This is a genomic window from Rhodobacter sp. JA431 (assembly GCF_900217725.1).
GTDB classification, from domain to species: Bacteria; Pseudomonadota; Alphaproteobacteria; order Rhodobacterales; family Rhodobacteraceae; genus Rhodobacter; species Rhodobacter aestuarii.
The window spans coordinates 115,344-171,993 of sequence record NZ_OBMP01000001.1 but is presented as its reverse complement, the minus strand read 5'-3'; the positions used below and the strand labels follow the sequence as shown (position 1 = coordinate 171,993).

The window sequence follows — 56,650 nt, the reverse complement described above, 5'->3', positions numbered from 1 at the left end:
GCTTGCCGTGCCTCATGAGCTTGCACCCACGCGTTATGCTCGTTGCGTCGCTCCGCAAAGCTGGCCACATCAAAGCGACGCCCGATGGTATCGGTCGGGGTCTGCGGCATTCCGGTGAGCCCTTGCAGTCGCGTTTCAAGTGATTTGCGCTGCTCCAAAAGCGCGCCCAAACGGCTATCGGGCGCAAGAGCGGCCGCCTGCGTCAAGTCCGTGCCTGAGCCCAATTGCAGTTTTGGCAGCGTCGCGGCCCCTTGGCCCGGCGTTTTTGGGGCCGCCGACGAGGCTGCCTGCAGATCACGCCAGTTTCTGCGCGGCATTACGTGCCCCCTGAGCCCGATGCCGTCTTATCCGACGTCGCAATCATCGCGCGGATCCGTTCCTCCAAAACTGCAGGGGGGGGCACGGGCACCAGTTTGGTGCGCAAAAGCGACGACCCTTCCGCGCTATATTGGTATTTCGACGAATAGCTTGAGGAGACAGAGCTTGCCCGCATCGTCGCGCCGCCGCCGAACCCGAACCAACCGCCTGCCGCACTCGCCTTCACGGTCTTTTTTGAGCGCGAATAGTTTGTTTCGCGCGAGATTGAGATCGACAGTTTCAATTCAATCAAGGTGTCGACGAACTGGTAAAAGGTGGGCGTAAACCCAAGTTCCAGCAACGAATATTCGTGCCCGTCTCCCAGTTTTACCAGCAGGTCGCGGTCAGGCTTGCTGTCATCTTCCTCAAATAGTGAGGGTTCTTCATCGGTTTCATCCGGGGGGGCATAGCCTGCCATCATCCGCGCGATCTTGAGCGAGACCAGATCAAGTTGATACTGCGCTTCCGCAATCCCAATCCCCAGTAGGCGTACCATTTCCGGGAAGGGGGTATTCATCATTTCGGTGCTAACCGACATGGTGCGTCTCCTTCACAGGGTTACGACGGGTTCGAGGGGGTTGACGGATTTTGGCTCTGTTGACGTTTCTCCAAGGCGGCGGTGCGCCGTGCCTCTTCGGTTTGCATGAAAGATTGGATGCGTTCTTCCAGCACGGCTGGCACAGGGACCGGCACCAATTTGGTACGCAGGATCGAGGCACCCTCGGCGGTATAGGAATATTTGCTGGCGTAAGTCGCGTCGACTTGGCTTGTTGTGACGGTTTTGTCCTTGCTGATCGAAATTCCGCCTTTGGTGAAAAACTTGCCGGTGACGGAGGTGGTTTTCTTGTTTCCTTTGGTATTCACCTGCGATTTGTGTTCATAGCTGCGCTCGCGGGTGATTTTGATGGCGATCTTCACTTCGATGATCGTATCGACAAATTGGTAGAAGGTGGGGGCAAAGCCGAGTTCCATCATCGAATGCCGCACCGGCACGCGGATTTCGATATCTTCTTTGCCATTGGGCATCGTGACATCATGGTTTCCGTCATCACTGACTTGCCCGCCGACTTCGGTGATCACCTTTTTCATCATGTCGATCATCACGCCGGTCTGATCGGGTTTCACATTGCCGCTGACCGCATCATCCATGATCGCGTAGGCCATGGCTTCTTTCGGGGTCATGTATTCATAGCCAAAGAACACCCGGCTATCGTCAAAGGTGACATTGCCTTCTTCGTCGTAAACGGTGGTGAGGCCGCCCATCATCTCGGCGGTGTTGATCGAATTGGCATCCAGCTTGGTTTGGCCATCTGCGATGGCAAAGGCCATTTCGCGGATCATGTCGCCCATCGGGACGTTGAGCAGTTCCTGTCCAATACCCATGATATGCTCCTTTCCGCCCGAAGGCGCGTTTCAACTCGTCACTCTATGTCTTGTTCGTAAGCCCGCTTGAGGACTTGGCTCAGCATGTTTGGAGGCGGCAAAGAGACCAGCCGCGCCGCAATGGACGACATGCCCTCCGCCGAAACCGAATATTTGCGCGCGTACCCCACATCGACGCTTGCCGCCGCCATGAAAACCCCCACGCCAACGCCCGCCTGAACCCCGACATTGAGCGAGATTTCCTTGCTCTCGGTGATCGTGAAAGACAGCTTTGCCTCTACTGTTGCTTCCGTGAAGCTGTAGAAGGCGGGCACGAAACCAAGCGTCAGCAGGTTGTAGCTTTTGTCGCCAACTTCCACTTCGGTTTGCGCCATCTCGCTGGCGAGGGCCACGGAGTTGCGATCCAAGGCCCACTGCGCCTGCGCGACCGAACTGCCCAGTCGTTCAACGATTTCGGGCAGTGGCGCCGAAAGCAATTGCCGGGTTACTTTGGAGGCGACGGCCATGGCTTAGCCCCCACTCTGCGCGAGGAATTCTTTTACCGTCTCAAGGAATTGCGGTGGCGCGGGGATCGAGACAAGCCGGGCCGAGATGGTGGAATTGCCGGTGATATTGGTCTCGAACTGTTTGCCGTAGCGCACATCCAGCGAGGCTCCGACCGCGATCGTTCGGTTGCCGGTGTTTTGCTGCACCATGCTGGCCGACGAACTGCGTGAGAATTCTTGCGTGACGGTGATCCCCTCGCTGCCCGAAAGCGCGATATTGCTTGAGCTGGAGGTAATAAGCACCAGCGTGAAGCTGTCGCCTTCGTTGCACAAATGGGTGACATTTCCGCTGGCGCTGGCTTGCACGCGCACGCTGGCATGGGCGTTGACATCATTGGCTAGATTGAGCGCAAAGGCCTCGGCACTCTCTGCTGCCGCACCTCCGACAGCCGCGCCGCGCAAGGTGAAATCAACAGATTTGATCGTGACCTTTTTGCCAGCAACATCGGAGAGCCCAACCGCTTCATAAAGATAGACAAAGCCATTGCCGTTCCCTTGATCCCCGGCGCGTTGATCGGGGGACACATTCGACATCTGATGCGAGGCGTCACCGTCCACCCAGATGTAATAGTCGGGTCCGTCGACGATCAGATGCACCACCCGATGTGCTTGCATCTCGGTTTCGTCAGGCACGTTCATCGCGCGCCATTCGCTTTCGCCCAATGCTTCGACGGTGATATTTCCCGCTGGTGCACCATTTGCCACGAGCCGCGCCCGAACGGCCTCTGCCCGCCGTTCCGAAAGGCGCTGATTGTAGGGATCCGAGCCTGTGCGGCTGGCATAGCCTCGCACCTTTACGGGCCGATTGCGCGCGCGCATGTAGCCTGCGAAATTTAGCAGTGAGCTATCATGTGCCGGACGAATGAATTCTTTGTCGACGTCGAAATAAACCGAATGCATCGGCATTCCCGGTGCAATGAGGCGTGTGTTGAACCTCGCGCCCTGAATCGCGTCGCGCACCTTTGCCGCATAATTCGCCAGCGAATTGGACCGTGAAACGGTGACGCTGGTCGCATTGTTGAGCACATAAGTTTCATCGGCATCTGGGTTCGCGCGGATGCGGATCAACCCCCGGTCAAAGCCCGCGCCAACGAAGGCCACATCATTGGCGGTGCAGATCACCTTGTCTGCAGGAGCCGTGGTGGTGGGTACCGGGTCGATTGGGGTGCACTGACTTTGGGGGATGGCACGGCTGATGTCGCTGCGCCCACGCAACGTATCTGACAACGCTTCAACTCTTTCACGCGCCGTGGTTCCCGCCAGTTGATAATTCTCTCCACCGACCGTGAGGGCGCCGGTCGATGTATTGGAAATGCTAATTTGTGCCGAACGGGTCCGGGTCGCGGTGGAAGAACCGCTTTCCGTCGAACTGCTGCTTTCATTACTTTCTTCGTTCTCGGTCGAGGTGCTGGAGTAGGAACCATCCAGATGCACGCCAAGGCTCAGATCTTTGGCCACCCGTAGCGACAACTGTAGCGAACAGGCGATATCTGCATATTGGTAGTGGTAGAAAGCGGGCATCAGCCCCATTTCATAAAGCGACTTGCCGCCCAGATTGTCGCGCGGCGCCAGAAATTCGCCCATCTGATCGACCGAGTTTTCGTCCAGCGCCTTTTGCGCTTCCGCGATAGACAGGCCAAGCGCCTTGATGAATTCGGCCACGCTGGCATCGGCGAGAACTTCGCCGGGGGTCATATCTTCGATATCGGGCATGTCGCTATCCTTTCTGGAAAGCCCCGGCATGAAGCGGGTGCAGGATCAGGGAAGACCGGTTGCCTCCTTTCTTGGCGCCGGTCCCCGGCTTTTGGGCAATGGGGTTGCGCGCTCGGCCGAGACTTTCCCCGGACGGACGGTGAAATAATCGTGGCGACGCTGCAGGTCGCGCAGGCGGCGTTGTTCAATGGCAAGGCCGCGTTGCAGCCATGCGAGCAGCGTTTCCGCCACCTTTAGCGGCGCTTGGCTTGTGGAAAGCGCGCAAGCGCGCTCAAGCGCAAGCCTTGCTGGTTTGGTGTGTCCCGCGCAGGCGAGGTTCACCCCGAGACGCTCCAAAATGGTGGCATGGTCGCGTTGCTGCACCGCAAGCGGGGCCCCCTGCGCGGTGTAATGCGCATCGGCCCTTTCGCAAAATTCGATCACCGGTTCATGGGCGCCAGAACATTCCAAAGCCTCCAGCACGCATTGCGTGTAATGGCGAAAGAACACCTCTGGCGCGCGGCTCGCTTGCGAAAGGCGGAGCGCTTCCCGGTAATGTCGCAAGGCTTCGGCATAATCGCCGCGCAGCGCAGCCAGTTTGCCCGCTTCGGCAATGCCCATGTGGTGTTGCAGAGCATAAGAACCAGCACTCTCGGCGTGGCGCGTCTCGGCTTCCGCTTCCGGGGGAGGTTTGGATTTTGTGCGCTGCATCAGCGGACCTCCTCTGCCGGATCAAAAAGCTCGGCATGGACGCCCGCGCTGGAAAGTGCCTCACGCAGGATGCGCGCTTGCAGTTCCGGCAGTGCGAAAGGCAAGCGCATTGGGAACCGTCGCAGCCCGGTGTCGGGCAGATCAAATCCAAGGTCTTGCAGCAAGCGCGCCAAATCGGCTGGGTTCGGGGCCGCAATGATTTCGATCCCGAGATTGAGGAAGGTCACGAGTTCTGCGCGGACGTCTAGCCCTGCTGCCCCAAAATGCTCCAGCATCGGCCCGACCTGTTCGGCAGGTTGTGCATCTGCGATAATGATCGGGAGCGTTTCAAAAAGTTGGGGGGCGATCTCGGGCGGAACCTCTGTCAGATCGGCCAAAGCCGCCAACGCGGCATCGGTTGGAGCGCCGCCGGTCAACACAAGGTCAAACCGTTCAAAAGCGGCATTCACGATCCGCAGGGCGCTGATACGGTGATGCACTGACCAAATCGCATCGGCCTCGGTGCGGCTAAGCCCGGTGGCAAGGCAGCCTTGTTCCGCAAGAAGCGGCACCCCACGGCGGCGCAAGTCTGCCAAGAGCCGCGCCTGCACTGCCGTATCGGTTTCGCCCAAGAACAGGTCATATTGTGCCGTGTCTGGGTTGGATACGATCAAACTCGCACCGGGGCCGAGCCGTTCCTCTAAGGCAGAGATCGTTGCCGGACTAACACGTCCCAAGACCACGCAAGGGGTATTGGCCATAAGCTGTGCTGCCGCACTTTCCGTCATGCCCAGAAACGTGCCCAGAGCTTTAACGATCTCACGATAACGCCCAGCGTCGGACACATGAAGCGCGACATCGAAGAGTTCTGCTGCGGCAGGTAAGGGCTCTTCTTCCCCGCAAATGGAAATCTCGCAGCCAAGGTTGCGTAACAGGCCCGCCATCTGCCCCGCCAAGGTTTCGGGAAGGCCTTCCACCAACACGCATGGAGCCCGGTAAATGGCTGCCATGACCTCTTGAACAGAAAGGCCGAGCCCATGCGCGATTGCCGCGGCATTTGCTGGCGCAGCGCCCCCGATTGACTCGATGATCAGCCGACATTTGGGTCCGGCTTCGTCCGACGCGGAATAGGAAGCGAGCGCCTGCGTCATGCAGCCCCCCCCGAACATGAAAAACTCGCCACGAAATAGAAGGCCACGCGGCATTCTCTTTCTCAGCGTGTGGGGGAATCCCCCCTTGCGTCAAGATTTTTAGTCTCTGCGGTGCGGCGTCAAACGCGCCCCTAAAACCCCCGTCACAAATTTTGTTGGACCGAAAAATGATTCGCTCCCTACACTGATAGGTGTTGCCGGGGAGGTGGAAGCCTTAGCCGGAACAACAGGCGAAACAGAGGAAATAAAATATATAACAGTAGGTTAGGGAGTGTCGAAATGTCCTTTCTTGAATGGGTTCAAAGACGGTTGATTGCGCATGGGTTCAATCCCGGGATCGTGGATGGGATCTGGGGGCGCAACACGTTGGCGGCGACAATGGCGTTTCAGACCTCCCGAAATCTGCCCGCGACGGGCACTTTGAACGAGGCCACCGTCGCGGCTTTGCGCGCGACGCCTGGCCAGCAAGCGGCACCGGCCCTCACGCCCTCTGCTGAACCGCCGCGTCAGGATTTGCTCGACCATTTTCCGTGGATGGCGCTGGCTCTGCGGAAAAAGGGGCTGCATGAAGGCCGCGACAATGCCGAGTTGCGGGCCTTTTTGCGGTCTGATGGGAAAACGCTTGGGGATCCGGCCAGTTTGCCGTGGTGCGGTGACTTTGTGGAGACCTGTGTTGCGGTGACGATGCCCGATGTGATTGTGCCCAACAATCCCTATCTTGCGCGCAACTGGTTGCACTTTGGTCAGACCGTCAATCCGTGCTTCGGGGCGATCTTGGTTTTCTGGCGCGGCTCGCGTTCGGGGACGAGCGGCCATGTTGGCTTTTATTATTCCGAAGATGATGACGTTTATCATGTGCTGGGCGGCAATCAGTCGAACAAGATCTCTGTGACCAGTCTCAAGAAAGATCGTCTGCTGGGGGCGCGTTTGCCGAGTGTGGGGGGGCCGTATCCACGCAAGATGGTCACCTCTCAGGCGGACTGGCAGCTTACGACAAACGAATACTGATGCCGCATAACCCTCGGGCCGTGGCTCGATAGGGCGCGTTGTTTCGCGCCAAGCTGCCGCATCGCGGCATACCCGCCATGCAGGTGATCTTGCGCGGTTGTCCGGCCCTATATCGGCTGATAGGGCAGGGCGAAGATAATGCGGGTAATGACCATGACTGATGCAACGACCGACCCTGTGGTGGTGCGCCATCGCATGCTGGAGCGCTATGCGACAACGGCGCTGAAAGCGGGGCGCGTGATGATGGAAAGCGGGGCCTCTGTCGGCGTGGTGCATCGTGGGATTACCATGCTTGCCAAGGGCTTCGGGGCAGAAACGGTTGGCCTGCGCTCGGGCTATGCGTCGATTTCTATGACCCTTCATGCCGAGGGCAACACGATCACCCGGATGCTGCAGGTGGGGCGGCTTGGCGTGAACCACCGGCTTGATTTGGCCGTGCGTGAGTTGTGTTCGCGCGCCGAGGCGGGGCGGATGAGCGTTGAAGAGGTCGAGGCGGAGCTTGAGCGGCTCGTTCGCGTGACACCGCGCCACCCGGTTTGGTTCATCTCGGTCGCTGTTGGGCTTGCTTGCGCGGCCTTTGGGCGGCTCTTGGGCATCGACTGGGCGGCTTTTTTGCCGGTTTTGGCGGCGGGGACGATTGGCCAATACATCCGCCACCATCTGATGCACCGGGGCACCAATGTGTTTTTGGTGGCTGGGGCGATTGCCTTCATCGCCGCCTCGCTTGGTGGTTTGGGCGCTTTGGCCACGGGCAGCGATACGGCGCAGCTGGCGATGATGGCTTCGATCCTGCTTTTGGTGCCCGGCGTGCCTTCAACCAATGCGCAGACCGATATCATGAATGGCTACCCGACGATGGGCAGCGCGCGGGCGGTATGGGTGCTGATGGTGATGATCTTTGCCTCCGTCGGCGTGTGGTTCGCGCAATCGCTTTGGGGCATGGGGGGCTAAGATGATCGAGCTAATTCCGCATCTTCTGCATCAGGCGCTGTTCGGGGCTTTGGCCGCTGCTGGCTTTGGCGTGCTCTTTAACTTCGGGGTGCGCGCCTTGCCTTGGTGCGCTGCGGCGGGGGCGCTGGCGCTGGCGGTGCGCACCTTTGGCCAAGACCTTGCATGGAGCCTTGAAGGCGCGACCTTTGCCGCAGCCATCGTCACCAGCTTCACCGTCTCGTTCCTGCATCGCCAATTGGGCCCGGCGTGCAATGCCGTGGCGCTGGCGGGTTGCATTCCGATGGTGCCGGGGGCCTTTTTGGGGCAGGCGCTCTTGGGGCTTTTTGCGCTGACCGCCCCCAATGTGGCCGAGCCCCATGTTTTGCTGACCGATGCGGCGGTGAGCATGATCCGGGTGATCTTTACCCTTGGCGCGATTGGCGCAGGCTTGGCCATTCCGGCACAACTCCTGCGCAATCAAGACTTCTGAGCGGCTTTTGCCCTGAGCCTACTGATACCACGCCTTCACGGGCCGCGTGATCCCAGTGGGTTGGTCTTGCGTGACGCTGCGGTGGACGTTTGTCTGCACCTCCACCGTTGCATCGCGGCCTTTCACAAAGCTCTGTTCGCGCACGATCTCTCGATACGCTTTGTTGAGCGCCAGCGCGCGGGTGGGGGAGGGGTAGAGCAGCTGCGAGACATCGGCGCGGAACGCCGCGACAGGCGCCGGGGTCAACTCCCCCGTCTCGGTCAGGTAGCGGCTGATCACCTCCATATTCCCGCGCAACTCATCGCCCGCGCCATTTTGCGCCAAGTAATGCGCATATTCGGGCGCGCCATCGGTGCGGATCATCTCGGGAATATCGTAAAGCCCACGCAGGCTCCAATGCCACCAGCCACCATGGCCCAGCGTGGCGGGCAGCTTGCGGGGGAAGGCAAAGGTATCATCATCATTCGCGCCAATGCCGCCGTGGCAGCCCATGCAAAAGACGGTTTCTTCAAAGCTTTGCGGGCGTAGGTCGCCCGTCGCATCTTCAATGAATCCTTGCAGCCGCCAGCCGGTGCCATTGGTGACGCCTTCTTCGGAAGAGCCAAAGAAAAGCGCGATCCGGTCCGGAAAATCGACCCGTTCTTTCGATTCAGCCAGCGCCCCTTCCTTGCGGTCGAAATAGGTCTGCCAGCGGGTTTTGCGCATGTAGCGCAACTCTTTCAGCCGTGCCGCCATGCGGATTTGGCCGGTCGCGTCATCGACATCAATATAGCGCACCGTGTGCAAAAACTCGGTGCCAAGCGGATAAAGTCCAGCCGCCAAAGGCGCTTCGCCTGTTTCTTGCAGCAGCCGTGCGCGGCCCACGTAAGACATCGTGCGCCCCTCTTTCGGGGCCCAGTCAAAGGCGATGTTAAGCGCTTGGCCCAGCGTGCCATCTTTATCAAGATCGACGCCCAAGGCGCGCTCATCGGTCGGTTCAATCGGCACCGGCGCCCGGCGAATGAGCGCCTCGGTGATGGCGAGGTTTACCTTGTAAACGATGCGGCTTTCGGAGCCATCTTCGGCTTGGCGGTAAGCCTCAGGTAGGCGGATCATCACATCATCCGTTGCGCCATTGGTTGGCCAAAAGGCGCCGTTGAGCGGATAATAGGCGAAAGCGCGCCATCCGGTCATTTGCCCATCGGAGCCAATGTCAAAGCCGTCACGATCGAAGTTATAGGTCACATCGGGGGTGAACCCATCCCAGGTGCCATTGCCATCCACATCCCAGTCGGGCGGCAGATCGGCCAGCCGCTCGGCCAAAAGGTTGCGCCCGTTTTCATCTAGGTAATTGCCCTGCCGGATGTAGTCCAAAATCTCGGTGTCGCTCACCTGCGCCACAGCCGCGTGGCGATCGACGAATAGGTTCGTCCAAGGGTTTTCAAGCGCCGGTTCGGGGAAGCTATAGGCCGTTTGCAGATCATCATCATTGATGTAATGCGGCGCGCGCGAACGCACATGGCAGGTGAAACAGGGGTTATGTACCGCGCCGGTTTCATCTTCGGTTTTCGTGTAGCACTGCGGCGGAATATAGGCGGTGCGGTTGTGCAAAAGGGTCGATTTCAGATCCACTGTCATCGGTTCGGCAGCGGCGGTCGCGGCCAGCAGCATCAGGGTCGCACCGGCAGACAGGGTCTTCATCGGGTCTCTCGCAGGATTGGGGAATGAAAAACGGGGAGGGCGAACCCTCCCCGCACACGTCATTGCAAAGTCTTACTTCGCGTCGAGGGCCGGCATCGGGCCGATATAGCCCACATAGGCGCGCGCATCGGCGGCGTCTTGCATCTTGTCTTCATCCGATTCCCCATAGGGGTGCTGCACGACGGCCATGATGTAGGCGTGGCCGCCGATGTTCGGGTAGAAGTAGGGCGAGGTGGTTTCCGAGCCATAAGGGGTCGAGAACACACGGGTCAGTTCGCCCGAACCAAGGTTCATCGCCCAGATCACGTCGTTTTGGTGACCCGAGCCGGTGTCTTCGCCGATGATCAGCGTGTTGGTGCCCGGCATATAGGTGATGTTGTCCGGGTTCGCGATGCCGTTGATATCGCAGCTATTGGCCTCGGCCGCCGCACCACACATATTGTGCGCAGAGTCGCAGTTCGGGTCCGCCGCCGCGGCGATGGCTTCTTCGCTCATCGGTTTGCCCGAGATCAGCGCTTTCATCGTGGTGGCGTTGTAGTCTCTATCAACATCCAGCGCGAAGACGGTACCGCATTTGTTTTCCGGCAGTTGGATCGCGTCACGGCTCGCAAGGTCACGCTTGTCGCCCGCTTCCATGCCTTTGGCCACTTCCGACATCGCCACGTAAAGCTGGTTGGTGTCGGGGTTGAAGGTGATGCCTTCCATTTTGCGGAACTCGGTCGACGCGCCCATCATCGAAGCGTAACGACGCGTTTCGATGCGCGAGGCCACGGCTTCCATGCCCGGTTTCACTTTCAGGCATTGCTTCACGCCTTCGGCGTTCGAAGGAGCAAAGCCGTCGGCGCAGGTATCGCCTTCGCCCAGATCGGTCGCTTCGAAGATGTCGGAGAATGCCGGTTTCTTAGCGATGGCTTCGGCGATTTCGGCATCCGTGGCATGGCCCAGATCGACCCATTCGAGCGTTGCCGCACCGCCGTTTTCGGCCGAGGTTTGCACCCATTTGGCAGCGTAAAGCGTGCCCGCCGACAGATCGCCCGCTTCATCGGCGACAAATTTGAACAGGCCGACGTTGGTGCCATCATCCGAGATATAGGCGGTTTTCTGGTCGGGCATCACATAGGCAAGCTCAACCGCAACGCGGCCCATCGCGTAATGCTTGGCGGCTTTGGCCGTGCCATCTTCCGAAACGGTGATCTCGGTCGGGAAGCCGTAGGCATAGGGGTTAAAGACCGTACGGAATTGCGCGATGTCCATTTTCGCCGGGTCAACGCCGAAGAAGCGCACCATCGGGAAGTAGTAGTCATCAATGTCTTCGAGCGACGCGGCTTTTTCGATCGCTTCGGCATCGGCGGGGTATTCTTCCGAACCGAGGTGCGTGCCCCACGGCGTAACCGAACCCGCGCAGGGAACCCAAAGACCGCCAAGATCTTTGAACTCAACCGGCTTGGTCGAAACCGGGGTCAGTTTGCCGTCGGCGTCTTGGTGCAATTCGCTGACATACATCGCACCGGGGCGCGATTCGAAATGGGTGATCGAGTAAAGCTTGTCGCCCACCGGCAGGAGCGAGGTGAAGTCGGCATCGACCGAAAGCGCCTCAGAACCATCTTCTTCGGTCACGATCGCGCCGTTTTCATCGACCAAAGCGCCAAAGGTGCCCTCGCCAATTTTGTCGCCAGTGCGGGCCAGAACATTGTAACCGATGGCATATTCGGTGCCGTCGATAACGATTTTGTCCGAGGCGATCACCGCGCGTTTGGCAGCATCATCTGCGGCGAAGGGCACTTCGGAAAAGCTGATATCGGCGGCAAAGGCCAGCGTCGGCAGCGCCAAAAGCGCGGTGGCGCCAAGCAGGGCAGATTTGAAGGTCATGGGACTCACCTGTTCCAATATGGTTGGGGTGAGGCTGTCCCTAGAGGGGCTATGCGACGCTCCGTTAACGTTTGTGTAACGGTTTCACGACGCGTCCGGTGGGCCGGGGCGGAAGCTTGTCTGCACCACAGTGTGGCTGTGCTCGTGACCGTGTTCGTGGCCATGCTCCCCATGCGGATGGGCATGGCTGTGGCGTGGCCCATCGTGCCCCACCGGAATAAGGGCAAGCGCCCCATGCGCCACGCCACGTTCCAAAAATTGCGCCTCTGCCGCGCGGGTAAGTGTGCCGAGCGTGCCCCGCGTCACCTCGATTTCAAGCGAGGTGGTATGGTCCAGCGGCACCGAAAGCGCGGCGACGGTGCGGTCATGCGTATCCAAGCGGCGCTGGGCAAGCCGCGCGCCCAAATTGCGCACCGATTGATCGACCGTGCAGGACATCACCGCCAAGCACGGCGCCTCGGGCGGGGCGTCGGGGCGGGTGGCAAGCGCGCGCCGCACCAGATCCCGGATCGCTTCCGAGCGGTTGCCCGCGCCGCTTTGTGCCATGAAAAGATCAAGCTCTTCAGCGATTTCATCGGTCAAAGTGATCGTGATGCGCTGCATGGAAACCCTTTCTTTCCAGTGGTCACTGACTTACCGCTTTGATTTTCCTGTAAATTCGTGCGTCAGGCAATGGTTTTTGCTTGCGTGCCTTTGCGGTATGACTAATCTTTCAAAAAATCACACGACCCGGAGGAAGTCCATGCCATCCAAAGCTGTCCGCATCGTCGCGCTGACCTCTTTGCCGCTTCTGGCTCTCGCAGCTATCCCGGCGCAGGCGCATTTTTTAGAAATCCTGCCCGATGCCGACGTGCTGCCCGAAGGGGGGGTGGTGACGCTCGGTCTCACCTTCACCCATCCGTTTGAAGGGGGGCCGGTGATGCAACTCGATCGCCCCGCCGCTGTGGGTGTGGTCGCGGGCGGTGTGGCAAGTGATCTTTCCTCGGCTTTGACCGAGGCCCCGCAGAGCGACGCGATGGCGTGGCAGCTTAAGGCCGATCTTCCAGAGCCGGGGGCGGCGGTCTTCTGGGTCACCCCGCAGCCCTATTGGGAGCCAGCCGAGGGCAAGATGATCGTGCATCATGCCAAGGTGGTGGTGGATAGCTGGGCCAGCGGGGAGGGCTGGGATCAGATGGTTGGTCTGCCGGTCGAAATTCGCCCGCTGACGCGGCCCACAGGGCTTTGGGCCGGTAATCTCTTTTCTGGTGTGGTGATGAAGGGGGATGCCCCTCTTCCTTTCGCCGAGATCGAGGTGGAATGGGTAAATGACGGCAGCCTGAGCGCCCCGAATGACGCCTTTGTCACGCAGGTCATTACGGCTGACGCCAATGGCACCTTTTCCTATGCCATGCCCTTTGCAGGCTGGTGGGGCTTTGCCGCGCTGACCGAGGCGGATGCGCCGATGACCGCCCCCACGGGCGAACAGATCCCGGTTGAGGAAGGTGCGCTGATCTGGGTACATACGACGGCGCCGGGGCAATAAGATGGCGCATATTCCTGACGGATTGCTGACCCTTCCGGTGCTGATTGGCACGGGCGCGCTCGCGGCGGGCGGTGTGGCGCTTGGCCTGCGCGCGCTGGATGATCGGGCGATCCCGCGCGTGGCGCTTTTGGCCGCCGTCTTCTTTGCCGCCTCCTTGGTGGCGGTGCCGGTTGGGCCGTCCAGCGTGCATTTGATGCTTTCGGGGCTGATGGGCGTGATGCTGGGCTGGGGGATATTCCCCGCTGTTTTGGTCGCCTTGGCTTTGCAAGCGGCGCTCTTTGGCATGGGCGGGCTCACGACGCTTGGCACCAATACGCTCAACATCGCCTTGCCCGGCGCTTTGGTGGGCATGGTGTTGGGGCCAATGATCCGCTCTGCCACCAGCCCCGCGCGCGCCGGGGCCTTGGCGGCGCTCGGCGCGGTTTTGGCGGTGGCGGGCACGGCGGCGGGGGTGGCTGTGGCGCTGTTCCTCTCTGCGCCCGAATTCACCCCGGCGGTGAAGGTGCTGGGCCTGACCTATCTGCCTTTGGCCCTTGTCGAGGCGGGGGTGAGCGGGGCGATTGTCACCTTCCTTGCGCGGGTCGAGCCGCACGCGCTACATCCAAACCTGCATTCTGTCGAAGACCTGCCCGCATGACCCGACTGACCCTTCTGCCGCTGACACTCATCGCCACGCTGGCCATCGCAAGCCCCGCCGCCGCGCATGGGATGAAGGTTTTTGCGAAAGTCGTTGGGGGCGAGGTTTCGGGCTATGGCTTCTTTATTGGCGGGGGGCGCCCGCAAGGTGTGACGTGGCAGGCCGATATGGGCGCGACCGCTTTGGCCGAAGGGCAAACCGATGCGACGGGCGGCTTTGCTTTTGCCGCGCCCAAGGCGGTCACGGCGCCGGTGATCATCACGCTCAACACCGGCGATGGCCATGTCGCCCGCGCCACCTTGGGGCCCGAGCGCTTCGGCGCGGCTCCCGTTGCACCGCCTGCGCAACATGAAAACACGCCAGCCCCGGCGGCCTCCGCGCCCGATGTTACCGCGCTCGTTGAAGCCGCCGTTGCCCGCGAAGTTGCGCCGCTGATGGAGCGCCTTGAGCAGATGGACAATCGGATGCGGATGACAGATCTGATGTCGGGGATTTTTCTGATCATCGGGCTGGCAGGCATGGCGCTTTGGGCGCGCGGTCGGCGCAAGTGACCCTTTGGCCCAAGGATCTGCGTGCGCGCCTTTTGGCGGGTTTTACGGCGCTCCTGTGCATCGCGCCGCTTCCCGCACTCGTCCCTGCGCTGGCGGCGCTTGTCCTTGTGCTCGCCCTTTATCTGCTTGAGCGGCGCGCGCTGCCGTGGCGACGCTTGCTGCATCTGGAAGCCTTTCTGCTTCTTGTGCTGATCACCGTGCCGTTTGCGCTGCCGGGCAAAACTCTGCTCGCCCTTGGCCCGTTCACCGCAAGCCTAGAGGGGCTTTTGCGCGCCCTGACGCTGGTGGCCAAGGTCACCGCTTCGGTGCTGCTGCTCTCGGCCCTGTTTGCCGAGACCGTGCCTGAGCAGTTGGGCCGCGCTTTGCGGGACTTGCGCGTGCCCGAGCCTTTGGTGCGCATTTTCCTTGGGCTGGTGCGTTACCTTGCCCTGATCCGGGGAGAGATGGCGCGGCTGCAACAAGCCATGCGCGCGCGCAGCTTTCGCCCCGGCACCAACCTACACACATGGCGCGCTTACGGCTGGCTGATTGGTATGATGCTGTTGCGCGCGCTCGCCCGTGCTGACCGGGTGGAAGAGGCAATGCGGCTGCGCCATTATGTCGGTCGGCTCCCGCATGGGGCCGCGCCACTCGTTGGCAAAGCGGACCTGATCCGCGCCATCGCCCTGCCGGGGGCGTTTTTCCTGATCTTGATCTGGGGGCTGATATGATCCCGCTTGTGACCTTGAGCGATGTCGAAATCCGCCGCGAGGGGCGGGCGGTGATTTCCCATGCGAGCCTCAGTTTGAAGATGGGCGAGCGGCTCGCCATTGTCGGCCCGAATGGCGCGGGCAAAACCACGCTCTTGCGCACCATCATTGGTTTGGAGCGTGCCGCGGCGGGCAAGGTCGTCCTTTTTGGGCAAGACTGCGCGCGCGAGGCTGATTTCCGCACCGCCCGCCGCCGCATCGGCTTTTTGTTCCAAGACAGTGATGACCAACTCTTTTGCCCAAGCGTGGTGGAAGATGTGGCCTTTGGTCCGTTGAACCTTGGGGCTTCCGAGGCGGAGGCCCGCGCCATGGCGCTCGAAGCGCTCGAAGGGCTCGGCCTTGCCCATCTGGCGGAGCGGTTCACGCATAAACTCTCGGGCGGGGAGAAGCGTCTCGTTTGTTTGGCGGGGCTTTTGGCGATGCGCCCCGATGTGTTGCTGCTTGATGAGCCAACGAATGGGGTCGATGCCGAAAACGGTGCGCGGCTGCGCGCGGCGCTTGCGGCTTTTGAGGGCGCGATGGTGCTCGTTTCGCATGATGATGGGTTCGTGGCAGAGCTTGCCACCCGTGCGATGGTGCTGCGTGATGGGGTGCTGCATCCGGCGGAAATCCATGCCCATCCGCATTTCCACGCCCACCCTCATATCCACCCGGTCTGAGGGCGAGCGCGCACCTCGAATCTCTATAAAAAAATGGCACAATTTGGCCTTGTGGAAGCTTTGCTTCCGGCCTCGGGGTCCTGGTGGAAGGTTGTAAACCACACCTGATTTTCGCCCTGGGGGCGTTTATTCTTGATAGGCTTGCAACCTGTAATTGAAAAATTGCGCAATCCGCACTCCAAAATGCAATTCGTGAATGTGTTTCCGTGGCCGATGCTGCCCGTTTGACAGGAGAATAGGTCCGAAGCGGTGCCATATTCTTGGCGGTTCACTCTGCGCCTGTGCACCTTCATCTAGCCCTGTGAAATAAAGCGTGCTTTCGCTTTTTTCACGCGCTGCCTTCGGGCGCTTTTGTGCGGGCGAGGCGGTCAGTGGCAGGGCCTTCGGTCAAATGCGCGGCCGCCGTTATGACCGAAACTGACGAAAATGTCAGCCCGCATGACCTAACGCCTTTTGGCGGTCGCGCGGCTCCGTTTTTAGGGCCCCGACGGGCCGAATTTTGCCCGGTGTTTTCGTTTGAACCGCCCCCCCGCCAAGGCGCATTTTTAAGGTGTTCTAAGCGGAGGACCATTTTGCAGGGTCTCGATGACACGCTCGGCCAGATACTGACCGCGCATCGCAAGGATCCGCGCAGGCTCGTTCAGATCCTGCGCGCGGTGCAACGCGAGGCGGGTTGGATTTCGCCCGAGATTGCCGCCTTCTTGGCGGACGAACTCTGCATGCCGATTTCGCGCATCCATGCGGTCGTGCAATTCTACGCCTTCCTTTATGACCGCCCGGTGGGCCGTTACCGGGTGCTGTTCTCCGACAACATCATCGACCGGATGCTGGGCTCTGTCGCGCTGCGCCAGCATATGCAGCGCCGCATGAAGGTGGGGCGCGGCGAAGTCAGTGCCGATGGGTTGGTGAGCATCGACACCACATCTTGCACCGGCATGGGCGACCAAGGTCCGGCGCTGATGATCAACAATCGCCAGATCGTGCGGCTGACCACGCGGCGGATCGACGAGATTTGCGATCTGATGCGCGATGGTGCGCCGCTTGAAGACTGGCCAAGTCACTACTTTACGATCTCGGACCGTATCCGCCGGGCCGAGAGCCTGCTGGGCACCTCTTATGTGCCCGGCAAGGCACTGGCGCAGGCCATCGAGCTGGGTCCCCAAGGCGTACTCGATGACCTGCGCCGCTCCAATCTGCGCGGCCGGGGCGGTGCGGGTTTCACCACCGCGATGAAATGGGAGCTGTGCGCCGAGGTTGAGGCCGAAACGCGCTACATCATCTGCAATGCCGATGAGGGCGAGCCGGGCACGTTCAAAGACCGGGTGCTGCTCAATTCCTTTGCCGAACGCATTTTTGAAGGCATGGCGATTGGCGGCTATGCGATTGGCGCGCGCCACGGCGTGATCTATCTGCGCGGCGAATATGATTATTTGCGCGCGTCTTTGGAAGTGAAACTCGCCGGGATGCGCCAACGCGGGCTTTTGGGCACCAATGTGCTGGGCGTGCCGGGGTTTGATTTTGATATCGAAATCCAGATGGGTGCGGGCGCTTATATCTGCGGCGAAGAAACCGCGCTGATCGAAAGCCTTGAAGGCAAGCCGGGCCGCCCGCGTATTCGCCCGCCCTTCCCGGTAACGCGCGGCTATAAGGACATGCCGAGCGTGGTGAACAACGTCGAGACGCTGTGCAAAGTGGTCGAGGTGATGCGCATCGGCGGGCGGGCCTATGCGCTTTTGGGCACCAAGCAATCCACCGGCTCCAAGTTGATTTCGGTTTCGGGCGATGTGGCACGGCCCGGCGTTTACGAATATCCCTTTGGGGTGCGCATCCAGACCGTGCTCGATGACTGCGGGGCGACCGATGTTGCAGCGGTGCAAATTTCGGGCGCGGGGGGCATGACGCTTGCCCCGCATGAATTTGGGCGCCGGATTGCCTTTGAAGATGTGCCGACCTCGGGCGCGTTCATGGTGTTCAACCGCTCGCGCGATATGTTCGAGGTGGCGCGCAATTTCATGCATTTCTTTGCCCATGAAAGCTGCGGCTTTTGCACGCCGTGCCGGGTGGGCTGTGCGCTTTCGGCCTCGATCATGGATAAGATCGCGGCGGGGCTTGGCGCGCAATATGAGCTGAATGAACTCACCCGCCTTGGCGCGGTGATGCGGACCTCAAGCCATTGTGGGCTCGGCCAAACTGCCGGAAATGCGGTGGCCGATACGTTGCAAAAGTTCCGCCCTGATTACGAGCGCCGCCTGATGGCGGGTGATTTCGCCCCGGCCTTTGATCTTGATGCGGCGCTCGAACGCGCGCGCCAAGTGACGGGCCGCGAAGATGCGCAAGCGCATCTGGAGGGCGTGGCATGAGCATCCGCAACAGCTTCACCATTGATGGCGAGCGGGTGGATTTCGAGCCCGGCCAGTCGATCTTACAAGCCGCACTGGTGGCGGGGGTCTTTATTCCGCATCTGTGCTTCCACCCAGAATTTTCCGCGCATGGTAGCTGCAAGCTGTGCACCGTGGTGGTGAACGGGCGCAACGGCTCTGCCTGCACCATCGCGGCCATGCCGGGGCAAGAGGTGCGTTCGGACACGCCCGAGCTGAACCAGCGCCGCCGGATGCTTTTGCAAATGTTGTTTGTCGAGGGCAATCACTTCTGCCCCGGCTGTGAGAAATCGGGGAATTGTAAGCTTCAGGCGATGGCCTATGAGCTGGAGATGTTCAACGACCATTTCCAACACTTTTTCCCCGATCGCGGCCCCGTCGACGCATCGCACCCCGAAGTGATGCTCGACCGGAACCGCTGTATCCAGTGTGAGTTATGTGTGCGTGCGAGCCGCGACATCGACGGTAAAGAGGTCTTCTCCCTCGCCGGTCGTGGTCCCGCGTCGCATCTTGTGGTCAACGCTGCCTCCGGTCTGCTGGGCGATACGCCTTTCGCCGCGACCGATAAGGCGGCAGAGGTCTGTCCGGTGGGGGCGATTATGGTGAAGCGGGTCGGCTTCACCGCCCCCATCGGCAGACGCAAATATGACGGGGCCTCGATCCGTGATCAGATCGAGCATCCCGCACCGGCGCAGGAGGGCTAAGCGATGCAAGCCCCCACGCTGGACCGCAGCCCCGAGACCGCCGAGACCACGCGCAAATTGCGGGTCGCCACGGCGTCGCTCTCTGGCTGCTTTGGTTGCCATATGTCTTTGCTCGATATTGATGCGCGCATCACCGAGCTTGTGAAACTGGTCGAATTCGACCGCTCCCCCCTCACCGATATCAAGACCTGCGGGCCTTGCGATATTGGCCTTGTCGAAGGGGCCGTGGCGAATTCGGAAAATGTACATGTGCTGCGCGAGTTACGCGCAAACTGCCAGATACTCATCGCGCTCGGTGCCTGCGCGGTGAATGGTGGCCTGCCTGCTCAACGCAACCATCTCGATGTGGGCGAGATGCTTGAAGATGTCTACCGCGACATTGACGAGGGGCTGCCTTGCGTCCCGGACGCCCCAGAACTGCCGCTCCTGCTCGACAGGGTAAGGCCAGTCAACGAGGTCGTCCGGGTCGATTATTTCATCCCCGGCTGCCCGCCGTCTGGGGACACGCTCTGGAAATATCTCACCGATCTGATCGGGGGGCGGATGCCGCGCCTTGATTACGACCTGTTCCGCTACGACTGAAAGCCTGCCGATGTTCGCCGCCTCTCTTGAAACTGCCTCCGAACCGCGCAAGTTGCGCCGTGTCGCGATTGACCCGGTCACGCGCGTGGAAGGGCATGGCAAGGTGACGATCTTGCTTGATGAGGCCAATAAGGTGCATCAAGTGCGCCTGCATATCGTCGAAGTGCGCGGGTTTGAAAAATTCATCGAAGGCCGCCCCTATTGGGAAGTGCCGGTCTCGGTGCAGCGGCTGTGCGGCATTTGCCCGGTGAGCCACCATCTGGCCGCAGCCAAGGCAATGGACCAAATCGCGGGCTATGACCTGCTTACGCCCACGGCGGAGAAACTGCGCCGCCTGATGCATTACGGGCAGATGGTGCAAAGCCATGCGGTGCATTTCTATCACCTGGCCTCGCCCGATTTGCTTTTGGGGTTCGATAGCGAACCGACCCGGCGCAACATCGTGGGCGTTCTGGAAGACTTCCCGCAAATCGCGACCGAGGGCGTTTTGGTGCGCCGCTTCGGGCAAGAGGTGATCCGCGCAACCGCGGGCAAACGGGTGCATGGCACAGGGGCGGTTCCCGGTGGCATGAACAAAGCGCTGTCGCGCGATGACCGCGAAATGCTGCGCGCCGATGTCGATCAGGTGATCGATTGGACGGTGGGCGCCATTCGCATGGTGGAACGGCTGCATGAGACGAAGCCCGCGTTCTACAACCACTTCGGCGAAGTGGCTGGGAACATGCTCGGCCTCGTCAATGCCTCGGGGGCGGCCGATTACTACAACGGCACGTTGCGCGCCCGCGACGCGGCCGGAAATATCATCTTCGACCGTGTGAAAGACGCAAGCTACCGGGATGTGCTTGAGGAGGAAGTGAAATCCTGGAGCTACATGAAGTTCCCCCATATCAAGGCGATCGGCTCGGAGGAGGGCTGGTACCGGGTGGGGCCGCTGGCACGGATTCAGGTCTGTGATCTTCTAACCTCCGAGAGGGCAGAGGCTGAACGCCAGCGGCTCCTGGCTGTAGGGGGCGGCAAGCCGCTTCATGGGACGCTGTTTTATCATTGGGCGCGGCTGGTGGAGCTGCTGCATGCGGCAGAATTGATCCGCAATCTGCTGGACGATCCGACGATCTGTGCCACCGATCTGATGGCCGATAAGGGGGAGCGGCGCTTCCATGCGGTGGGGGTGATCGAGGCGCCGCGCGGTACCTTGTTCCACGAATATAAGGTGGGCGAAGATGATCTGGTCACCTATTGCAACCTGATCGTCTCCACCACCAACAACAATCAGGCGATGAACGAGGCGATCCGCAAGGTTGCTGTGCAGTATCTGGATGGGCACGAAATCACCGAGCCACTTCTCAACCACATCGAAGTGGCGATCCGGGCCTATGACCCCTGTCTTTCTTGCGCGACCCACGCACTGGGACTGATGCCCTTGCAGGTGGAATTGGTCGATGCCGACGGGATCGTTTTGTCAGATGTGCGGCGCGGCATGGACGGAGGTGTCTCATGCTCCGTTCCGGGGTAAGCCCGCGCGTGGTGATTTTCGCCTGGGGCAATGAGACCCGGGGCGATGACGGCTTGGGTCCTCGGATGGCGGCGCGGATTGCGGCCTCTGGCTGGACGCATATCACCTTGATCGAGGATTTTCAGCTTCAGGTCGAACACGCGCTCGACCTTGTGGGCCAAGATTTCGTGCTGTTCATTGATGCCGGGCGCGGCACGCCGGGGCCCTATGTTTTTGCCCGCACCGCGCCGCATCGGATCATGACGCACACCAGCCACGGGGTTGGTCCGGAATCGGTGCTTGAAGCCTACCGGCAGGTGATGAATGACGACCCGCCGCCCTCGTTCGTTTTGTGCCTGCGGGGAGAAAACTTTGATCTTGAAGAACGGCTTAGCCCCGAGGCGCTTTCTAACCTCGCGGATGCTTGGGGCTTTTTGATCCCACTTCTGTCTTCGCCCGAGCTTGAAAAATGGGACACCGCGCAGACAGGTGGGGCCGAAACGATCGTCCCCCCCACGGCGCAAGAATTGCGTCCGGCGGCAGAATAGGGGGCGGTCATGTGTCTTGGGGTTCCAGTTCAGATCGAGGCGCTGTTGGAGGGGCAAATGGCGCAGGTCACGCTTGAGGGCAACGCGCGGAAAATCTCTGTCGCGATGATCGAGGCTCCCGCGCTTGGCGATTACGTCACTGTCCATGCGGGCATGGCTTGGGACAAGCTTGAGCCCGAAGAGGCACAAGAAATTCTTGCCGCCATTGAGCTTGCTTGCCTGCCGCCCGGCGCGATTGTCTAGGCTGCATTTCCCGAACGGACGGGCCGGTTAAGCCTAAAGTTGTGTGCTCTCACCCCTTGCGCGATCACCGACAGGGGATATGCTAACTTCAACCAACATCCGCAGAGCCTTTCGCTGCGCAGGACATCATGCCCACCAAGGAAAGCTTGCCCCGCCACGACCTGCCCAGTCTCGACCCGGCCCGGCTTGGCGCGATGCTGCCACCGGAAGCGGGCGATAATGTTTGGGTGGAGGTGCTCTCGGCGGTGGACCGCACTTGGGCCGAGCTTGTCGATTATCAGGAACGGCTAGAGCGGCAAAACCACGAGTTAGAGGATTTGCGGTCGTTTCTGGGTTCTATCCTCGCTTCGGTCTCAGACGCGTTGATTGTGGCCTCGCGCGCGGGGGAGGTGTTGGAAACTTCCGCCTCGGTCGATGCGCTGACCGGCCAGCCGCCCGGTGCATGGGCGGGCCGCGCGCTTTTGCAGATGTTCGAACCCGCTGCGCGCGCGCAGATTGAAAGCGCAATGGCCGATGCCACGAACCGGCGCACCACCGTGACCGTGGAGGTCGCGTTGATCGGCCCCGATGGCCCGGCGCCGTTGGAACTGTCGATCAGCCCGCGTCGAGATGAGCGGGAACGGATCATTGGCTACGTGCTGACGGGCCGGCCTTTGGGGGAGTTGCGGCAAGCCTATTCGCAGCTTGAAAGCAGCCATGAGGCGCTGATTACGGCCCAAGCGCAGCTTGTGCGCAACGAAAAGCTCGCCTCGCTGGGGCGGCTTTTGGCGGGGGTTGCGCATGAACTCAACAACCCGATTTCCTTTGTCTACGCCAATGCCCACGCGTTGGAACGCTACGCGGGCAAGTTTGAAACCTATTTCGCCGCAGTTCAGCAAGGCGCCTCACGCGATGAGTTGATCAAGCTGCGCGATGAAATGAAGCTCGACCGCGAGGTGACGAACCTGCGCACCGCGATTGAGGGCGCGCGTGACGGGGCCGAGCGGGTGCGCGACATCGTCGAGGATTTGCGCCGGCTTTCGGCAGAAGGCAGCGGCGAGATGGTCGATTTCGATCTGGTCTCGGTGGCGCAAGTGGCGTCTGACTGGGTGCGGCGCGGCTCAAAAACGCTGGTTGATGTGAGTTTTGAGGGCGAATCTGAACTGATCGTGCGCGGGCGCCCCGGCCATATCCAGCAAGTCGTGATGAACCTGATCCAGAACGCTTCTGATGCGCTTGAAGATATGGGCGGTGCGCAAATCCGTATCACGGCGCGGCGTGCGGGGGCGCGCGGTGAACTTTGCGTGGCAGATAACGGGCCGGGTGTTTCCGAAGCGGTTGCCGCAACGATCTTTGATCCGTTTTTCACCACCAAAGCGGTGGGCAAGGGCACCGGGCTTGGGCTGTCGATCAGTTACAAGATTGTCGAAGAACACCGCGGGCGGTTGCGGCTGGAAAATGAAAGCCCCTTAGGAGGGGCGAGCTTCTGCTTTGATCTGCCGCTCGGGGCGAGCGGGCAAGAGAGTGCGCCACTTGATTGGATCGTGCCGCGGCACACAGCGCAGCCCGGGGCAGAGCCTTTGCCTGCTCATTTGCCAAACCCCGGCAAGGAAGACCCATGAATATCCTTTGGCTTCAGGCCGCCGGTTGCGGCGGCTGTACGATGTCTGCGCTCTGCGCAGAGGCGCCCGATTTTTTGGAAACGCTCGAGGGGGCGGGGCTGGAATTTCTGTGGCATCCGGCGCTGAGCCTGCAAAGCGGGGCAGAGGTGCGCGCGCTCCTTGAAAGCGTTGAAAGCGGCGAAACCCCGCTGGATATTTTGGCAATCGAGGGCGCGATTGCGCGTGGCCCGATGGGCACGGGCCGGTTTCAGATGGTTTCGGGCACTGGGCGGTCGATGCTGGATTGGGTGCGGGCCTTGGCGCCCCGCGCGCGCCATGTGGTGGCGGTGGGAACCTGCGCGACCTATGGCGGCATGACCTCGGCGGGCGGCAACCCCTCAGATGCGATTGGCGTGCAATATGAAGGTGCGCATGTCGGCGGGGTTTTGGCCGAGGACTATCGCGACCCGACAGGCCTGCCGGTGGTGAATGTCTCTGGCTGTCCGACGCATCCGGGTTGGGTGGCAGAAACGCTGATGCTTTTGGCGGCGGGGCGGTTGCGCGAGGCGGATCTCGATGATTTTGCACGGCCCTTGTTTTACGCGCAGCACCTTGTGCACCACGGCTGCCCGAAGAACGAATATTACGAGTATAAAGCCTCCGCTGTGCAGCTTTCCGATCATGGCTGCATGATGGAAAACCTTGGCTGCGTGGGCACACAAGCGGTGGGGGATTGCAACATTCGCCCGTGGAATGGGGAGGGCTCTTGCACGCGCGGCGGCTACCCCTGCATTGCCTGTACTGCGCCCGAGTTTGAAGAACCACGCCACCCCTTTGTAGAAACGCCCAAAGTCGCGGGCATTCCGGTGGGGCTTCCTTCCGATATGCCCAAAGCATGGTTCATGGCGCTGGCTTCGCTTTCCAAAGCGGCCACGCCCGAGCGGATCGCCAAAAACGCCGTGGCGCCGCGGGTCGAGGTGGCCCCCACGCATCGCAAACCGAAGGGGCGCCGATGAGCGAGACACCAAGGCTGGTCGTGGGGCCGTTCAACCGCGTTGAGGGCGATCTTGAGGTGCAGCTTGATCTGGCGGAGGGCCGGGTGGCCTCGGCCCAAGTCAACGCGCCACTTTACCGGGGTTTTGAGCGGATGCTGGAGGGGCGCGCACCAAGCGATGCGCTAACGGTGACACCGCGCATTTGCGGGATTTGCTCGATCTCGCAATCCGCTGCGGCGGCACAAGCTTTGGCGGCGGCTTCGGGGCTTGTGCCGACGCCGCAAGGGGCGCTGATGGCGGCTCTGATCCACGCGGTGGAAAACGCCGCAGATCACCTGTTCCATTTCAACCTGTTTTTCATGCCCGACTTCACGCGGCCCGCTTATGCGGCGCAGCCATGGTATCGTTTGGCGGTGGAGCGCTTTGCCGCGATCAATGGCGCGGCGGGGCGTGCGGCGATTGAGGCGCGCACGCAGTTGATGCATATTTTGGGGCTGATGGCGGGAAAATGGCCGCATACGCTTGCCTTGCAGCCGGGGGGCGTGACCCGCGCGCCCGGCCCACGTGACAAGCTCCGCATCGAAACCAGCCTGCGCCAGTTCCGCAAATATCTTGAGCGGGAGGTGTTTGGCGGATCGCTCGAAGAGTTCGTTGCGCTGGGCAGCATTGACGCGTTGATGCGCTGGCAGCATGGCGATGTGGGCCTTTTTCTTGAAATCGCAGCCGAGACGGGGCTTGCCGATTTGGGCCGGGGCTCTGGGCGGTATTTGAGCTTTGGAGCCTATCCGTTGGCCGAAGGGCATGGGTTTGCGCCAGGTCTTTGGCGTGCGGGTACGCTCAGCCCAGTTGATCCGAGCGGGATTGTTGAAGACCTAAGCCATGCATGGATGCTGGGCGGGGCCGCGCATCCGTTTGAGGGGCAGACCGAGCCGGATGAGGCGATGCGCGAAGCGGCCTATACGTGGTGCAAGGCGCCGCGCATGAAGGGCGAACCGCTTGAGGTGGGCGCTCTGGCGCGGCAGGTGATTGATGGTCATCCGCTGGCGCGAGAACTGGCGGGCGGCGGCGTTTTGGCACGCGTGGCCGCGCGGCTACTGGAGCTTGCCCGCACGCAGATCTTGATGGAGCAATGGGCCGCGCAAATCGACCCAGCGGGCGTGTTTATGCACCATGGTGCTTTGCCGGAAAACGGCACCGGCGCGGGGCTGGTGGAGGCGGCGCGTGGGTCTTTGGGCCATTGGCTGCGGATCGAGGGTGGCAAGATCGCCTCTTACCAGATCATCGCGCCCACCACATGGAACTTCTCGCCGCGTGATGCGCAGGGCGTGCCCGGCCCGTTGGAGGCCGCGCTGGTTGGGGCGCCGGTGATGGAGGGGGAAGACACGCCCGTGTCGGTCCAGCATATCGTGCGCAGTTTCGACCCTTGCATGGTCTGCACAGTGCATTGACACTGTCGGGAAAGCCGGGGGCGCTGCCCCCGGATTCCCGAGATATTTGAGGCAAGATGAAAGAGCAGGGCTGGCAGATCCGTGTGCGCGGACAGGTGCAGGGCGTGGGGTTTCGCCCCTTCGTTTGGCAATTGGCGCAGGCACGAGGGCTGCGCGGCGCAGTGCTCAATGATGCCGAAGGGGTGCTGATCCGCGTGCTTGGGCCCTTGGGGGATTTGCCCGACGCACTGAAAACCGGGGCCCCGCCTTTGGCACGGGTGGATGCGGTCGAGGTGTCTGTCGCCGTATTTGAGGCTTTACCGAACGGGTTTGAGATTATCGCCTCGGGCGGGCCGGGGGCGGAAACGCGGGTGACGCCCGATGCCGCGACCTGCCCAGAGTGTTTAGAGGAAATCCGTGGCCACGGGCGGCGGCGCGGCTATGCTTTCACCAATTGCACCCATTGCGGGCCGCGTTTCACGATCTTGCAAAGCCTGCCCTATGATCGGGCGCGCACCACGATGGCCCCGTTTGAGATGTGCCCCGAATGCCGGGCTGAATATGAAAACCCGGCTGATCGGCGCTTTCACGCGCAGCCGATCGCCTGCCCCACCTGTGGGCCGCGCATCTGGCTAGAGGTGGGCGGGCAAGAGGTGCCGGGCGATACGCTGGCCCTCGCCGTGGCACGGCTGCACGCGGGCGAAGTGCTGGCGATCAAGGGGCTCGGCGGCTTTCATCTGGCCTGTGATGCCGCCAACCCGCGCGCGGTGGCGGAATTGCGCGCCCGCAAGCGCCGCCCTTCCAAACCCTTTGCGCTGATGTGCCGGGAAGGTGATCTGGCGCAGATCGTGACTGTTTCTCCGCAGGCGCTGAGCGCGCTCAAAGACCCCGCCGCGCCGATTGTGTTGATGCCGACGCTTGGCACGCTCCCCGCCAATGTTGCGCCGGGGATGGCGGAACTGGGGGTGATGCTGCCCTATACGCCGCTGCATCACTTGCTTCTGGATGCCTTTCAGGGCGTGCTCGTGATGACCTCGGGCAACCTTTCGGGAGAGCCGCAGGTGGTGGGCAATGACGAGGCGCGGGAGAAACTTGCCCCCTTTGCCGATGCGTTCGTGATGCATGACCGGGCAATTGCGCGGCGACTGGATGATAGTGTGCTGCGCGTTGATCCGCCAATGGTGTTGCGCCGCGCGCGTGGTCAGGTGCCGGGCACGCTGCCGCTCCCGCCGGGATTTGAAGATGCGCCTCAGGTCGTGGCCTACGGCGGGCAAATGAAAGCGGCGCTGTGTTTGATCAAAAACGGGCAAGCGCTTTTGGGCCATCATCTGGGCGAGCTGGATGAGGCGCTGACATGGGAAGCCTATCTTCAGGCCGATGCCGATTATGCCGCGCTTTTTGACCACCAGCCGCAAGCGGTGGCGGTCGATCTACACCCTGATTTCCGCGCAAGCCGCCACGGGGCGGAACGTGCCGAACGCGAAGGGTTGCAGCTTGTCGAGGTGCAACATCACCACGCCCATTTGGCCGCGGTGTTGGGCGAAAACCTTTGGCCGCGCGATGGTGGCAAAGTGGCCGGGATCATTCTCGATGGCTTGGGGCTTGGCCCCGATGGCACCGTTTGGGGGGGCGAGTTGCTCTTGGGCGATTATGCAGGGTTTGAGCGCCGCGCCTGGCTTAAGCCCGCGCCGCTGATTGGCGGGGATCGCGCGCAAATGCAGCCGTGGCGCAATGCGCTGGTGCGGCTTGATGCGGCGGGGCTGTCAGATTGGGCGGATGCACTCTTTCCCAAAGCGCCGCGCGAAATTGCGCGCCAAATGGCCGCCAAAGGGGTGAATGCGCCGCTCTCTTCGAGTGCGGGGCGGCTTTTTGATGCGGTCGCGGGCTGTTTGGGGCTGTGCGCGGCGGGACAAAGCTATGAGGGCGAGGCGGCGATGCGGTTGGAAGCCTTGGCCGCCCGCGCCGAGGCCCCGCCGCAGATCCGGTTCGCGGGGGAGGTCGCAGAGATTGACCCGGCGCCGCTCTTTTTGCAGTTGGCCGAGGGGGGCGATGCGGCCGGGCTCGCCTATGCCGCGCATGAAGCTTTGGCCGAGGCTTTTGCGGTCCGTGCGCGTGCGTTTGTGCAGAGCGGCGCGGCGCAGGCGGTGGCGCTGTCTGGTGGTGTTTTCCAAAACGCGCTGATGTTACAACTTATGGCTGAAAAGCTTTTTGACATTCCGCTTTTGACGCAACGTCAGATTCCCGCAAATGACGGGGGGCTCGCCTTCGGTCAGGCGCTGGTCGCGGCGGCAAAATTGGAAACATAACTTTCGAAGTGGAAAGTTAATCGGATAGTATTCTTTCGGAATTTTGCGGTGACAAAATCACACGACATTGTTTTTAAATAATAATTTTTTCTGCGACATTTTGTCAGTTCTTAATGGCTCTACCTTGGTCAATCGGCACAATCAGAAGCCTACCAAGGGCGCGCCTGGGATGTCTGGCCGGCCCCAGGCAAGGGAGGGACAATTGTCGCAAATCGAAACCTTCTATGATGTCATGCGGCGTCAGGGGATCACCCGCCGCAGCTTCATGAAATACTGTTCTCTGACCGCTGCGGCGCTGGGGCTTGGTCCGAGCTTCGTGCCGAAAATCGCCCATGCGATGGAAACGAAACCGCGTACCCCGGTGATCTGGGTGCATGGTCTTGAATGCACCTGCTGTTCGGAAAGCTTCATCCGTTCGGCGCACCCGCTGGCAAAAGATGTCGTGCTGTCGATGATCTCGCTCGATTATGACGACACGCTGATGGCCGCTGCGGGCCATGCTGCCGAAGCCGCCTTTGAAGAAACGATCGAGAAATACAAAGGCAATTACATCCTCGCGGTTGAGGGCAATCCGCCGCTCAATGAAGATGGGATGTTCTGCATCACCGGCGGCAAGCCGTTCGTTGAAAAGCTGCGCCACGCTGCGAAAGACGCGAAAGCGATCATCAGCTGGGGGGCCTGTGCGTCCTATGGCTGTGTGCAGGCCGCCGCGCCGAACCCGACCCAAGCTACCCCGGTGCATAAGGTCATCACCGATAAGCCGATCATCAAAGTGCCCGGCTGCCCGCCGATCGCGGAAGTGATGACTGGCGTGATCACCTATATGCTGACCTTTGACCGGATGCCGGAGCTGGATCGCCAAGGCCGCCCGGCGATGTTCTATTCCCAGCGTATCCACGACAAATGCTACCGTCGTCCGCACTTTGATGCGGGCCAGTTCGTCGAGCAATGGGACGACGAGGCCGCGCGCAAGGGCTATTGCCTTTACAAAATGGGCTGCAAAGGGCCGACCACCTACAACGCCTGCTCGACCGTGCGTTGGAACGAAGGAGTCAGTTTCCCGATCCAATCGGGCCACGGCTGTATTGGCTGCTCGGAGGACGGGTTCTGGGATCAGCACGGCTTCTATGAGCGTGTGACCGGCATCAAGCAATTCGGCATTGAGGCGACGGCGGACCAGATCGGCTTTGCCACCACCGCTGTTGTGGGCGGTGCCGTTGCCGTTCATGCCGCTGCATCCGCGCTCAAACGCGCCCAGAAAAAGACCGAGGAGGCGTAAGCCATGACGACCCAAACGCCGAACGGCTTCACCCTCGACAATTCCGGCAAGCGTGTTGTCGTTGATCCGGTCACCCGGATCGAAGGCCATATGCGTTGCGAAGTGAACGTCAACGATGAAGGCATCATCACCAATGCGGTGTCCACCGGCACCATGTGGCGTGGCCTTGAAGTGATCTTGAAGGGCCGCGACCCGCGCGATGCTTGGGCCTTCACCGAGCGGATCTGTGGTGTCTGCACCGGCACCCACGCGTTGACCTCGGTCCGCGCGGTGGAAGATGCGTTGGGGATCACCATTCCCGATAACGCCAACTCGATCCGCAATATCATGCAGTTGGCGCTGCAAATTCACGACCACATCGTGCACTTCTACCACCTGCACGCGCTTGATTGGGTGAACCCGGTCAATGCGTTGCGCGCCGATCCGAAGGCGACCTCGGAGCTGCAGCAGATGGTCAGCCCGAGCCACCCGATGTCGAGCCCGGGCTATTTCCGCGATGTGCAGAACCGGCTCAAAAAGTTCGTCGAAAGCGGGCAGTTGGGGCTGTTCAAGAACGGCTACTGGGATAACCCGGCCTATCTTCTGCCGCCCGAAGCCGATCTGATGGCGACGACGCACTACCTTGAAGCGCTTGATCTGCAAAAAGAAATCGTCAAGGTCCACACGATCTTTGGCGGTAAGAACCCGCATCCGAACTGGCTTGTGGGCGGCGTGCCTTGCGCGATCAACGTGCACGGCGTGGGCGCGGTTGGCGCGATCAATATGGAGCGGCTCAACCTCGTCTCCTCGATCATCGACAAATGCATGGAGTTCAACAAGAACGTCTATCTGCCCGACGTTGTGGCGATTGGCGGCTTCTATAAGAACTGGCTCTATGGCGGTGGTCTGTCGTCGAAATCGGTTCTGGCTTACGGCGATATTCCGGAGCATCCGAATGATTTCAGCGCCGATCAACTGCATCTGCCGCGCGGCGCGATCATCAATGGCAACCTCAATGAGGTGCATGACGTTGATGTGCGTGACCCCGAGCAGGTTCAGGAATTTGTCGATCACTCCTGGTACGACTACGGCGAGCCGGGCAAAGGTCTGCATCCGTGGGATGGCGAGACGAACCCGAAATTCGAACTGGGCCCGAACCTGAAAGGCACCCGGACCCATATCGAAGAAATCGACGAAAGCGCGAAATATTCGTGGATCAAGGCGCCGCGCTGGCGCGGCCATGCGATGGAGGTGGGGCCGCTCTCGCGCTACATCATCGGCTATGCCAAGGGTCACGAAGACATCAAGAACCAAGTCGAAGGCTTGTTGCGCACGATGGACCTGCCGGTCGAGGCGCTGTTCTCGACGTTGGGCCGCACCGCGGCGCGCGCGCTCGAATCCGAATATTGCGGGCGTTTGCAGAAGCACTTCTTCGACAAGCTGATCACCAATATCAAAAACGGCGACAGCTCGACTGCCAATGTCGAAAAGTGGGATCCGAAAACCTGGCCGAAAGAAGCCAAAGGTGTGGGCATGACCGAGGCGCCGCGCGGTGCGCTTGGCCACTGGGTCCGCATCAAAGATGGCCGGATCGAGAACTATCAATGCGTCGTGCCGACCACTTGGAACGGTTCGCCGCGCGATAGTCAGGGCAATATCGGCGCTTTTGAGGCCTCGCTTCTGGACACCAAAATGGAGCGTCCCGAAGAGCCGGTGGAAATTCTGCGCACGCTGCACAGCTTCGACCCCTGCCTTGCTTGCTCGACCCATGTGATGTCGCCCGATGGCGCGCCGCTCACCACCGTCAAAGTGCGGTAAAGGGGGGCGCCATGCGGAAGATTACTGACGAAAGGATCTACGAACCAAAGGTCCGGCCGGAGGAGATGCTTGAGGCATCTCGTCTGACCGGGGACGCCACCCTTGAAGACCTTGAAAGCATCCGTCGCCGCACGTCTGTATATGTGTATGAGGCGCCGGTGCGGATCTGGCATTGGGTCAACGCCCTGTGCATCACCATTCTGTGCGTGACGGGCTACCTGATCGGGGCTCCGCTGCCGAGCATGGAGTTTTCGGAAGCCACGAACCAATTCGTGATGGGCTATATGCGTTTTGCCCATTTCGCGGCGGGCACCGTGCTTTCGATCGGGTTCTTGGCGCGGATCTACTGGGCCTTTGTGGGCAACAGCCACGCCCGGCAGATGTTCTATGTGCCGATCTTCAACCTGCGCTACTGGAAGGAATTCATCTTCGAGTTGAAGTGGTACATGTTCCTTGAGGAAGAGCCGAAGAAATACATCGGCCACAACCCTCTGGCGCATATGGCGATGTTCACCTTCATCACGTTGGGCATCACCTTCATGATGATCACCGGCTGGGCGCTTTATGCCGAGGGCGCGGGGCAGGGCAGCCTTCCAGATACGCTTTTTGGTTGGGTGCTGGGGCTTGTGCAAAACAGCCAAAGGCTGCACACCTTGCATCACCTTGGGATGTGGTCGATCGTGGTCTTTGCGATCATCCATATCTATGCCGCGATCCGCGAAGATGTGATGAGCCGTCAATCCATGGTTTCCACCATGATTTCGGGCCATCGGACCTTCAAAGACGACCGGATCGAGTGATCTGAAGAACAGATTTGGGCCGGGCGTGTGTCTCTCACGTCCGGCTTTTTCATGGAAATCATGCTTCCAATTGTCGCGCTAACTTGGTAACAAGGTTTCCGAAGAGGGGTCTTTGCGACTCGCTTTCCCGCTATTTGCTCCGCGCTTTTTGTGTGACGGTGGTAACGCTGCGCTTGCGCGGCGCTGGGAAGGTGTGTCTGCAGCCTCAGATTTCGCGGCGCATCTGCGCGCGGTCGCAGACAGGTCCAGGGAGGGGACTCATGCAAGAAATCAGGCCCGAACGGGTGCTTGTTCTTGGTATTGGCAATGTGCTTTGGGCCGATGAGGGCTTTGGCGTGCGTTGCGTTGAAACCATGTCGCAAACCCATGCTTTGCCCGAAAATGTCCGCCTGCTGGATGGCGGCACGCAGGGGCTTTACCTGCTGCCGTTTCTGGAAGAGGCCGATGCGCTCTTGGTTTTTGATGCGGTGGATTTTGGCCTGACGCCCGGCACTTTGGTGACGATGCGCGATGGCGATGTGCCTGCCTTCATGGGGGCGAAGAAAATGAGCTTGCATCAGACCGGCTTCCAAGATGTGATCGCGACCGCGCAACTGATGGGCTATTGCCCCGAACATATGACGCTGATCGGCTGCCAGCCGGTGGAGTTGGAAGATTACGGCGGCAGCCTGCGCCCCGCCGTTTCCGCGCAAATCCCCCATGCTTTGGCTGAGGCCGTGCGCGAACTCGCCAGTTGGGGCATCACCGTCACCGAGGGCGCGACGCCGAGCAATGATCTGGTGGACCCGTCGCTCGCCCGCGATGCCTATGAACAAGGCCGCCCGGCCGAAGATGACGCCTGCCGCATTGGCGACTACCGCTTCTTCCCCAGCGCCGCAAAGGTCCGCGCCTGATGTGCGTTGGTGTGCCTGTGCAACTCATTGCGGTGGATGGCATCCGCGGCGATGTGATCGAAGAGGGCGTTCCCGGCATCGTGGATTTGTCGCTCACCCCTGAAGCGCAGCCCGGGGATTGGATCTTGGCCTTCTTGGGTGCGGCCCGGGAGGTCATTTCGGCGGAGGAAGCCGCGAAAATCTCTGCCGCTTTGGGGGGCTTGCGCAGCCTGATGGAGGGCGGCGATCTGGGCGATGCCTTCGCTGACCTTGAAAGCCGCAGCCCGCAACTTCCGCCCCATTTGCAAGCCGCGCTTGATGCCGGCAAGACCACTGCCTGAGGTTCCCATGCACGATTTTGCCATGCCCGATACCGCGCCCAAATCGGGCAAAATCCACCCGCTGGTCACGCGGCTGACCGAAGAATTCGCCTATCCGCGGCTGGAAAATGGCTCGGATTTGGCCGAGTTTACCCGCCGCCCCGGCGTGCATTGCCTCTTTGTGCCCGGTGATGCGGCGCGCAACCTTGAAACGCCCGATGCCGCCGTGGTGCTGCCCGAACTGCGCCAAGCCTTTCAAAACGGCTTTGACTGCGCGGTGGTGGGCGATGGCATCGAGACCACCCTGCGTGAGGAAACCCGCGTGTTGAAAACCCCCTCCTTCATCTTCTTCCGGGAAGGCGAGTTCTTAGGCGGCATCGAAAAGATCCGTGATTGGGATGATTACATCGCCCGCACCTCCCACATTTTGACTGCGAAAGGCTGAGCCATGGTGTCGAATTTCCATCTGCCCCCCGTTGGCTTTGGCCCCGGTTCGCAGCCCGAAGAGCAAGAAGAGCTGGGCTATATGCAATTGCCCGAGGGGATGCGCACCTATGAAAGCCATCTGCCTGAGGTCGAAGATACCTCTGCCGTGGCGCCCGCGCTGAAGCTCTTGTCTGACATTGCGGCGGCTTGCGAAGCCGTGGCCGTGGGCGGCATGGCAAGCTTTGATCTGAGCGGCCTTGATGCGCAAAACCGTGCCTTGATTGCCGAGACGATGGGGCAGGGCGAAGTCGCCATGAAAATCCGCGGCATCCCCGCGCTGATGGTGCAAGAATCCGTCTTTGCGGGTGTTTGGAACGTAGCAGGCGCGGGCGTGGACCGGATCGAAGTGGCGAACGTGCCCGCAGATTCGCTCAGCCGCGCTTTTGAGCCGTTCCGGGCCGCCAAAGGGGCCAGCCATCCGCGCGGCGAAGGCGTTGTGAACGCCCCCGCGCTCTTGGCCGAACTGCTCGATAAATCGGCAAGTTACATGGGTGGCGAACCGCATGTGATCAACCTCTCGCTCTTGCCCCATACCGAGCAAGACCTTGTTTGGCTGGATGAAACGGCGGGCGAAGGTGCGGTCACGATCCTGTCGCGCGGCTATGGCAATTGCCGGATCACCGCGACCGCGTTGCCGCATGTGTGGCGTGTGCAGTTCTTCAATTCGATGGATGCGCTGATCCTTGATACGTTTGAAGTGACGACCATGCCCGAAGTGGCGCTTGCCGCGCGCGAAGACCTTGAAGACAGCGCGGGCCGCATTCGCGAAGTGCTGGAGGCCATTCGATGACCGCCCCACGCGCTGGGTTTGAAGGCAGCTATCTGGGTGCCAATGACCGCATCTCTGATCAGGCGATCATGGAATGCAAAATCTGCTGGACGCCCTATGACCCCGCACAAGGCGATGATTTTCGTCAGGTCCTGCCCGGAACGCCCTTTGCGGCGCTTCCCGAAGATTGGCACTGCCCAAATTGCGATGCGCCGAAAGAGCAGTTCATTGTGCAGTCAGACCCCGGCGCGCCGGGACTGATTGAGCAAAAGCGCATTGACGACCAAGTCGCACTTTTGGTCGCCGATTTCCGCGAGATTTGGCACGCGAAAATGCGCGATGTGCCGCTGGTGAACAAAGCCCTTTCGATCGAGGCGGTGGGCTTTATGCCCTACGAGGGGCGCGGTCTGGGCGTGTTGATGTCGCCTTGGTTCATGAACCTGATCGTTCTGCCGGGCGAAGGAGAGGATTGGTCCACCTTGACGCCGGGCGACAAAGAAGATTTGCGCTTCCCCTCGGGCACCTATGAATTCATCCACAACCGGCGTGAAATGGTGGGCGGCTATAAGGCTTGCGCGCTCTTTTCCGCTATGGGGGATTTCCAGACCCAGATGCAGGCGCGCGATGTCGCCCGCGCGGTGATGGGGGAACTCTTCAAAGAGGAAAATCGCGCCGAAACCACCCGCTCGGGCGACATTCGTGCCGCGCGGGAGGCGGAATTGGCTGCCGTCGAAGCGGCGGAAGTGGAAGAGGCCGAGGCACAAGCCCGGGCCGAGGCGCTGGTGCAACCCAGCCGCCGTCAGTTGATTTCGGCGGGGCTTGCGAGCGACAAGCCGGAGGAGGGCACGGCGTGAGCGCCGATCTCGGTATTCGACTGGCCTCGGATGGCGCGCGCCTGGTGGCTGAGATCACGCCGCCCGATCCGCTGCCATTGGCGCAATTGCTGATTGGGCGCCCGGTTGAAGAGGCGGCAGAACTGCTGCCGCGTCTTTTCAACCTTTGTGGGGCGGCGCAAGGCCATGCCGCGCGGCTGGCTTTGGGGCTGCACGGCACAGCGGAATTGGCGCAGCGCGAGATTTTGCGCGACCACCTTGCCAAAATCTGCCTGATCTGGCCGCGCTTGTTGGACCTGCCGCCCCGCCCCCTGCCCGAGAACTGGGCTGAAGGTGGGGCCGTGTTGCAAGACTGGATTTGGGGCGGGCCAAAGCCCGAGCGACTTGCGGCTTTTCTCGTTTCTGGCAAAGGGGTTGCGCCGCTTCTGGCGGAGGTTGCGCATCGGTTTTCGCCCGGTGATGCGGTGGCCGATTTGCCGCCGCTGACCAATCCGATGACCTTGATCCCGCAAGAAAATTCGCCCGCAGGACGGGTGGCTGATGCGCCCTTAATGCACCAAGCAGAAACGCTATGGGGGCGGGGGCCTTTGTGGCGCGTGCTGGGGCGGATCATTGATTTGCATCGCTTGGCCGAGGCGCCCTTGCCCTCTGAATTGCGCCCAGATGGCACTGCCGTTGTGGCGGCGGCACGCGGCGCCTATGCACTGGCCGCGGATGCCGAAGAGGGCCGCTTGGCGCGTTTGGCGCGCGTGACCCCCACCGATCATTTGCTGGTCGAAGGGGGGGCTTTGGACCAAAGCCTTGCTGCACTGCCGCCAAATAAGGCCGAGCTGGCGGCCTTGGTCGTGGATATTCTGGACCCGTGCTTCCCCGTGCATTTGGAGATGGCTGCCAATGCATGAGATGTCGATTGTTGAGGGCATTCGCTCGGTCATTGAAGACGCAGGCCGCACGCAGGGGTTTGAGCGGGTCACCAAGGTGCGGCTCGAAATTGGCCGCATGTCGGGGGTAGAGATCGGCGCGCTCGAATTCGCCTTTGACGTGGTGATGAATGGCTCCATCGCCGAAGGGGCCGAACTCGAAATTCTTAACATTCCGGGCAAAGCTTTGTGCTTTGACTGCGAAAAAACAGTAGAAGTTGAACATCGTCTCGATACCTGCCCCAGTTGCGGTGGCGCGCGCCTGTTGGTGCAAGGTGGCGACGAAATGCGGATCAAAGATCTGGAGGTGCTCTGATGTGCACGGTTTGCGGCTGTGGTGGCCATAGCGTCGAAGATCAATTCAAGGCGCATCTGGAAAAGACGGGGCAGGCGATGGCGGCTCCGAAAGCGCCCTTCGCGGTGCTGGCTACGGCGGCAGGCGCAGTTGCATCGCACAGCCACTCCCATGATCATGGCACCATTCACGCCCACGGGGCGGAGTGCACACATGATATCCACCTTGGTCACGGCCCGGCAGGCACCGAAGTGCCCGGCATGACGCAGGCGCGTTTGGTCGAGATTGAGACGGACATCTTGTCCAAAAACAACTCTTACGCCGCGCGGAACCGTGAAAACCTCGCGAAAAAGGGTGTTTTTGCAACCAACCTCGTTTCCTCTCCGGGCTCTGGCAAAACCACGCTTTTGGTGAAAACCATCGAAATGTTGGGGGGCGCCCCCTTGGCGGTGATTGAGGGCGATCAGCAAACCACCAATGATGCGGACCGTATCCGGGCCACCGGCGCGCCCGCGATTCAGGTCAATACCGGCAAGGGCTGCCATCTTGATGGGGCGATGATCGAACAGGCCTTGGCGCTGATGCCGCTGCCGGTTGGCGCGCTTTTGTTCATTGAAAACGTGGGCAACCTTGTGTGCCCGGCGGCCTTTGATCTGGGCGAAGATGCGAAGGTTGCGATTTTGTCTGTGACCGAGGGCGAAGATAAGCCCCTGAAATACCCAGATATGTTTGCGGCAGCCGGTTTGGCTTTGATCAATAAGGTCGATCTTGCCCCGCATTGTGATGTTGATCTCGATCTTTACGAAGCCAACATTCGCCGCGTGAACCCTGCGATTGACGTGCTGCGCGTTTCCGCCCGCACCGGCGAGGGGATGCAGGCTTGGCTGGATTGGCTGCGCGCCGGACTTGCGCGCAAGGCAAGCTGATGTCGGCGACGGCCCCCGCGATATTGCTCGTTGATGACGAGCCGCATTCGCTCAGCGCGATGAAACTCGCGCTGGAGGATGATTTTGACATCCTCACCGCCAAGGGGGCCGCTGAGGCGCTGGCGATCTTGGAAGAAGAATGGGTGCAGGTGATCATCTGCGACCAGCGGATGCCGGGGCGCACGGGCGTTGATTTTCTAACCGAGGTGCGCGAGCGCTGGCCCGAAACGGTGCGGGTGATCCTCACGGGCTATACCGATAGCGCCTCGATGATGACGGCGATCAATGAAGCCGGTATCCACCAGTTTTTGACCAAGCCTTGGCATCCTGAGCAGCTTTTGGCCTCGGCTCGCAACGCGGCGCGGATGTTTGCGTTGGCGCGCGAAAACGAGCGCCTCTCGCTTGAGATGCGGCTGCTGAACTCCACCCAAGAAAGCCGGGTGGAAAAGCGCCGCCGGGCGCTGCGTGAAGGGATGGGGTTTGAAACGATCCTGCGCAGTCCGCATTCGGCGATGAACGAGGCGGTGACGTTGGCGCGGCAATTTGCTAGTTTCGATGTGCCGGTTTTGGTGCGCGGCGAGCCGGGCTCTGGTCGCGCGCAAATGGCGCGGGCGATGCATTATGTGTCCTTGCGCTCCGACAAGCCGTTTTACGAACTCAACCTTACGGGCATGCCAGAAGAGCTTGCAATGGTTGAACTTTTCGGCGCGCGGCGGGGGATTTTGCCCGGTGGCGTCGCCAAGATTGGCCTTGCGCAAAAGGCTGACCGGGGCACGCTGTTCATTGCCGGGATCGAGACGGCGAGCCCGGCGCTGCAGCTCGCGCTGATCCGTATGTTGACCGAAGGCGCCGTCACCCCGCTTGGTGGGCAGGAAACCGCGAGCACGAACCTGCGGCTGATCACCGGCGCTTCTGCCGATTTGCGCGCGCTGGTGGCAGAGGGCAGCTTCCGTTCGGACCTTTATTATGCGCTCTCCACCGGGGAGGTGACGATCCCGCCGCTGCGTGCCCGGCGGGGAGATGTGGCGATCTTGGCGCAGAACTTCTTGGCCGAGGCGGCGGCGCGGCACGGCAAGCCGGTTCTAGGCTTTGATGGCCCGGCGCTTGATTTTCTTGAGAATTACGATTGGCCGGGCAACCTGCGCGAACTTTCTAACGAGGTTACGCGGATGCTGATGTTTGCGCAGTCAAATACGCTTGGGGCTGATCTAATCTCGCGCCACATTTTGCAGGCCGCTCCGAATGAAGAGGGCGCAGATCGTTCGGCTGAAGAGGTGATGACGGCCTCTGGCACGCTCAAAGACCGTGTTGAACTGATTGAAATGCGGATCTTGCGCGAAACACTGACGCGTTGCCGCTGGAACAAAAGCCGCGCGGCGGCGGAACTGGGGCTCAGCCGGGTCGGGCTGCGCGCCAAGCTGGAAAGATACGGCATCATCGACCCTTCGGGGCGGGTGTCCGAAGAGGAGGAAAGCTGATGTGTCTGGGCATTCCGGGGCAGATCGTTGAGATCACCGATGCAGCGCGCATGGCCGCGATGGCCGAGGTCTCGGGCGTGCGGCGCGAGGTGAATGTGGCTTGCGTGGCCGAGGGCCCGCTTGAGGGACTCATCGGTCAATGGGCGCTCATTCATGTGGGTTTTGCGATGAGCCTGATTGATGAAGAAGAAGCCGCGAAAACGCTGGACGCGCTGCGCGATTTGGGCGAGGCGCAAGAGGCGCTGGAGCAGATGGCGGCGGGCGATGCGGCGCTGGAGGGGCGGGCATGAAATTCGCCTCTGAATTCCGCGATCCGGCGCTGGCCAAGGCACTTTTGGCCGAAATCGCCAAGCTGGCGGATCAAATCGGGGCCAGTAAAGAAAAGCCCGTGCACATTATGGAGATTTGCGGCGGGCATACGCATTCGATCTTCCGCTATGGGCTGGATAAGCTGATCCATGAGGGGGTCGAATTTATCCACGGCCCCGGCTGCCCGGTCTGTGTGCTGCCGCGTGCGCGGGTCGATGAATGCATTGAAATTGCCCAAAAAGACGGTGTGATCTTTTGCACCTTTGGCGATGCGATGCGGGTGCCGGGCTCGAAACTGAGCCTTTTGCAGGCAAAGGCCGAGGGCGCGGATGTGCGCATGGTCTATAGCCCGCTTGATGCGCTGGAAATTGCGCGCCGCAACCCCGCGCGCGAGGTGGTGTTTTTCGGGCTGGGGTTTGAGACCACAACACCTTCGACTGCGCTTGCCATTCAGGCGGCGGAGCGCGAGGGGCTGACGAATTTCTCGGTCTTCTGCAACCACATCACCGTGCCGGAACCCATTAAGGCGCTATTGGATGACCCGCATATGTGCCTTGATGGTTTTATCGGGCCGGGCCATGTGTCGATGGTGATTGGCATTCATCCCTATGATTTCATTGCGCAAGACTATGGCAAGCCGATCGTCGTGGCGGGGTTTGAGCCGACCGATCTTTTACAATCGGTGCTGATGGTGCTGCGCCAGATCGCTGAAGGCGTGGCGCGGGTGGAAAACCAATATGCCCGCGTGGTGCCCGAGCATGGCAATAAGGTCAGCATCGCCGCGATGGCGGATGTTTATGAAAAGCGCCCGTCGTTTGAATGGCGGGGTTTGGGCGAGATTGATGCCTCTGGCCTGCGCATCCGGGAGGCCTATCGCGCCTTTGACGCCGAAGAGAAATTCGCCATCGGCTATGCGGGCGTGCGCGCTGTCGTCGAAGAGGCCGAGGGCTGCGCTTGTGGTGCGGTGATGACGGGGCGCATGAAGCCGCCGGCCTGCCCGCAATTTGGCAAGGGCTGCACGCCCGAAATGCCGCTGGGCGCGTTGATGGTAAGTTCTGAGGGCGCTTGCGCGGCCTATTGGCAATATGGGGGCGCGCGGGCGGCGGAGTAATCGCCCCAACGCGGTGCAGGAGCAAAGAAAATGGCACTCAGAGACACGCGGGTGACGTTGGCGCATGGCGGCGGCGGCAAAGCGATGCGGGACCTGATTGAAGAGGTTTTCACGGCGGTATTCCAGCCGCCGGGAATGGAAGATCAGGCGCGGCTAACGGCGGAGGCTTTGGCGGTTTCCGGTGCGCGGTTGGCCTTTACCACCGACAGTTACGTTGTCAGCCCGGTTGAATTTCCGGGCGGTGATATTGGCAAGATCGCCGTTTGCGGCACGGTCAATGATTTGGCGGTGGGCGGGGCCAAGCCGCTGTGGCTCTCGGCCGCGTTCATCATCGAAGAAGGCACCGAGATTGCGCTGTTGCGCCGGATTGTGGCGACGATGGCGCGCGAGGCGGAGGCCGCAGGTGTGCGCATCGTGACGGGCGATACCAAAGTGGTGGGGCGCGGCGCTTGCGATGGCGTGTTTGTCACCACCGCCGGTGTGGGCGTGATTGCGCCGGGCTGTGAGATGGCGGCGGGTCTTGTGCGCCCCGGTGATGTGGCCGTCGTGAATGGTGTGCTGGGCGATCATGGAGCGACGATCTTGGCCGCGCGGGGCGATTTGGCGCTTTCGAGCGCGATTGAAAGCGATTGCGCGGCGCTGGGCCACCTTATGGCCGATGCGATGCAAGCCGCGCCTGATATGCGCGCGGCACGGGATTTGACGCGGGGCGGTTTGGCCTCGGCGCTCAACGAAATCGCGCAAGCGGCGGGTTGTGGCATTGTGATTGAGGAAGAGGCTTTGCCGCTGCGTGCCGAAGTGGTGGGCATGTGCGAGATTTTGGGCCTTGATCCGCTTTACCTCGCCAATGAGGGGCGGCTGGTCACCTTTGTGCCCGAAGATCAGGCCGAGGCCGTGCTTGCCGCGATGCGCGCGCGGCCCGAGGGCGCGAGGGCTTGCATTGTGGGGCGGGCGGTGGCCGAACACGCCGGGCAAGTGCGGATGCGCACGGCCTTTGGCGGATCGCGCATTGTCGATATGCTGGTGGGGGAACAATTGCCGCGGATTTGTTGACCTTATCGCGCCGGGTGGCGGGAATTGCGGCTCTTACAACTCGCGCGCGATAATTCAGTTGACAGATTTGGGGTTCCGCCTCTCTCATAGGGTGGAAGTTCCCGCAAACTCTTTGTAGGTCAGGCCCTTGTGGCTTGAAAATTTGAAGGCGCGCAAAGCTGGAGCCCACGGCGGTTTCGTCTGCGGCTAGTCCGGAAAGAAGAGGCGATGGACGACACGAACGAGACCCTTCCCGAAGCCCCGGAAGACACCGCACCCAACGCAACTGGGCAGGGGAAGGAAGGTCTATCGGGAGAGGCCGGAACGCCTTCTGCCGAGGTGGGGCAGCCTCCGCTTCTTATGATGGAAGATCCTGCTGTAGGACCGCAGGCTGTCGTTGCCATTGGGGCTTCTGCCGGTGGGCTTGATGCGCTTGAGCGGCTGTTTTCCGGTCTGCCGTCCAACACGGGCGCGGCCTATGTGGTGATCCAGCATCTGTCGCCCGATCATAAATCGATCATGGCCTCGCTCTTGGCGCGCCATACCAAAATGCCGGTGGTGACGGTGGAAGATGAGATGGCGCTTGCGCCGAACTCGGTCTTTCTGATCCCGCCGGCCACGATCATGACGCTGGAGGGGCGGCATTTGCGGCTTGCGCCCAAAGATCGCCGCGTGCTCTCGCTGCCGATTGATGCGTTTTTCACCTCGATGGCGGCGGGCTATGGCGACCGCGCTGTGGCAGTGGTGCTTTCGGGCACGGGGTCTGATGGCACGCGCGGGGTTTCTGCGGTGCATGCGGCGGGCGGGGTCGCGATTGCGCAAGACCCGCGCGATGCGCGCTTTGATGGTATGCCGCGCTCGGCCATCGCGACAGGCTTCATTGACAGTTCGATGAATATCGACCGGATCGGGCCGTGGATTGCCGATTATCTTGTGCGCCGCCCGGCTTTGGCTGCGGCGGCTGCGGCGGATGCGGCCGATGGGCCGAAAACCGGGGCTGACAGCAAATCCGCCTTGCCGCGCCAGTTTGAAGGGCTGGAGCCGCAGGAGGCTTTGGGCCGGATTGTCGAAATTCTTTCGCTTTCGGGCGAGGTGAATTTCACCGATTACAAAGCGGGCACGGTGCAGCGCCGGATTGAGCGGCGCATGGGCGTGCGCCAGATCACGGAGCTTTCCTCTTACCTTGAACTGCTAACGCAAGACCGTGCCGAATTGGCCACTTTGCGCCGCGAAATGCTGATCCCGGTCACCTCGTTCTTCCGCGATCCTGAGTCTTTTGCGGAACTTTCTGAGCGTGTGATCGAGCCTTTGGTGGCCGAGGCGGCTGTGGGCTCCACCTTGCGGGTGTGGTCGGCGGGCTGCGCCACGGGCGAAGAAGCTTATACGATCGCGATGCTTTTCTTTGATGCGTTTGAGCGGGCAGGGCGCTGGCCAACGCTGAAGATTTTCGCCACCGACGTGGAGCCGGTGAATATTGAACAGGCGGCGACTGGGTTTTACCCCGAAACCATCGCCGCCGATCTGCCCAGCACCTTCTTGGAGCGGTTCTTTACGCCGCGTGGGGGCCAGTTTGTGGTGCGGCCTGAATTGCGCCAATCCATTGTTTTTGCGCGCCATAACCTACTTTCCGACCCGCCGTTTACGCGGATGGATTTGGTTAGCTGTCGCAACACACTGATCTATCTGCGCCCCGAGGCGCAAGAGCGCGCGCTGAAGCGGATGCATTACGCCTTGCGCCCCGGCGGCTATCTGTTCCTTGGTGGGTCTGAGGCGCTGGTGCAGGTGCAAGACGATTTCACCGTGCTTTCGGCGCGCCACCGGATTTGGCAGGCGCAGCGCTCTGGCTCGGCGCCGCTCACGGATCGGAAAACCGGGCTTTACGTCAACCCGCGCCCGCCGCGCAGCCGGAGCGAAAATGCGCCGCAAACCGCGATGGAGCGGGGTTTTGCGGCGCTGCAAAAAGCCTATGCGCCGCCGCCGTCTTTGTTGATCAACGCACGCCATGAAATCTTGCATTCTTATGGCGATATCAGCGGTTTTATGAAGCTGCGCGAGGGTGTGGCCACGCTTGAGATCGGGCGGATGCTGATTGAGCCGCTTCTGCCCGTGGCCTCGGCGCTTTTGTTTAAGGCCGCGCGGCTGGGCGAAGAAGCGATGTCCGACCCGCTGCACTTGGCCGAGGGTGTCGCCGGGCCGGAGCCGTTTTGGGTGCGGCTGAAGGTGATGCCAGTGGCTGCGCAGCAAGAAGCGGTCGCGGACGATGTGAAGCTTTACCTGCTCTCCTTTGAGACGGTGCCCTCGGACGAAGATGATGTGCCCGCGATCGACATTGACCGCGAGGTGGGCGCACGCATTGAAATGCTGGAGGCCGAACTCGCGATGACGCGCGAGAGCCTGCAGGCGATGATCGAGGAACTTGAGACCTCGAACGAGGAATTGCAGGCCACCAACGAAGAGATGATGGCCTCAAACGAGGAACTGCAATCGGCCAACGAGGAGTTGCAGTCGGTCAACGAAGAACTGAACTCGGTCAACGCCGAATACCAAGAAAAGATCGACCTGCTGAACCGCTCCAACGCTGACCTTGATAGCCTGACGCGGATCATGGCGATGGGGGCGATCTTTGTGGATGCCGATCTGCGGGTGACCCGGTTTAGCCCCGATGCGGTGGATTTGTTCCGCATCCGCGATGTGGATATTGGCCGACCCTTGGGTGATATCACGCATCGGCTCGACTATGCCGCGCTGCTCGACGATTTGCGCCGCACGATCAAGGGCCAGACCCGGACCGAGCGCGAGGTGACCGGGCTCAACGGGCGCCATTATCTGGTGCGGATGCTGCCCTATAAGGTGCCGTCGTCTGCGGCACAGGGTGTGGTGCTGACCTTTGTGGACATCACCCAGACGCGCAACTTGCAGCTATTGCAGGCGGTGATCGACGGTCTCGCCGAGCATGTCGCCGTGCTGGATCACAAGGGCGACATTATGCTCGTCAATGCCGCATGGACCCGTTTTGCCGCTGAAAACGGTGATCCGGGAAGCGAGCATACCGGGGTTGGTGTCAATTATGTGGGGCATTGCGATCTGGGCGATACGGCCATTGATAGTGGCTACGCGACCCGTGCGGTGGATGGCATTCGCGCGGTTTTGCAAGGCCGCTTAAGCCGGTTCTCGCTCGAATATCCTTGCGATGCGCCCGATTGCCCGCGCTGGTTCGTGATGCATGTGCGCCCGCTTGATGATCCGATCCAAGGCGCGGTGGTCAGCCATATTGAGATCACCCGCTGGCGCGAAAACAGTTCTGAGGAGCCCGCTGTGACATGAGTGAACGCCCCCCTGCGCAAGGTTCGACGGCAAGGCCGGTTCGCACCACAGCGGAGGAGGGGAGGTTTGGTCGTCAAGGCGCCTCGATCGATACGCAATTCGAGCAAGTTGAAACGCTGGTTGCCCACGCTGGCATGGCCGATGGGGTTGGCCGAATGTTGGCGCGGCTGCGCGTGCATGTGGCCGAGCAATCCATGGCGATGCTGGATTTGCTGGAACATGATCTGCGCCAACGTGCTGAAATGCAGGAATTGCGCGATCTTCTGGAACTGATGCCAGTGCCCGTCTTGTGCATCGGTCCGGGGTTGGATTTGCATTTTGCCAATCGGGCGGGACAGGCGTTCTTTGGGGCGCGGTGGCGCGATGATGGCGCGGCAGCCCTGCGCCATGCGTTGACCCGCCAGCAAGCAGCACGGCTTGTGGCGCGTCTGCCTGCGGATGAGGGCACTCAACTGAGCGCCGATGATCCGCTCGGTGCGCTCGTGTTGCATGTGGCTTCGGATAAGGACCAGACGGTCGCAGTTCAGCTCAGCGCCTTGCGCTGCCGCAAAAGCCATCCAGCGGCCGAGCCCAGATGGTGGCTTGTGTTGGACCCCGCCGGGGAAGGCATCGGGCCCGAGGTGGATTTGTATCGCCACCTTTTGGATGCCTCGCCAGATCCCCTTTGTGTGGCAGATACCGAAGGCCGGATGCTTGAGGTCAACAGCGCTTATCTGGCGCATCTTGGGCGCAATGCGGTTGATGTGATCGGCCATATGCGGCGCGAGTTCATGCCGCTGATTGATGCTTTGAAGCACGATCAGCTAGATGCGCGGGTGCGCGCCACGCAAAGCCCCTTTTCGTTTGAAGAAACGCGTTCCAGTGGCAGCCTGTTTGAGGCTGGCAGTCGGGTGCGCGTCGAAAAGCGTCCGCTGTTTGACGCGGCCGGGCAGGTCATGGGCATTGTCACTCAATCGCGGGATGTGACCGAGGAACGGCGGGTCAGTGAGCTTGCCGATATGGTTTTTGAGTATGCAAGCGATGCGATTGCGCTGACCAATCCGGACCTAAGGATCTTGCGCGTTAACACGGCTTTCGAGCAGTTGGCAGGCTTTGGCTTTGCACAAATTGACGGGCGTCCGTTGGTCGATTTGTTGTTCGACACGGGCGGCGCACGGCTGCGCGGGGACACTGGGCTTGCGATGCAATTGCGCGATACGCTCGCGAATGGCACCGACTGGAGCGGCGAGATAGCCCTGCGCAGTTCAGAGGGGCGGATTGTGCCCTGCTTGGGGCGGGTGTCGCGTTTGGCCGATGCCTCTGGAACAGTGCTTGGCTACGTCGCGTTTCTGTCGGACATGAGCCAATTGCGCCAGGCTAAGGCCGACAATCGACGGCTGGCCAATTTTGACTTGTTGACCGGTTTGCCAAACCGCCCCTTTTTGTCAGAGCGGATTGATGGCGGCATCGCTTCGGCCGAGCAGCGCGGGCGAGGCTTGGCGGTTTTGTTCCTTGATCTGGACGGGTTCAAGGCGGTCAACGACTCGCTGGGCCATGACATTGGGGACCTTCTCCTCAAGGCGGTGGCGCGGCGGTTGCAGATCGCGGTCGACGGGCAACAGTTTGTGGCGCGGATCGGCGGGGATGAATTCGTGATCTTGCTGGAAGGCGCATTGGCCGATCAGCCAGAGGCTTTCGCGCGTGCGCTTTTGGCGGATTTGGCGCGCCCGCTGGATTTGCCGGGGCTGCATGAATACCACCCTGCAGGCTCAATCGGGATCGCCTCTTACCCGGCGCATGGTGACAGCCGGGAAACGCTTTTGCGCAACGCCGATTTGGCAATGTATGAAGCCAAGCGCGCGCATGGCTCTGTGGTGCTTTACGAACATGAGATGGGGGTGAAAGCGCTGCGCGAATTGGAGTTGCGCACGGCGCTTTCTCGCGCGGTGGAACGGGGCGAGTTGGTGCTGCATTATCAGCCGCTCTTTCGTCTGGCAGATCGTAGCCTTTACGGGGCAGAGGCGCTTTTGCGCTGGAACCGACCGGGCGTTGGTCTGGAGAAGCCCGGAGATTTCATGCCCGTGGCAGAGCGCGCTGGCCTAATGCCGATGCTGGATCGTTGGGTTTTGCGTGAAGCCGTTGCCCAGCTTTCTAAATGGCGCGATGCGGGGGCCTTGCATGAAGGGTTCAAGCTTTCGATCAACCAAACCGCGGCGGATCTGGCCGAACCCGGATGGGCCGAGGCGCTGACGGATGCTTTGGTGCACGCGCATCAATGCGCCCCCGGTGCGCCACCGCTCGGCTTGCAAATTGAACTGACCGAAGAGCAACTGGCGCATGGGATGCCCGGTGCCGTAGAAACTCTGATGCGGCTGCGCACGATGGGAGTGCGGCTTGCGATTGATGATTTTGGCACGGGATATTCGAGCCTTGCCTACTTGACCCGGCTGCCGGTTTCGATGCTCAAGATCGCATCGGAATTCGTGCGCGACATCGAAAAAGATCCCAATGCGCAGTTGATCGTGGAAACCATCACCGGGCTTGCGCAACAATTTGGCTGCGCCACTTTGGCCGAGGGGATCGAAACCGAGGACGAGGCGCGTTTGCTCGACTCGATGGGCTGCGAATTGGGGCAGGGGTTCGTTGTCAGCCCTGCCTTGCCGCTAGCCGAGTTTGAGCGCCTGTTTTTGCGACCGCAGGCGCCCAAAACCTGAGCAAAGCCGCCTGTTGCGCCGCCCGAGCCTTGGCAGCACGCCGATGCGCTCTATCCTCAAGAAAAGCACGCATCGGCTTTTCATGCGTCTGCACCGATTTTCCAACCATGAAGAGGCCTGACGAATGACGACCTCAGACACTTCAAAGACTGAGATGGACACCACCAAACCTGCCAGCACGATGGCGGCAGGGCGCGGGATAGGAAATACCTATAGCTATGGCATCGCCATTGGCATCGCGCTCGCCATCGGCGGGTTTGAGATGGCGTGGAACGTTCATGCCCGCAATACCGCCATGACGATGGCAGGGATCACGATTTCGGTCGATGGCAGCGGTTGTACACCCTCTGCGCTCAAAATGCGTTCGGGCACAGCGACTTACAATATCGTCAATCGCTCCGCCCAGCCGCTCGATTGGCAAATCTTGCGCGATGGCGAGGTGGTCGCCGGACAAACGAGCATCGCCCCGGGCACCGCCGCCGCCGTCACCCAAGAGATGATCGCAGGAGACTACCAACTCATTTGCGGCTCGACCGCTGCGCCGAAGGGGGAGATCGAAGTCTTGCCTGTGACGATCATCCAGCGTTGAGTGGCTTGCGAAAAGGCGAAGGATTGGACGGGCGCGGCCAAGGCTGCGCCCGTTTTGTTTCACGCCGATCTTATCGACATGCCGATGAAACGATGAATCTCACGTTCAAATATATTTGTTGACTAAATCACTTTGAAAAAGTATCCGACAGGAAAAGTAAGAAATGTCGGAGCCGTCATGCTTGCCCCCTTGTTGATCATGCTGCGCGAAGGGCTAGAGGCCGCGCTGGTGGTGGCGATCATTGCCACCTATCTCAAGCGCACCGGGCGCGGCGCGTGGATCAAAACGATCTGGGTGGGGGTGCTCTTTGCGGTGGCGCTGTCGCTTTTTGTCGGCGCGGGGCTTCAGGCGATGCAGGCGGGCTTCCCGCAGCGTGCGCAAGAGGCGTTTGAAGCGGTGGTCGCTTTTATCGCCGTGGGCGTGCTGGTGTGGATGGTGTTTTGGATGCGCGCCGCTGCCCGTTCGATCCGCGACACGCTGGAAAGCGGGGTCGAGGCGGCCTTTGCGCGCGCGGGTCCGGGGCAGGGCACCGTTTGGGCGTTGATTGCGATGTCGTTCTTTGCGGTGGCGCGCGAAGGGCTGGAATCGGTTTTCTTCCTGCTCGCGATCTTCCAGCAAGCGCCGGGGCCAGAGGCACCTTTGGCTGCGCTGGCCGGGATTGTTCTTTCCATCGCGCTCGGTTGGGGCATTTACGCGGGCGGCTTGCGGCTCAACCTGCGGCTTTTCTTCCGCGTTTCGGGGCTCTTTATCCTTTTTGTGGCGGCGGGGCTGTTTTCGGGCGGGCTGCGCAGCCTGCATGAGGCGGGGCTGTGGAACCTTGCGCTCACCCCCGCATGGGATCTTAGCCAAGTGTTGCCGATGTCTTCGGTCTTGGGCTCCATCCTTGCCGCGCTCTTTGGCTATCACGAAACCCCCGGCCTTGGTGAAGTGCTGGCTTGGGCGGTGTTCTTGGCGCTGACCTTGCCGTTCTTCCTGCGCCCCGCCCCCGTTGCCCAACCGCAAGAGGCTTGATCCATGACCACGTCTGACCAACAGGCCCCGTCGGGCAAATTGACGAACACGTTGATCGCCGCAGGTGTGATCGCGACGATGGGCGGCATTGGGATTTTCTGGAGCGTGTCTGCGGGCATCAATCCGGTTGCAGACGATGCGACGGTGATTACCGTCGATGGCAACACCTGCGCGCCTTTCGCGCTTGAACTGCCCGCCGGTAAAACGACCTTCCAGATCATCAACGCCTCGGATCGGCCCTTGGAATGGGAAATTCTGGATGGGGTAATGGTGGTAGCCGAGCGTGAAAACATTGCTCCGGGTTTTTCCGCCAGCCTGACCGAAGTGCTCAAACCCGGCAGCTATGAAATCACCTGTGGTCTTTTGTCAAACCCGCGCGGCAGCCTTGAAGTGCTCCCCACCGCAGCCAGTGAAGCGGCGCGGACGGCCCCGCCAGTAGCCGAATTTGTTGGCCCCTTGGCCGAGCGGCAAGTGCAATTGATGCGTGCAGGTTCCAAATTCTCCAAATCTACCAAAGCCTTGCATGCGGCATTGGTGGCCGGTGATTTGGATGGTGCGAAAACCGCATGGCTGAGCGCCGCGCAAGATTGGGCACGGCTTGGCTCGGTGTCTTTGCGCGCGGCAGATTTGACAAACCGTATCGCGCCACATCCCGAAATGCTGGTGGATGGCGAGACTGATCCCGGCTTCATCGGGCTCACTCGGATCGAATATGCGCTGTTTTCCCAAGGCTCGGCTGCAGGTCTTGCCCCGGTGGCTGAGGCCTTGGTCGAAGATGCAAGCGCTTTGCAAGCCCGGATCAAAGCCGTGAAAGCTGCCCCTGCAGATATGGCGGCGGATGCTGCGAAACAGGCACGTATTCTGGCCGAGGGGCAAATTGCGGCGGGGCTGTCGCGCCATGCGCGGGCGGATGCCGCTTTGCTCGGCGCGGCGCTCGACGGGCTCAAACGCTCTATGGCCGCAGAACTGCCGCTGATTGCCGGGGCGGATGCTGCATTGGCCCAAGCCATTGAGGCCGCCTTTGGCGCGGCGGAAGAGACTGTCACCGCAACCCCCTATGACCCTGCCGCCAGCGCCACTGCCTTTGGTGCCTTGGCCGATGCGCTTTCACGGGTCAACCGGGCCTTGTCGTTGGAGATTTAAAATGTCCGAGATGAACGAAAGCCGCCGAGCCCTGCTCAAGGGGCTGGGCTTGGGGCTTGCAACCTGTCCCTTCGCTTTGGGGGCGGCACAGGCGGAGACGGCGCAAGTCACAGCCGCACCGCAACAGGGCGTTGCTTCGGCGGAGGATAGGGTTTCGCCCTATGGGCTGCATCAGCCCGGTATTGCAACCAACCGCCCGGCGTGGGGCATGGTGGCAAGCTTTGATGCCATTGTAGACACGCCTGCGGATTTGGAGCGGTTATTGCGCCGCCTGACCGAGCGCATTCGTTTTCTGACAAGCGGTGGCGCGGTGCCCGAACTCGACCCGAAACTGCCGCCTGCCGATAGCGGCATTTTGGGTCCGGTGCTGCGCCCGGACGCACTCACCATCACGCTGGGCCTAGGGGCTTCGCTGTTTGAACGCCATCCTTGGCTGGCGCCGCATCGCCCCGCGCAATTGGTGCGGATGACCTCCTTCCCGAATGACGCGCTCGACGCCGATCAGTGCCACGGTGATATTGCACTGCAAATCTGCGCCAATACGCAAGACACGATCATCCATGCGCTGCGCGATATCTTGAAGAACCTGCCCGACCAATTGGTGCTGCGCTGGAAGCAAGAGGGCAATGTGCCGGTGATCGCGCCGCAACCGCCCGGTGTGGTGGAATCGGCGCGCAATTTCCTTGGCTTCCGCGATGGCTCGGCGAACCCCGACCCGGCGGATGCCGCGTTAATGGAGCGTGTGCTTTGGGTGCAGGGGCCGGGCTGGGCCGCAGGCGGCAGCTATATGGCGGTGCGCGTGATCCGCAATTTTGTCGAACGCTGGGACCGTGCGCCGCTTTTGGAGCAAGAGCGGATCATGGGCCGCACCAAAGTGACCGGCGCGCCGCTGGATCTGCCCAGTGGCAGCGAGGCCGACACCCCCGATTATGCCGCCGACACGGCGGGCGAAATGACCCCGCTTGATAGCCATATTCGGCTGGCGAACCCGCGCGATGCGGGCGGCGAACGGCATCTGATGCTGCGTCGTCCCTTCAACTATTCCAATGGGGTGACGCGTTCGGGCCAGCTCGATCAGGGGCTGTTGTTCATCGCCTATCAAGCGAGCTTGAACGAGGGCTTCATTGCCGCGCAAACGCGCCTCAATGGCGAACCTCTTGAAGAATATATCAAACCCGTTGGGGGCGGCTACTTCTTTGCCCCGCCCGGCTTTTCAAACGTCCCCAATGACTATCTTGGCCGTCAGCTGATCGACGCCATTGGCCGCACCCCAAGCAAGACCTGAGAAAGGATGCAACCGATGAAAACCCTGCCGCTTTTTGCTGCCCTTCTGGCCACGACCACCGCGCCCGCACTTGCCGAACAAGCGCCGCTCGACCTTGTTGGTCCGATTGCCGAGTACAAGCTCTATGTTTCTGAAAACACAGATATTCTGGTCGAGGAAACCCGCGCCTTCACCGAAGCGGTGAAAGCGGGTGAGATTGAAAAAGCCAAAGCGCTCTTTGCGCCCACCCGGCTGAGCTATGAGCGGATCGAGCCGGTGGCAGAGCTGTTTGCCGATCTTGATGCGCCGATTGATGCGCGCGCCGATGATTACGAACAGGCCGAGGCGGACCCGGAATTTACCGGTTTCCACCGTCTGGAATATGCGCTCTGGGTCGAAGGCAAGACTGACCATGTGACGGAAATCGCGGACAAGCTTCAGGCCGATATTGAAGAACTGGCCCGCCGGATCGACAGCCTGACCTTCCCGCCAGCTGTTGTTGTGGGCGGCGCGTCGGTGCTGATGGAAGAGGTGGCCGCCACCAAAATCTCGGGCGAAGAAGACCGCTATTCGCGCACAGATCTGTGGGATTTCCACGGCAACTTTGATGGCGCGTGGAAGATTGTCGAACTCTTTGCCCCGCATGTGGAAGACGAAGCCTTCCTGAACTCGGTCGAGGGCAACTTTGACAAGGTCCGCGATACGCTTGGCAAATACCGCGAGGGTGAGGGGTTCGTGAGCTACGAACACCTCAGCGATGAGGATCGCCGCCGTCTTTCGGCACTGGTCAACACGCTAGCGGAAGATCTTTCCACCCTGCGCGGCCGCCTTGGTCTGATCTGATCACATGAAAAAGGGCGCAGCCAAGGCTGCGCCCGTCGTTTTTGCAAAGGCTGGGCTTAGCCTTTTTTGACGGCTTTCAGCTTGTCGATGCCAAGCGCCTTCATCGCCGCCTTTTCATAGAAGGTTTCCGAGGTGCCACGGCGCAGCTTGTGCATGAAGTAGCGCTCAAACCCTTCTTTCGCCCAATGCACCCATTTGCCTTGCGCCGACCAGTTGACGTTGCGCGGCGGGATTTGCGGTTGCGCCACGAAGGCAATGCCTTGGTCGCCGAAGTCGGCCAGACAAACCGCGTTCCAAGTGCCGACCTCATCGGCCTCTAGCCCGCGCACGATCCGGCCCACGTTATGTGCGGTGGCGGTGACCATCGATTCAATCATGAAGCCGGTTTTCGGCACGCCGCAGGGCACCGGCGTCGGCACCACAGGCGGGATCGCCACACAAACGCCCACAGCAAAGACGTTTTTGTATTTCGGGTTTTGCTGGTGCTGATCCACGATCACAAAGCCGCGCGGGTTTACCAGCCCCTCAAGCCCCATCAGCGGTTTGATGCCGCGGAAGGCGGGCAGCATCATCGCATAGCCAAAGGGCATTTCTTTCTCGGCTTTGACGGAACCATCATCGTTGATTTCCTCAACGATCATCTTGCCGTCTTCGACCTTTTTGACGCGGCACGAGGTCATGTATTTGATGTGCTTCTCGCGCATGTTGGATTCGAGAAGGCCCTTCGTGTCGCCCACGCCATCAAGACCAAGGTGGCCCACATAGGGTTCCGAGGTGATGAAGGTCATCGGCACCTTGTCGCGGATTTTGGCTTTGCGCAGCGCGGTGTCGAGGATGAAGGTGAACTCATAAGCCGGGCCGTAGCAGCTTGCACCTTGCACCGCACCGATGATGATCGGGCCGGGGTTTTCGCAAAACCGCTCAAAGGCCACGCGCGCATCTTCGGCGTGGTCGATGTGGCAGATCGATTGGGTAAAGCCATCGGGGCCAAAGCCTTCGATCTCATCAAAGGCGAGTTCCGGGCCTGTGGCGATGACGATGTAATCGTAGCTGACCGATTGGCCATTGACCAATTCAACCCGGTTTTCCTCCGGATGCAGCTTTTCGGCAGCCACCGGAATGAAGTCGATATTTTTCTTTTTCATCGTCGGCGCAAGGTCGACGGTGATTTCTTTACGGCTCCGCCAGCCCACGGCGACCCACGGGTTCGAAGGCACAAAGTGGTAATGCGGGTCTTTGGTGATGACGGTGATCTTGTCTTCCTTGCGCACCTGTTCGCGCAATTCGTAGGCCATAATGGCGCCTCCAAGACCGGCGCCAAGAACCACGATATGAGCCATGCTGTCCCTCCCCTGAACTGGCTGTGGGCCAAAGCCCATTTTCATGCATATCTCTGAATATGAAGGGTGCGGCTGTCAAGCACGAGTTGCGAAGATGTGTCGCATTGCCTTCAAGGAAAACGAAAAAGGGTGGACATAAGTCCACCCTTCAACCTTAGCACGATTTTTTCGTTGGTCACTTCGGCATTTCAGCCGAAACGCCTTCCACGAAGAAATTCAGGCCCGCAAGCGCGCCATCATCGGGGGTTTCGCCTTCCGCCAACCAGACGCTCCCGTCTTGTTTGTTCAGCGGGCCGGTGAAGGGGTGGTATTCGCCCGAACCGATCATTTCGATCAGTTTTTCGGCTTCGGCTTTCACTTCGGCAGGGACGGCCTCGGTGATCTCACCGATTTTCACCATGCCGGTGCCAATGCCGCCCCAAGTCGCGTCGGCGCTCCAGGTGCCTTCGAGCGCGGCGGTGGCGCGTTCGACGTAATAGGGCGCCCAGTTGTCGATGGTCGAGGCGACACGCGGGCTCGGCATGAAGGCTTCCATGTCGGAGGCTTGGCCGAAGGTGTAGACGTTGCCCGCTTCTTGCGCTTTGGCCTGCGGCGCGGTCGAGTCGGTGTGTTGCAGCACGAAATCGCAGCCTTCGGCGATCAGCGCGGCGGCGGCATCGGCTTCTTTCGCCGGATCGAACCAGGTGTAGGCCCAGACCACTTTGATCTCCACATCCGGGTTCACCTTCTTGGCGTGGATGTAGGCGGCGTTGATGCCTTGGATCACTTCCGGGATCGGGAAGGAGCCGATATAGCCGATTTTGTTGGTTTTGGTCATGCGGCCCGCGATGGTGCCTTGGATTGCGCGGCCCTCGTAGAAGCGCGCATCATAGGTGCCAAGGTTTTCCGAGCGCTTGTAGCCAGTGGCGTGCTCGAATTTCACATTCGGGAATTTCGCGGCCACGTTGACGGTGGCATCCATGAAGCCAAACGAGGTCGCAAAGATCAGCTGGTTGCCTTCGAGCGCAAGCTGGGTCAGCGCGCGTTCGGCATCCGGGCCTTCCGGCACGTTTTCGATATAGGTGGTTTGAACCTTGTCACCGAGCGCTTCTTCGATCGCGCGGCGGCCCACATCATGCTGATACGACCAGCCCATGTCGCCCACGGGGCCAACATAGATGAAGCCGATTTTCAGCGGCTCATCCGAGGCCCAAGCGGGCAGGCCGAGCCCGGCAAGCGTCGCGGTGGCGGCGGTGGTTTTCAGAAAGGATCTGCGGTCCATGGGAACTTCCCTTGCTTTGGGCGGCATCGCCCGGGTGGTTGCCTCGCATGAGGCGGGGTTTGTGCCTCAGTTGGAGGCGTGGAACGACCGCCCTAGCGCCGCCGGCGCGGCCGGGGCTCCGTGGCGGTGGGTGGCAGACAAAATCACCAGCACAAGCACGGTGATGACATAAGGGGCCATCGACAGAAGGTGAACCGGGATCGCATAGCCCGCGGCCTGAAGCTGGAGTTGCAGCGCGGTGATGCCGCCAAAGAGGTAAGCGCCAATCAGCACCCGCTCGGGCTTCCAGCTGGCAAAGACCACGATGGCTAGCGCAATCCAGCCCGCGCCAGCGGTCATGCCCTCGGTCCATTGCGGCACGCGCACAAGGCTGAGGTAAGCCCCCCCCATGCCCGCAAGCGCGCCCCCAAAGGCCAGCGCGGCAAACCGCACCGCAATCACCCGATAGCCAAGCGCATGGGCGGCATCATGGTTTTCGCCTACGGCGCGGATGATCAGCCCCATGCGGGAGTATTTGAGAAAAGCCCAAGTCACCGCGACAAGGATCAGGGAGAGATAAACCACCCAGTCATGGTGGAAGAGGATCGGGCCAAGCACCGGCATATCGCTTAAGGGGCCAAGGTCGATCTTGGTGGTGGGCGGCGGGCGAATGCCCTCAAACCCTTTGCCAAAAAGCGCCGAAAGCCCCAAGCCAAAAAGCGTGAGCGCAAGGCCCGTGGCGGTTTGGTTTGAGAGCAAAATCTGCGTAAGCAGCGCAAACAGGCTGGCCAAAAGCGCCCCGGCAATCGCCCCGCCGATAAAGCCCAAAACGGGGCTGCCGGTGGTGACGGCGGTGGCAAAACCCGCCACCGCGCCCAAGATCATCATGCCTTCCACGCCAAGGTTCAGCACACCCGCCTTTTCGGCCACAAGCTCGCCCGTGGCCGCCAGCAAAACCGGTGTCGATGCCGCCATCAAAGCGGCAATCAGGGTGACGATATCAATGCCGCCGATCATGCGCGCTCCCTCCCGAGGCGAAGACGGTAATGCGTTAGCAGGTCGAATCCCAAGAGGAAAAACAAAAGCATCCCTTGGAACACCTGAATCGCCGCTGTGGGCAGGCCGAGCATCAATTGCGCCATGTCCCCGCCAATGTAGGTGAGCGCCATCAAAAGCCCGGCAAGCAAAATGCCCACCGCATTCAGGCGGCCCAGAAAGGCGACGATGATCGCGGTGAAGCCATAGCCCGCGTTGAAACTATCGGTGATTTGCCCGTTGGGCCCGGCGACCTCGAAAAGCCCTGCAAGACCTGCCAGCGCGCCCGAAAGGCCAAGACAGAACATCACCAGTTTTGCGGGCACAACGCCCGCAAACCGCGCGGCCCGCGGGGCCTCGCCCGCGGTGCGGATGCGAAAGCCCGCGATATGGCGTTGCATCAGCACATAAGTGGCAATCACCGCCAAAAATGCCGCCACCACGCCCCAATGCATGCCGGTGCCGGTGATCAGTTCGGGGTTATGGGCGGAAGGGTATTGTTGCAGGTTGCGCGAGCCGGGAAAGCCGTAGCCGTCCGGGTTTTTAAGCGGGCCAAAGGCGGCATAAGCCAAAAAGTTTTGCGCCACATAGACCAGCATCAGCGAAACAAGAATTTCCGAGGTGCCAAAAGCGGTTTTCAAAAGTGCCGGGATCATCCCCCAAAGCCAGCCGCCAAGCGCGCCTGCCACCACCATCGCCGGGAACAGCAAATGGCTTTCCGCCGGATAGGCCGCCAGCGCAACAGAGGCCCCCGCGAGCGCCCCCATGATATA

The 56,650-nt window shown here is 60.9% G+C and carries 54 protein-coding genes (2 of these 54 only partly in view); 40 read left to right on the top strand and 14 right to left on the bottom strand.

Features of this window, described 5'->3' with window-relative positions:
• The 7 genes in view from CRO18_RS00565 to CRO18_RS00535 are tightly spaced (at most 45 nt apart) and all read right to left on the bottom strand, a layout consistent with a single transcriptional unit that may run on beyond the window.
• A protein-coding gene (locus CRO18_RS00565; protein WP_097080695.1) for a hypothetical protein crosses the window boundary here: on the bottom strand, positions 1 to 317 show its beginning. It extends 808 nt beyond the left edge of the window; only the first 317 of its 1,125 coding nucleotides appear in the window; it begins with the start codon at positions 315 to 317; its stop codon lies beyond the left edge, outside the window.
• The gene (locus CRO18_RS00560) at positions 317 to 895 is read right to left on the bottom strand and encodes a hypothetical protein (RefSeq protein WP_170952512.1); all 579 of its coding nucleotides are present in this window, start codon (positions 893 to 895) and stop codon (positions 317 to 319) included. Before CRO18_RS00560 ends, CRO18_RS00565 begins: the two co-directional genes overlap by 1 nt.
• Before the next feature lie 20 nt (positions 896 to 915).
• Complete coding sequence (locus CRO18_RS00555) at positions 916 to 1,740, bottom strand: hypothetical protein (protein WP_212710038.1); 825 nt, start codon at positions 1,738 to 1,740, stop codon at positions 916 to 918.
• A gap of 38 nt (positions 1,741 to 1,778) precedes the next feature.
• Entirely contained in the window at positions 1,779 to 2,246 is a 468-nt protein-coding gene (locus tag CRO18_RS00550; protein ID WP_097080693.1) for a hypothetical protein, read from the bottom strand.
• 3 nt (positions 2,247 to 2,249) lie between these two features.
• Entirely contained in the window at positions 2,250 to 3,998 is a 1,749-nt protein-coding gene (locus CRO18_RS00545) for an OmpA family protein (protein WP_170952511.1), read from the bottom strand.
• A 45-nt stretch (positions 3,999 to 4,043) separates the two neighbouring features.
• Positions 4,044 to 4,688, bottom strand: coding sequence for a hypothetical protein (locus CRO18_RS00540; protein WP_212710037.1), 645 nt, complete (start codon positions 4,686 to 4,688; stop codon positions 4,044 to 4,046).
• A complete protein-coding gene (locus tag CRO18_RS00535) occupies positions 4,688 to 5,677 on the bottom strand; it encodes a hypothetical protein (protein WP_143128579.1) in 990 nt (329 codons plus the stop codon). Before CRO18_RS00535 ends, CRO18_RS00540 begins: the two co-directional genes overlap by 1 nt.
• Before the next feature lie 420 nt (positions 5,678 to 6,097).
• On the opposite strand from CRO18_RS00535, the gene CRO18_RS00530 reads away from it, so the two are divergent.
• The 3 genes from CRO18_RS00530 (at position 6,098) to CRO18_RS00520 (ending at position 8,246) form a co-directional block, all read left to right on the top strand.
• Positions 6,098 to 6,826: a peptidoglycan-binding protein gene (locus CRO18_RS00530; protein ID WP_097080690.1), complete on the top strand. Its 729-nt coding sequence runs from the start codon at positions 6,098 to 6,100 to the stop codon at positions 6,824 to 6,826.
• A gap of 153 nt (positions 6,827 to 6,979) precedes the next feature.
• Positions 6,980 to 7,777, top strand: coding sequence for a threonine/serine exporter family protein (locus CRO18_RS00525; RefSeq protein WP_083952006.1), 798 nt, complete (start codon positions 6,980 to 6,982; stop codon positions 7,775 to 7,777).
• A 1-nt stretch (position 7,778) separates the two neighbouring features.
• Positions 7,779 to 8,246: a threonine/serine exporter family protein gene (locus CRO18_RS00520; RefSeq protein ID WP_076484160.1), complete on the top strand. Its 468-nt coding sequence runs from the start codon at positions 7,779 to 7,781 to the stop codon at positions 8,244 to 8,246.
• A gap of 18 nt (positions 8,247 to 8,264) precedes the next feature.
• Here the strand turns inward: CRO18_RS00520 and CRO18_RS00515 are convergent, their stop codons facing one another.
• The 3 genes from CRO18_RS00515 to nikR form a co-directional block, all read right to left on the bottom strand.
• The gene (locus CRO18_RS00515; protein ID WP_097080689.1) at positions 8,265 to 9,926 is read right to left on the bottom strand and encodes a hypothetical protein; all 1,662 of its coding nucleotides are present in this window, start codon (positions 9,924 to 9,926) and stop codon (positions 8,265 to 8,267) included.
• A gap of 72 nt (positions 9,927 to 9,998) precedes the next feature.
• Positions 9,999 to 11,795, bottom strand: coding sequence for a PhoX family phosphatase (locus CRO18_RS00510; RefSeq protein WP_097080688.1), 1,797 nt, complete (start codon positions 11,793 to 11,795; stop codon positions 9,999 to 10,001).
• Positions 11,796 to 11,879: 84 nt separating this feature from the next.
• Complete coding sequence (nikR, locus tag CRO18_RS00505; protein ID WP_097080687.1) at positions 11,880 to 12,398, bottom strand: nickel-responsive transcriptional regulator NikR; 519 nt, start codon at positions 12,396 to 12,398, stop codon at positions 11,880 to 11,882.
• Between the two features lie 139 nt (positions 12,399 to 12,537).
• Here nikR and CRO18_RS00500 point away from each other — a divergent pair, with 139 nt between their 5' ends.
• The 37 genes from CRO18_RS00500 (at position 12,538) to efeO (ending at position 52,262) form a co-directional block, all read left to right on the top strand.
• The gene (locus tag CRO18_RS00500) at positions 12,538 to 13,317 is read left to right on the top strand and encodes a DUF4198 domain-containing protein (RefSeq protein ID WP_097080686.1); all 780 of its coding nucleotides are present in this window, start codon (positions 12,538 to 12,540) and stop codon (positions 13,315 to 13,317) included.
• A 1-nt stretch (position 13,318) separates the two neighbouring features.
• Positions 13,319 to 13,954 (top strand): cobalt transporter CbiM, encoded by a 636-nt coding sequence (cbiM, locus tag CRO18_RS00495; protein WP_097080685.1) that lies wholly within the window; start codon positions 13,319 to 13,321, stop codon positions 13,952 to 13,954.
• The gene (locus tag CRO18_RS00490) at positions 13,951 to 14,505 is read left to right on the top strand and encodes a cobalamin biosynthesis protein CbiL (protein ID WP_097080684.1); all 555 of its coding nucleotides are present in this window, start codon (positions 13,951 to 13,953) and stop codon (positions 14,503 to 14,505) included. The genes cbiM and CRO18_RS00490 overlap by 4 nt, the downstream gene beginning before the upstream one ends.
• Positions 14,502 to 15,215 carry a cobalt ECF transporter T component CbiQ gene (cbiQ, locus tag CRO18_RS00485; protein ID WP_097081084.1) on the top strand — a complete coding sequence of 238 codons (714 nt, stop codon included), beginning with the start codon at positions 14,502 to 14,504 and terminating at the stop codon, positions 15,213 to 15,215. The genes CRO18_RS00490 and cbiQ overlap by 4 nt, the downstream gene beginning before the upstream one ends.
• A complete protein-coding gene (locus tag CRO18_RS00480; RefSeq protein ID WP_097080683.1) occupies positions 15,212 to 15,913 on the top strand; it encodes an energy-coupling factor ABC transporter ATP-binding protein in 702 nt (233 codons plus the stop codon). Before cbiQ ends, CRO18_RS00480 begins: the two co-directional genes overlap by 4 nt.
• A 572-nt stretch (positions 15,914 to 16,485) precedes the next feature.
• Entirely contained in the window at positions 16,486 to 18,273 is a 1,788-nt protein-coding gene (locus CRO18_RS00475; RefSeq protein ID WP_249275958.1) for an NAD(P)H-dependent oxidoreductase subunit E, read from the top strand.
• Entirely contained in the window at positions 18,270 to 18,995 is a 726-nt protein-coding gene (locus CRO18_RS00470) for a 2Fe-2S iron-sulfur cluster-binding protein (protein WP_170952510.1), read from the top strand. Before CRO18_RS00475 ends, CRO18_RS00470 begins: the two co-directional genes overlap by 4 nt.
• Positions 18,996 to 18,998: 3 nt before the next feature.
• Complete coding sequence (locus CRO18_RS00465; protein WP_097080681.1) at positions 18,999 to 19,577, top strand: NADP oxidoreductase; 579 nt, start codon at positions 18,999 to 19,001, stop codon at positions 19,575 to 19,577.
• A gap of 10 nt (positions 19,578 to 19,587) precedes the next feature.
• Positions 19,588 to 21,090 carry a Ni/Fe hydrogenase subunit alpha gene (locus tag CRO18_RS00460; protein ID WP_097080680.1) on the top strand — a complete coding sequence of 501 codons (1,503 nt, stop codon included), beginning with the start codon at positions 19,588 to 19,590 and terminating at the stop codon, positions 21,088 to 21,090.
• On the top strand, positions 21,072 to 21,617 hold the full coding sequence (locus CRO18_RS00455) for a hydrogenase maturation protease (protein ID WP_076484148.1): 546 nt from the start codon (positions 21,072 to 21,074) through the stop codon (positions 21,615 to 21,617). Before CRO18_RS00460 ends, CRO18_RS00455 begins: the two co-directional genes overlap by 19 nt.
• Before the next feature lie 9 nt (positions 21,618 to 21,626).
• Positions 21,627 to 21,860 (top strand): HypC/HybG/HupF family hydrogenase formation chaperone, encoded by a 234-nt coding sequence (locus CRO18_RS00450; RefSeq protein WP_076484147.1) that lies wholly within the window; start codon positions 21,627 to 21,629, stop codon positions 21,858 to 21,860.
• Between the two features lie 194 nt (positions 21,861 to 22,054).
• Positions 22,055 to 23,461, top strand: a complete 1,407-nt coding sequence (locus CRO18_RS00445) for a sensor histidine kinase (RefSeq protein ID WP_097081082.1) — start codon at positions 22,055 to 22,057, stop codon at positions 23,459 to 23,461.
• Positions 23,458 to 24,456 (top strand): HupU protein, encoded by a 999-nt coding sequence (locus CRO18_RS00440; protein ID WP_097080679.1) that lies wholly within the window; start codon positions 23,458 to 23,460, stop codon positions 24,454 to 24,456. Before CRO18_RS00445 ends, CRO18_RS00440 begins: the two co-directional genes overlap by 4 nt.
• Positions 24,453 to 25,883, top strand: coding sequence for a nickel-dependent hydrogenase large subunit (locus tag CRO18_RS00435; protein WP_097080678.1), 1,431 nt, complete (start codon positions 24,453 to 24,455; stop codon positions 25,881 to 25,883). Before CRO18_RS00440 ends, CRO18_RS00435 begins: the two co-directional genes overlap by 4 nt.
• Before the next feature lie 56 nt (positions 25,884 to 25,939).
• Complete coding sequence (gene hypF, locus CRO18_RS00430; RefSeq protein ID WP_097080677.1) at positions 25,940 to 28,168, top strand: carbamoyltransferase HypF; 2,229 nt, start codon at positions 25,940 to 25,942, stop codon at positions 28,166 to 28,168.
• Positions 28,169 to 28,370: 202 nt separating this feature from the next.
• Positions 28,371 to 29,447, top strand: a complete 1,077-nt coding sequence (locus CRO18_RS00425) for a hydrogenase small subunit (protein WP_076484143.1) — start codon at positions 28,371 to 28,373, stop codon at positions 29,445 to 29,447.
• A gap of 3 nt (positions 29,448 to 29,450) precedes the next feature.
• On the top strand, positions 29,451 to 31,244 hold the full coding sequence (locus CRO18_RS00420) for a nickel-dependent hydrogenase large subunit (RefSeq protein ID WP_076484142.1): 1,794 nt from the start codon (positions 29,451 to 29,453) through the stop codon (positions 31,242 to 31,244).
• An 11-nt stretch (positions 31,245 to 31,255) separates the two neighbouring features.
• On the top strand, positions 31,256 to 32,044 hold the full coding sequence (cybH, locus tag CRO18_RS00415; RefSeq protein WP_076484141.1) for a Ni/Fe-hydrogenase, b-type cytochrome subunit: 789 nt from the start codon (positions 31,256 to 31,258) through the stop codon (positions 32,042 to 32,044).
• 260 nt (positions 32,045 to 32,304) lie between these two features.
• Positions 32,305 to 32,937 carry a HyaD/HybD family hydrogenase maturation endopeptidase gene (locus tag CRO18_RS00410; protein WP_076484140.1) on the top strand — a complete coding sequence of 211 codons (633 nt, stop codon included), beginning with the start codon at positions 32,305 to 32,307 and terminating at the stop codon, positions 32,935 to 32,937.
• On the top strand, positions 32,937 to 33,257 hold the full coding sequence (locus tag CRO18_RS00405) for a HypC/HybG/HupF family hydrogenase formation chaperone (protein WP_097080676.1): 321 nt from the start codon (positions 32,937 to 32,939) through the stop codon (positions 33,255 to 33,257). The genes CRO18_RS00410 and CRO18_RS00405 overlap by 1 nt, the downstream gene beginning before the upstream one ends.
• A 7-nt stretch (positions 33,258 to 33,264) precedes the next feature.
• Positions 33,265 to 33,681 (top strand): hydrogenase accessory protein, encoded by a 417-nt coding sequence (locus tag CRO18_RS00400; protein ID WP_083951988.1) that lies wholly within the window; start codon positions 33,265 to 33,267, stop codon positions 33,679 to 33,681.
• A 3-nt stretch (positions 33,682 to 33,684) separates the two neighbouring features.
• Positions 33,685 to 34,512: a hydrogenase expression/formation protein gene (locus CRO18_RS00395; protein WP_097080675.1), complete on the top strand. Its 828-nt coding sequence runs from the start codon at positions 33,685 to 33,687 to the stop codon at positions 34,510 to 34,512.
• Positions 34,509 to 35,345 carry a [NiFe]-hydrogenase assembly chaperone HybE gene (gene hybE / locus CRO18_RS00390; protein WP_097080674.1) on the top strand — a complete coding sequence of 279 codons (837 nt, stop codon included), beginning with the start codon at positions 34,509 to 34,511 and terminating at the stop codon, positions 35,343 to 35,345. Before CRO18_RS00395 ends, hybE begins: the two co-directional genes overlap by 4 nt.
• The gene (locus CRO18_RS00385; protein WP_097080673.1) at positions 35,342 to 36,226 is read left to right on the top strand and encodes a hypothetical protein; all 885 of its coding nucleotides are present in this window, start codon (positions 35,342 to 35,344) and stop codon (positions 36,224 to 36,226) included. Before hybE ends, CRO18_RS00385 begins: the two co-directional genes overlap by 4 nt.
• On the top strand, positions 36,219 to 36,560 hold the full coding sequence (gene hypA / locus CRO18_RS00380) for a hydrogenase maturation nickel metallochaperone HypA (protein WP_097080672.1): 342 nt from the start codon (positions 36,219 to 36,221) through the stop codon (positions 36,558 to 36,560). The genes CRO18_RS00385 and hypA overlap by 8 nt, the downstream gene beginning before the upstream one ends.
• On the top strand, positions 36,560 to 37,465 hold the full coding sequence (gene hypB, locus CRO18_RS00375) for a hydrogenase nickel incorporation protein HypB (RefSeq protein ID WP_170952509.1): 906 nt from the start codon (positions 36,560 to 36,562) through the stop codon (positions 37,463 to 37,465). Before hypA ends, hypB begins: the two co-directional genes overlap by 1 nt.
• The gene (locus CRO18_RS00370) at positions 37,465 to 38,943 is read left to right on the top strand and encodes a sigma-54 dependent transcriptional regulator (protein ID WP_097080671.1); all 1,479 of its coding nucleotides are present in this window, start codon (positions 37,465 to 37,467) and stop codon (positions 38,941 to 38,943) included. The genes hypB and CRO18_RS00370 overlap by 1 nt, the downstream gene beginning before the upstream one ends.
• Positions 38,943 to 39,233: a HypC/HybG/HupF family hydrogenase formation chaperone gene (hypC, locus tag CRO18_RS00365; RefSeq protein WP_097080670.1), complete on the top strand. Its 291-nt coding sequence runs from the start codon at positions 38,943 to 38,945 to the stop codon at positions 39,231 to 39,233. The genes CRO18_RS00370 and hypC overlap by 1 nt, the downstream gene beginning before the upstream one ends.
• Entirely contained in the window at positions 39,230 to 40,363 is a 1,134-nt protein-coding gene (gene hypD / locus CRO18_RS00360) for a hydrogenase formation protein HypD (RefSeq protein WP_097080669.1), read from the top strand. Before hypC ends, hypD begins: the two co-directional genes overlap by 4 nt.
• A gap of 30 nt (positions 40,364 to 40,393) precedes the next feature.
• Positions 40,394 to 41,416: a hydrogenase expression/formation protein HypE gene (gene hypE, locus CRO18_RS00355; protein WP_097080668.1), complete on the top strand. Its 1,023-nt coding sequence runs from the start codon at positions 40,394 to 40,396 to the stop codon at positions 41,414 to 41,416.
• Positions 41,417 to 41,623: 207 nt separating this feature from the next.
• Positions 41,624 to 44,719, top strand: a complete 3,096-nt coding sequence (locus tag CRO18_RS00350; RefSeq protein ID WP_249275957.1) for a CheR family methyltransferase — start codon at positions 41,624 to 41,626, stop codon at positions 44,717 to 44,719.
• Entirely contained in the window at positions 44,716 to 47,412 is a 2,697-nt protein-coding gene (locus CRO18_RS00345; RefSeq protein ID WP_097080667.1) for an EAL domain-containing protein, read from the top strand. Before CRO18_RS00350 ends, CRO18_RS00345 begins: the two co-directional genes overlap by 4 nt.
• 124 nt (positions 47,413 to 47,536) lie before the next feature.
• Positions 47,537 to 48,001 (top strand): cupredoxin domain-containing protein, encoded by a 465-nt coding sequence (locus CRO18_RS00340; protein WP_143128578.1) that lies wholly within the window; start codon positions 47,537 to 47,539, stop codon positions 47,999 to 48,001.
• A gap of 177 nt (positions 48,002 to 48,178) precedes the next feature.
• Complete coding sequence (gene efeU, locus CRO18_RS00335) at positions 48,179 to 49,012, top strand: iron uptake transporter permease EfeU (RefSeq protein ID WP_097080665.1); 834 nt, start codon at positions 48,179 to 48,181, stop codon at positions 49,010 to 49,012.
• Between the two features lie 3 nt (positions 49,013 to 49,015).
• Entirely contained in the window at positions 49,016 to 50,155 is a 1,140-nt protein-coding gene (locus CRO18_RS00330; RefSeq protein WP_097080664.1) for a cupredoxin domain-containing protein, read from the top strand.
• Position 50,156: 1 nt separating this feature from the next.
• A complete protein-coding gene (gene efeB, locus CRO18_RS00325; protein ID WP_097080663.1) occupies positions 50,157 to 51,440 on the top strand; it encodes an iron uptake transporter deferrochelatase/peroxidase subunit in 1,284 nt (427 codons plus the stop codon).
• Positions 51,441 to 51,455: 15 nt separating this feature from the next.
• Positions 51,456 to 52,262, top strand: coding sequence for an iron uptake system protein EfeO (gene efeO / locus CRO18_RS00320; protein WP_097081079.1), 807 nt, complete (start codon positions 51,456 to 51,458; stop codon positions 52,260 to 52,262).
• A gap of 56 nt (positions 52,263 to 52,318) precedes the next feature.
• On the opposite strand, the gene CRO18_RS00315 is transcribed toward efeO, so the two are convergent.
• The 4 genes from CRO18_RS00315 to CRO18_RS00300 form a co-directional block, all read right to left on the bottom strand.
• The gene (locus CRO18_RS00315; protein ID WP_076484125.1) at positions 52,319 to 53,602 is read right to left on the bottom strand and encodes an NAD(P)/FAD-dependent oxidoreductase; all 1,284 of its coding nucleotides are present in this window, start codon (positions 53,600 to 53,602) and stop codon (positions 52,319 to 52,321) included.
• Positions 53,603 to 53,777: 175 nt separating this feature from the next.
• A complete protein-coding gene (locus tag CRO18_RS00310) occupies positions 53,778 to 54,863 on the bottom strand; it encodes a BMP family ABC transporter substrate-binding protein (protein WP_076484124.1) in 1,086 nt (361 codons plus the stop codon).
• A 66-nt stretch (positions 54,864 to 54,929) separates the two neighbouring features.
• Positions 54,930 to 55,859, bottom strand: a complete 930-nt coding sequence (locus CRO18_RS00305) for an ABC transporter permease (protein ID WP_076484123.1) — start codon at positions 55,857 to 55,859, stop codon at positions 54,930 to 54,932.
• Positions 55,856 to 56,650, bottom strand: partial view of an ABC transporter permease gene (locus tag CRO18_RS00300; RefSeq protein ID WP_097080662.1) — the 3' portion only. It continues 285 nt past the right edge of the window; the window shows 795 of its 1,080 coding nt (coding positions 286–1,080); its start codon lies beyond the right edge, outside the window; it ends in the stop codon at positions 55,856 to 55,858. Before CRO18_RS00300 ends, CRO18_RS00305 begins: the two co-directional genes overlap by 4 nt.

Bases quoted from the DNA above. Each gene is read 5' to 3' on its own strand.
- CRO18_RS00550 (WP_097080693.1), bottom strand. From the start codon at position 2,246: ATGGCCGTCGCCTCCAAAGTAACCCGGCAATTGCTTTCGGCGCCACTG.
- CRO18_RS00560 (WP_170952512.1), bottom strand. From the start codon at position 895: ATGTCGGTTAGCACCGAAATGATGAATACCCCCTTCCCGGAAATGGTA.
- CRO18_RS00410 (WP_076484140.1), top strand. From the start codon at position 32,305: ATGCAAGAAATCAGGCCCGAACGGGTGCTTGTTCTTGGTATTGGCAAT.
- CRO18_RS00490 (WP_097080684.1), top strand. From the start codon at position 13,951: ATGACCCGACTGACCCTTCTGCCGCTGACACTCATCGCCACGCTGGCC.
- hypB (WP_170952509.1), top strand. From the start codon at position 36,560: ATGTGCACGGTTTGCGGCTGTGGTGGCCATAGCGTCGAAGATCAATTC.
- CRO18_RS00470 (WP_170952510.1), top strand. From the start codon at position 18,270: ATGAGCATCCGCAACAGCTTCACCATTGATGGCGAGCGGGTGGATTTC.
- CRO18_RS00330 (WP_097080664.1), top strand. From the start codon at position 49,016: ATGACCACGTCTGACCAACAGGCCCCGTCGGGCAAATTGACGAACACG.
- CRO18_RS00435 (WP_097080678.1), top strand. From the start codon at position 24,453: ATGAGCGAGACACCAAGGCTGGTCGTGGGGCCGTTCAACCGCGTTGAG.
- hypC (WP_097080670.1), top strand. From the start codon at position 38,943: ATGTGTCTGGGCATTCCGGGGCAGATCGTTGAGATCACCGATGCAGCG.
- CRO18_RS00345 (WP_097080667.1), top strand. From the start codon at position 44,716: ATGAGTGAACGCCCCCCTGCGCAAGGTTCGACGGCAAGGCCGGTTCGC.
- CRO18_RS00395 (WP_097080675.1), top strand. From the start codon at position 33,685: ATGGTGTCGAATTTCCATCTGCCCCCCGTTGGCTTTGGCCCCGGTTCG.
- CRO18_RS00315 (WP_076484125.1), bottom strand. From the start codon at position 53,602: ATGGCTCATATCGTGGTTCTTGGCGCCGGTCTTGGAGGCGCCATTATG.
- hypD (WP_097080669.1), top strand. From the start codon at position 39,230: ATGAAATTCGCCTCTGAATTCCGCGATCCGGCGCTGGCCAAGGCACTT.
- CRO18_RS00465 (WP_097080681.1), top strand. From the start codon at position 18,999: ATGCAAGCCCCCACGCTGGACCGCAGCCCCGAGACCGCCGAGACCACG.
- CRO18_RS00520 (WP_076484160.1), top strand. From the start codon at position 7,779: ATGATCGAGCTAATTCCGCATCTTCTGCATCAGGCGCTGTTCGGGGCT.
- CRO18_RS00555 (WP_212710038.1), bottom strand. From the start codon at position 1,740: ATGGGTATTGGACAGGAACTGCTCAACGTCCCGATGGGCGACATGATC.
- CRO18_RS00440 (WP_097080679.1), top strand. From the start codon at position 23,458: ATGAATATCCTTTGGCTTCAGGCCGCCGGTTGCGGCGGCTGTACGATG.
- CRO18_RS00450 (WP_076484147.1), top strand. From the start codon at position 21,627: ATGTGTCTTGGGGTTCCAGTTCAGATCGAGGCGCTGTTGGAGGGGCAA.
- CRO18_RS00510 (WP_097080688.1), bottom strand. From the start codon at position 11,795: ATGACCTTCAAATCTGCCCTGCTTGGCGCCACCGCGCTTTTGGCGCTG.
- CRO18_RS00460 (WP_097080680.1), top strand. From the start codon at position 19,588: ATGTTCGCCGCCTCTCTTGAAACTGCCTCCGAACCGCGCAAGTTGCGC.
- CRO18_RS00455 (WP_076484148.1), top strand. From the start codon at position 21,072: ATGCTCCGTTCCGGGGTAAGCCCGCGCGTGGTGATTTTCGCCTGGGGC.
- CRO18_RS00515 (WP_097080689.1), bottom strand. From the start codon at position 9,926: ATGAAGACCCTGTCTGCCGGTGCGACCCTGATGCTGCTGGCCGCGACC.
- CRO18_RS00420 (WP_076484142.1), top strand. From the start codon at position 29,451: ATGACGACCCAAACGCCGAACGGCTTCACCCTCGACAATTCCGGCAAG.
- CRO18_RS00480 (WP_097080683.1), top strand. From the start codon at position 15,212: ATGATCCCGCTTGTGACCTTGAGCGATGTCGAAATCCGCCGCGAGGGG.
- nikR (WP_097080687.1), bottom strand. From the start codon at position 12,398: ATGCAGCGCATCACGATCACTTTGACCGATGAAATCGCTGAAGAGCTT.
- CRO18_RS00545 (WP_170952511.1), bottom strand. From the start codon at position 3,998: ATGCCCGATATCGAAGATATGACCCCCGGCGAAGTTCTCGCCGATGCC.
- CRO18_RS00530 (WP_097080690.1), top strand. From the start codon at position 6,098: ATGTCCTTTCTTGAATGGGTTCAAAGACGGTTGATTGCGCATGGGTTC.
- efeO (WP_097081079.1), top strand. From the start codon at position 51,456: ATGAAAACCCTGCCGCTTTTTGCTGCCCTTCTGGCCACGACCACCGCG.
- CRO18_RS00540 (WP_212710037.1), bottom strand. From the start codon at position 4,688: ATGCAGCGCACAAAATCCAAACCTCCCCCGGAAGCGGAAGCCGAGACG.
- CRO18_RS00500 (WP_097080686.1), top strand. From the start codon at position 12,538: ATGCCATCCAAAGCTGTCCGCATCGTCGCGCTGACCTCTTTGCCGCTT.
- CRO18_RS00445 (WP_097081082.1), top strand. From the start codon at position 22,055: ATGCTGCCACCGGAAGCGGGCGATAATGTTTGGGTGGAGGTGCTCTCG.
- CRO18_RS00535 (WP_143128579.1), bottom strand. From the start codon at position 5,677: ATGGCAGCCATTTACCGGGCTCCATGCGTGTTGGTGGAAGGCCTTCCC.
- hypA (WP_097080672.1), top strand. From the start codon at position 36,219: ATGCATGAGATGTCGATTGTTGAGGGCATTCGCTCGGTCATTGAAGAC.
- cbiM (WP_097080685.1), top strand. From the start codon at position 13,319: ATGGCGCATATTCCTGACGGATTGCTGACCCTTCCGGTGCTGATTGGC.
- efeU (WP_097080665.1), top strand. From the start codon at position 48,179: ATGCTTGCCCCCTTGTTGATCATGCTGCGCGAAGGGCTAGAGGCCGCG.
- CRO18_RS00340 (WP_143128578.1), top strand. From the start codon at position 47,537: ATGACGACCTCAGACACTTCAAAGACTGAGATGGACACCACCAAACCT.
- CRO18_RS00405 (WP_097080676.1), top strand. From the start codon at position 32,937: ATGTGCGTTGGTGTGCCTGTGCAACTCATTGCGGTGGATGGCATCCGC.
- hybE (WP_097080674.1), top strand. From the start codon at position 34,509: ATGACCGCCCCACGCGCTGGGTTTGAAGGCAGCTATCTGGGTGCCAAT.
- cybH (WP_076484141.1), top strand. From the start codon at position 31,256: ATGCGGAAGATTACTGACGAAAGGATCTACGAACCAAAGGTCCGGCCG.
- CRO18_RS00370 (WP_097080671.1), top strand. From the start codon at position 37,465: ATGTCGGCGACGGCCCCCGCGATATTGCTCGTTGATGACGAGCCGCAT.
- efeB (WP_097080663.1), top strand. From the start codon at position 50,157: ATGTCCGAGATGAACGAAAGCCGCCGAGCCCTGCTCAAGGGGCTGGGC.
- CRO18_RS00525 (WP_083952006.1), top strand. From the start codon at position 6,980: ATGACTGATGCAACGACCGACCCTGTGGTGGTGCGCCATCGCATGCTG.
- CRO18_RS00310 (WP_076484124.1), bottom strand. From the start codon at position 54,863: ATGGACCGCAGATCCTTTCTGAAAACCACCGCCGCCACCGCGACGCTT.
- CRO18_RS00350 (WP_249275957.1), top strand. From the start codon at position 41,624: ATGGACGACACGAACGAGACCCTTCCCGAAGCCCCGGAAGACACCGCA.
- CRO18_RS00400 (WP_083951988.1), top strand. From the start codon at position 33,265: ATGCACGATTTTGCCATGCCCGATACCGCGCCCAAATCGGGCAAAATC.
- CRO18_RS00305 (WP_076484123.1), bottom strand. From the start codon at position 55,859: ATGATCGGCGGCATTGATATCGTCACCCTGATTGCCGCTTTGATGGCG.
- hypF (WP_097080677.1), top strand. From the start codon at position 25,940: ATGAAAGAGCAGGGCTGGCAGATCCGTGTGCGCGGACAGGTGCAGGGC.
- hypE (WP_097080668.1), top strand. From the start codon at position 40,394: ATGGCACTCAGAGACACGCGGGTGACGTTGGCGCATGGCGGCGGCGGC.